Annotated in this window: 48 protein-coding genes and 4 tRNA genes; 23 read left to right on the forward strand and 29 right to left on the reverse strand. The window is 61.8% G+C overall.

All coding sequences use genetic code 11. The features are described 5' to 3' along the window. Positions 1-9: 9 nt before the first annotated feature. The 5 genes from CSQ95_RS24100 to CSQ95_RS24120 all read right to left on the reverse strand — a co-directional run bounded on the left by CSQ95_RS24100 (position 10) and on the right by CSQ95_RS24120 (position 2,897). Positions 10-86, reverse strand: a tRNA-Asp gene (locus CSQ95_RS24100). A 57-nt stretch (positions 87-143) separates the two neighbouring features. Next, positions 144-219, reverse strand: a tRNA-Val gene (locus CSQ95_RS24105). 217 nt (positions 220-436) lie between these two features. Then, positions 437-513 (reverse strand) — tRNA-Asp (locus CSQ95_RS24110). Positions 514-567: 54 nt separating this feature from the next. Next, positions 568-643: transfer RNA gene (locus tag CSQ95_RS24115), tRNA-Val, on the reverse strand. A gap of 109 nt (positions 644-752) precedes the next feature. Continuing rightward, positions 753-2,897, reverse strand: coding sequence for a S9 family peptidase (locus CSQ95_RS24120; protein ID WP_099411331.1), 2,145 nt, complete (start codon positions 2,895-2,897; stop codon positions 753-755). 162 nt (positions 2,898-3,059) lie between these two features. Between CSQ95_RS24120 and dinB the strand changes: the two genes are divergently transcribed. Together dinB and CSQ95_RS24130 are read left to right on the forward strand one after the other, a co-directional pair. Then, positions 3,060-4,214 carry a DNA polymerase IV gene (gene dinB / locus CSQ95_RS24125; protein ID WP_099411332.1) on the forward strand — a complete coding sequence of 385 codons (1,155 nt, stop codon included), beginning with the start codon at positions 3,060-3,062 and terminating at the stop codon, positions 4,212-4,214. Positions 4,215-4,331: 117 nt separating this feature from the next. Beyond that, positions 4,332-5,228 (forward strand): recombination-associated protein RdgC, encoded by an 897-nt coding sequence (locus CSQ95_RS24130; protein ID WP_034754435.1) that lies wholly within the window; start codon positions 4,332-4,334, stop codon positions 5,226-5,228. Between the two features lie 134 nt (positions 5,229-5,362). Here CSQ95_RS24130 and CSQ95_RS24135 read toward each other — a convergent pair whose 3' ends face one another. Next, complete coding sequence (locus CSQ95_RS24135; protein ID WP_070224810.1) at positions 5,363-8,086, reverse strand: TonB-dependent receptor; 2,724 nt, start codon at positions 8,084-8,086, stop codon at positions 5,363-5,365. Between the two features lie 524 nt (positions 8,087-8,610). Further along, complete coding sequence (locus CSQ95_RS24140) at positions 8,611-9,096, reverse strand: asparaginase domain-containing protein (protein ID WP_070224809.1); 486 nt, start codon at positions 9,094-9,096, stop codon at positions 8,611-8,613. A gap of 178 nt (positions 9,097-9,274) precedes the next feature. Between CSQ95_RS24140 and CSQ95_RS24145 the strand changes: the two genes are divergently transcribed. Next, positions 9,275-10,048 carry an L-asparaginase gene (locus tag CSQ95_RS24145; RefSeq protein WP_070224808.1) on the forward strand — a complete coding sequence of 258 codons (774 nt, stop codon included), beginning with the start codon at positions 9,275-9,277 and terminating at the stop codon, positions 10,046-10,048. On the opposite strand, the gene CSQ95_RS24150 is transcribed toward CSQ95_RS24145, so the two are convergent. Continuing rightward, positions 10,036-11,049: a D-2-hydroxyacid dehydrogenase family protein gene (locus CSQ95_RS24150; protein ID WP_070224807.1), complete on the reverse strand. Its 1,014-nt coding sequence runs from the start codon at positions 11,047-11,049 to the stop codon at positions 10,036-10,038. The two genes, CSQ95_RS24145 and CSQ95_RS24150, sit on opposite strands and share 13 nt — an antisense overlap. A 357-nt stretch (positions 11,050-11,406) precedes the next feature. Here CSQ95_RS24150 and CSQ95_RS24155 point away from each other — a divergent pair, with 357 nt between their 5' ends. Continuing rightward, positions 11,407-13,278, forward strand: coding sequence for a phosphoenolpyruvate carboxykinase (GTP) (locus tag CSQ95_RS24155; protein WP_070312203.1), 1,872 nt, complete (start codon positions 11,407-11,409; stop codon positions 13,276-13,278). A 149-nt stretch (positions 13,279-13,427) separates the two neighbouring features. Further along, positions 13,428-13,994, forward strand: coding sequence for a hypothetical protein (locus CSQ95_RS24160; protein ID WP_139143772.1), 567 nt, complete (start codon positions 13,428-13,430; stop codon positions 13,992-13,994). A gap of 67 nt (positions 13,995-14,061) precedes the next feature. Here CSQ95_RS24160 and uvrA read toward each other — a convergent pair whose 3' ends face one another. After that, positions 14,062-16,911: an excinuclease ABC subunit UvrA gene (gene uvrA / locus CSQ95_RS24165; protein ID WP_070312201.1), complete on the reverse strand. Its 2,850-nt coding sequence runs from the start codon at positions 16,909-16,911 to the stop codon at positions 14,062-14,064. 381 nt (positions 16,912-17,292) lie between these two features. Between uvrA and ssb the strand changes: the two genes are divergently transcribed. Continuing rightward, positions 17,293-17,808: a single-stranded DNA-binding protein gene (gene ssb / locus CSQ95_RS24170; RefSeq protein WP_034754418.1), complete on the forward strand. Its 516-nt coding sequence runs from the start codon at positions 17,293-17,295 to the stop codon at positions 17,806-17,808. A gap of 164 nt (positions 17,809-17,972) precedes the next feature. Then, positions 17,973-18,482: a DUF1203 domain-containing protein gene (locus CSQ95_RS24175; protein ID WP_218963643.1), complete on the forward strand. Its 510-nt coding sequence runs from the start codon at positions 17,973-17,975 to the stop codon at positions 18,480-18,482. On the opposite strand, the gene CSQ95_RS24180 is transcribed toward CSQ95_RS24175, so the two are convergent. Beyond that, a complete protein-coding gene (locus CSQ95_RS24180) occupies positions 18,479-18,895 on the reverse strand; it encodes a hypothetical protein (RefSeq protein ID WP_099411333.1) in 417 nt (138 codons plus the stop codon). The two genes, CSQ95_RS24175 and CSQ95_RS24180, sit on opposite strands and share 4 nt — an antisense overlap. 288 nt (positions 18,896-19,183) lie before the next feature. Between CSQ95_RS24180 and CSQ95_RS24185 the strand changes: the two genes are divergently transcribed. Then, on the forward strand, positions 19,184-19,963 hold the full coding sequence (locus CSQ95_RS24185) for an acetoin reductase (protein WP_099411334.1): 780 nt from the start codon (positions 19,184-19,186) through the stop codon (positions 19,961-19,963). 143 nt (positions 19,964-20,106) lie between these two features. Beyond that, complete coding sequence (locus CSQ95_RS24190) at positions 20,107-20,613, forward strand: GNAT family N-acetyltransferase (protein WP_143450060.1); 507 nt, start codon at positions 20,107-20,109, stop codon at positions 20,611-20,613. A gap of 6 nt (positions 20,614-20,619) precedes the next feature. Here the strand turns inward: CSQ95_RS24190 and CSQ95_RS24195 are convergent, their stop codons facing one another. Then, a complete protein-coding gene (locus CSQ95_RS24195; RefSeq protein WP_099411336.1) occupies positions 20,620-21,468 on the reverse strand; it encodes a hypothetical protein in 849 nt (282 codons plus the stop codon). Between the two features lie 165 nt (positions 21,469-21,633). Here CSQ95_RS24195 and CSQ95_RS24200 point away from each other — a divergent pair, with 165 nt between their 5' ends. Further along, positions 21,634-22,200, forward strand: a complete 567-nt coding sequence (locus tag CSQ95_RS24200; protein ID WP_099411337.1) for a GNAT family N-acetyltransferase — start codon at positions 21,634-21,636, stop codon at positions 22,198-22,200. Beyond that, entirely contained in the window at positions 22,197-22,949 is a 753-nt protein-coding gene (locus tag CSQ95_RS24205) for a metallophosphoesterase (protein WP_099411338.1), read from the forward strand. Before CSQ95_RS24200 ends, CSQ95_RS24205 begins: the two co-directional genes overlap by 4 nt. Here the strand turns inward: CSQ95_RS24205 and CSQ95_RS24210 are convergent. The 6 genes from CSQ95_RS24210 to CSQ95_RS24235 form a co-directional block, all read right to left on the reverse strand. Further along, positions 22,946-23,581, reverse strand: a complete 636-nt coding sequence (locus CSQ95_RS24210; protein ID WP_099411339.1) for a hypothetical protein — start codon at positions 23,579-23,581, stop codon at positions 22,946-22,948. The two genes, CSQ95_RS24205 and CSQ95_RS24210, sit on opposite strands and share 4 nt — an antisense overlap. 89 nt (positions 23,582-23,670) lie before the next feature. Continuing rightward, the gene (locus CSQ95_RS24215) at positions 23,671-25,014 is read right to left on the reverse strand and encodes a sigma-54 dependent transcriptional regulator (RefSeq protein ID WP_099411340.1); all 1,344 of its coding nucleotides are present in this window, start codon (positions 25,012-25,014) and stop codon (positions 23,671-23,673) included. After that, positions 25,007-26,914: an ATP-binding protein gene (locus tag CSQ95_RS24220; RefSeq protein WP_099411341.1), complete on the reverse strand. Its 1,908-nt coding sequence runs from the start codon at positions 26,912-26,914 to the stop codon at positions 25,007-25,009. The genes CSQ95_RS24215 and CSQ95_RS24220 overlap by 8 nt, the downstream gene beginning before the upstream one ends. A gap of 110 nt (positions 26,915-27,024) precedes the next feature. Further along, entirely contained in the window at positions 27,025-28,017 is a 993-nt protein-coding gene (locus tag CSQ95_RS24225; protein WP_099411342.1) for a porin, read from the reverse strand. A 108-nt stretch (positions 28,018-28,125) separates the two neighbouring features. Further along, positions 28,126-29,439 carry a dicarboxylate/amino acid:cation symporter gene (locus CSQ95_RS24230; RefSeq protein WP_070224793.1) on the reverse strand — a complete coding sequence of 438 codons (1,314 nt, stop codon included), beginning with the start codon at positions 29,437-29,439 and terminating at the stop codon, positions 28,126-28,128. A 384-nt stretch (positions 29,440-29,823) separates the two neighbouring features. Further along, the gene (locus CSQ95_RS24235) at positions 29,824-32,154 is read right to left on the reverse strand and encodes a catecholate siderophore receptor Fiu (protein WP_099411343.1); all 2,331 of its coding nucleotides are present in this window, start codon (positions 32,152-32,154) and stop codon (positions 29,824-29,826) included. Positions 32,155-32,450: 296 nt separating this feature from the next. Between CSQ95_RS24235 and nudC the strand changes: the two genes are divergently transcribed. Then, positions 32,451-33,284, forward strand: a complete 834-nt coding sequence (nudC, locus tag CSQ95_RS24240; protein ID WP_099411344.1) for an NAD(+) diphosphatase — start codon at positions 32,451-32,453, stop codon at positions 33,282-33,284. Positions 33,285-33,365: 81 nt separating this feature from the next. Next, positions 33,366-33,932: a GTP cyclohydrolase I FolE gene (gene folE, locus CSQ95_RS24245; RefSeq protein ID WP_034781250.1), complete on the forward strand. Its 567-nt coding sequence runs from the start codon at positions 33,366-33,368 to the stop codon at positions 33,930-33,932. 45 nt (positions 33,933-33,977) lie between these two features. Here the strand turns inward: folE and CSQ95_RS24250 are convergent, their stop codons facing one another. After that, complete coding sequence (locus CSQ95_RS24250; protein WP_099411378.1) at positions 33,978-34,796, reverse strand: helix-turn-helix domain-containing protein; 819 nt, start codon at positions 34,794-34,796, stop codon at positions 33,978-33,980. A gap of 193 nt (positions 34,797-34,989) precedes the next feature. On the opposite strand from CSQ95_RS24250, the gene CSQ95_RS24255 reads away from it, so the two are divergent. Beyond that, on the forward strand, positions 34,990-35,397 hold the full coding sequence (locus CSQ95_RS24255) for a hypothetical protein (protein WP_099411345.1): 408 nt from the start codon (positions 34,990-34,992) through the stop codon (positions 35,395-35,397). Between the two features lie 131 nt (positions 35,398-35,528). Here CSQ95_RS24255 and CSQ95_RS24260 read toward each other — a convergent pair whose 3' ends face one another. Together CSQ95_RS24260 and CSQ95_RS24265 are read right to left on the reverse strand one after the other, a co-directional pair. Further along, the gene (locus CSQ95_RS24260; RefSeq protein WP_034781254.1) at positions 35,529-35,894 is read right to left on the reverse strand and encodes a hypothetical protein; all 366 of its coding nucleotides are present in this window, start codon (positions 35,892-35,894) and stop codon (positions 35,529-35,531) included. A 73-nt stretch (positions 35,895-35,967) separates the two neighbouring features. Then, positions 35,968-36,396 (reverse strand): EamA family transporter, encoded by a 429-nt coding sequence (locus CSQ95_RS24265; protein WP_099411346.1) that lies wholly within the window; start codon positions 36,394-36,396, stop codon positions 35,968-35,970. Between the two features lie 288 nt (positions 36,397-36,684). On the opposite strand from CSQ95_RS24265, the gene CSQ95_RS24270 reads away from it, so the two are divergent. Then, positions 36,685-38,328 (forward strand): methyl-accepting chemotaxis protein, encoded by a 1,644-nt coding sequence (locus tag CSQ95_RS24270; protein WP_070312186.1) that lies wholly within the window; start codon positions 36,685-36,687, stop codon positions 38,326-38,328. 4 nt (positions 38,329-38,332) lie between these two features. On the opposite strand, the gene CSQ95_RS24275 is transcribed toward CSQ95_RS24270, so the two are convergent. Beyond that, positions 38,333-38,758, reverse strand: a complete 426-nt coding sequence (locus tag CSQ95_RS24275) for a hypothetical protein (RefSeq protein WP_070224787.1) — start codon at positions 38,756-38,758, stop codon at positions 38,333-38,335. Positions 38,759-38,947: 189 nt separating this feature from the next. Between CSQ95_RS24275 and CSQ95_RS24280 the strand changes: the two genes are divergently transcribed. Continuing rightward, on the forward strand, positions 38,948-39,652 hold the full coding sequence (locus tag CSQ95_RS24280) for a glutathione binding-like protein (protein ID WP_099411347.1): 705 nt from the start codon (positions 38,948-38,950) through the stop codon (positions 39,650-39,652). Here CSQ95_RS24280 and uraH read toward each other — a convergent pair. Both uraH and CSQ95_RS24290 read right to left on the reverse strand, forming a co-directional pair. Next, positions 39,649-40,056 (reverse strand): hydroxyisourate hydrolase, encoded by a 408-nt coding sequence (gene uraH, locus CSQ95_RS24285; RefSeq protein ID WP_070312182.1) that lies wholly within the window; start codon positions 40,054-40,056, stop codon positions 39,649-39,651. The genes CSQ95_RS24280 and uraH overlap by 4 nt on opposite strands. Positions 40,057-40,067: 11 nt before the next feature. After that, positions 40,068-40,562, reverse strand: a complete 495-nt coding sequence (locus CSQ95_RS24290) for a heme-binding protein (protein WP_099411348.1) — start codon at positions 40,560-40,562, stop codon at positions 40,068-40,070. 138 nt (positions 40,563-40,700) lie between these two features. Here CSQ95_RS24290 and CSQ95_RS24295 point away from each other — a divergent pair, with 138 nt between their 5' ends. Then, positions 40,701-41,411, forward strand: coding sequence for a heavy metal response regulator transcription factor (locus CSQ95_RS24295; RefSeq protein ID WP_070224783.1), 711 nt, complete (start codon positions 40,701-40,703; stop codon positions 41,409-41,411). Further along, positions 41,408-42,808, forward strand: a complete 1,401-nt coding sequence (locus tag CSQ95_RS24300; protein ID WP_099411349.1) for a heavy metal sensor histidine kinase — start codon at positions 41,408-41,410, stop codon at positions 42,806-42,808. The genes CSQ95_RS24295 and CSQ95_RS24300 overlap by 4 nt, the downstream gene beginning before the upstream one ends. A gap of 178 nt (positions 42,809-42,986) precedes the next feature. On the opposite strand, the gene CSQ95_RS24305 is transcribed toward CSQ95_RS24300, so the two are convergent. Continuing rightward, entirely contained in the window at positions 42,987-46,211 is a 3,225-nt protein-coding gene (locus CSQ95_RS24305; protein ID WP_257218201.1) for a DEAD/DEAH box helicase, read from the reverse strand. Here CSQ95_RS24305 and CSQ95_RS30170 point away from each other — a divergent pair. After that, positions 46,179-46,529: a hypothetical protein gene (locus tag CSQ95_RS30170; protein WP_257218202.1), complete on the forward strand. Its 351-nt coding sequence runs from the start codon at positions 46,179-46,181 to the stop codon at positions 46,527-46,529. The two genes, CSQ95_RS24305 and CSQ95_RS30170, sit on opposite strands and share 33 nt — an antisense overlap. On the opposite strand, the gene CSQ95_RS24310 is transcribed toward CSQ95_RS30170, so the two are convergent. Together CSQ95_RS24310 and CSQ95_RS24315 are read right to left on the reverse strand one after the other, a co-directional pair. Next, the gene (locus tag CSQ95_RS24310) at positions 46,526-48,238 is read right to left on the reverse strand and encodes a methyl-accepting chemotaxis protein (RefSeq protein ID WP_099411351.1); all 1,713 of its coding nucleotides are present in this window, start codon (positions 48,236-48,238) and stop codon (positions 46,526-46,528) included. The genes CSQ95_RS30170 and CSQ95_RS24310 overlap by 4 nt on opposite strands. A gap of 207 nt (positions 48,239-48,445) precedes the next feature. Next, a complete protein-coding gene (locus tag CSQ95_RS24315) occupies positions 48,446-49,336 on the reverse strand; it encodes a LysR family transcriptional regulator (RefSeq protein WP_099411352.1) in 891 nt (296 codons plus the stop codon). 113 nt (positions 49,337-49,449) lie between these two features. Here CSQ95_RS24315 and CSQ95_RS24320 point away from each other — a divergent pair, with 113 nt between their 5' ends. Together CSQ95_RS24320 and CSQ95_RS24325 are read left to right on the forward strand one after the other, a co-directional pair. Continuing rightward, complete coding sequence (locus CSQ95_RS24320; RefSeq protein ID WP_218963644.1) at positions 49,450-50,631, forward strand: serine hydrolase domain-containing protein; 1,182 nt, start codon at positions 49,450-49,452, stop codon at positions 50,629-50,631. Continuing rightward, positions 50,628-51,818 (forward strand): MFS transporter, encoded by a 1,191-nt coding sequence (locus CSQ95_RS24325; protein WP_099411353.1) that lies wholly within the window; start codon positions 50,628-50,630, stop codon positions 51,816-51,818. The genes CSQ95_RS24320 and CSQ95_RS24325 overlap by 4 nt, the downstream gene beginning before the upstream one ends. Here the strand turns inward: CSQ95_RS24325 and CSQ95_RS24330 are convergent. The 3 genes from CSQ95_RS24330 to CSQ95_RS24340 form a co-directional block, all read right to left on the reverse strand. Beyond that, on the reverse strand, positions 51,783-52,328 hold the full coding sequence (locus tag CSQ95_RS24330; protein WP_099411354.1) for a DinB family protein: 546 nt from the start codon (positions 52,326-52,328) through the stop codon (positions 51,783-51,785). The genes CSQ95_RS24325 and CSQ95_RS24330 overlap by 36 nt on opposite strands. Before the next feature lie 31 nt (positions 52,329-52,359). Beyond that, positions 52,360-52,959: a MarC family protein gene (locus CSQ95_RS24335; RefSeq protein WP_070224777.1), complete on the reverse strand. Its 600-nt coding sequence runs from the start codon at positions 52,957-52,959 to the stop codon at positions 52,360-52,362. A 117-nt stretch (positions 52,960-53,076) separates the two neighbouring features. Beyond that, positions 53,077-53,865: a helix-turn-helix transcriptional regulator gene (locus CSQ95_RS24340; protein WP_099411355.1), complete on the reverse strand. Its 789-nt coding sequence runs from the start codon at positions 53,863-53,865 to the stop codon at positions 53,077-53,079. A gap of 101 nt (positions 53,866-53,966) precedes the next feature. Here CSQ95_RS24340 and CSQ95_RS24345 point away from each other — a divergent pair, with 101 nt between their 5' ends. Continuing rightward, a complete protein-coding gene (locus tag CSQ95_RS24345) occupies positions 53,967-54,881 on the forward strand; it encodes a DMT family transporter (protein WP_099411356.1) in 915 nt (304 codons plus the stop codon). 39 nt (positions 54,882-54,920) lie between these two features. Beyond that, the gene (locus tag CSQ95_RS24350) at positions 54,921-56,540 is read left to right on the forward strand and encodes a toxin-antitoxin system YwqK family antitoxin (protein WP_180279147.1); all 1,620 of its coding nucleotides are present in this window, start codon (positions 54,921-54,923) and stop codon (positions 56,538-56,540) included. Positions 56,541-56,701: the final 161 nt, after the last annotated feature.

Genomic DNA, 56,701 nt, shown 5'->3' on the forward strand with positions numbered 1-56,701 from the left:
TTCTTTTATTGGCGGAGCGGACGGGACTCGAACCCGCGACCCCCGACGTGACAGGCCGGTATTCTAACCAACTGAACTACCACTCCAAGCTCGTATGATCTGTGTTGCTGATCCATGAAGCACTGGATAATTTTCTGTATTGGTGGTGGGTGCTGAGAGGCTCGAACTCCCGACCTACGCCTTGTAAGGGCGCCGCTCTACCAACTGAGCTAAGCACCCGCATACCCAGAAAACTATCCCGACGTTTGTCACCACGTCTGGAAGAGGCACTATTATAGGGGGCGCTTTCGTGCTTGTGCAACTATTCTTGAGGGCGAATGGCAGTTTTTTTGCTGAAAAGCGCAAAAATGTTCAAGGAAGGGAGTGCTGGCGTGATTTCTGCTGCTGAAATGGGAAAAGCCCTTCGGTTCCAGGAACCAAAGGGCTTTTCTTTTATTGGCGGAGCGGACGGGACTCGAACCCGCGACCCCCGACGTGACAGGCCGGTATTCTAACCAACTGAACTACCACTCCAAGCTCGTATGATCTGTGTTGCTGATCCATGAAGCACTGGACAGTTTTCTGATTTGGTGGGTGCTGAGAGGCTCGAACTCCCGACCTACGCCTTGTAAGGGCGCCGCTCTACCAACTGAGCTAAGCACCCGTTGCTTGTCTCAGAAAACCATCCCGACGTTTGTCACCACGTCTGGAAGAGGCGCTATTATAGGATGGCTCAAATCCTTCTGCAAGCGCTTTTTCCAACTTTTTACCGTTTAGCTGTCAATTCCCCACTGCGACAGCATCCACGCCATGTTGAAGGCGTTTTCGGCGATGGCGTTGTAGCGGCCTGACGCACCGCCGTGGCCGGCGCCCATATTCGTTTTCAGCAGCAATGGATTGCCGTCCGTCTTGTACGCGCGCAGCTTGGCCACGTATTTTGCCGGTTCCCAGTACATGACCTGGCTGTCGTTCAGGCCCGTCGTCACCAGCATGGCCGGGTAATTCTTGTGCGCGATGTTGTCGTAGGGCGAGTAGCTGAGCATGTAGTCGTAGGCCGCCTTCTGGTTCGGGTCGCCCCATTCCAGGTACTCTCCCGTCGTCAGGGGCAGGCTGGCGTCCATCATGGTGTTCATCACGTCGACAAATGGTACGGCCGCGTGCACGGCGTGGAACAGCTCGGGGCGCATGTTGACGACGGCGCCCATCAGCAGGCCGCCGGCGCTGCCGCCCTGGATGATCAGGCGGTTCGGGCTGGTCCATTTTTCGCGGACCAGGTAGTCGGCGCTGTCGATGAAGTCATGGAAGGTGTTTTTCTTCTTCATCAGCATGCCGTCTTCATGCCAGGCTTCGCCCATGTCGGTGCCGCCACGGATATGCGCTTGCGCATAGATGACACCGCGTTCCAGCAGGCTGATGCGGCTGATGGAAAAAGTGGCTTCCGTCGAGATGCCATACGAGCCATACGAGTACAGCAGCAGCGGCGCGGAACCGTCGAGCTTGACGCCCTTCTTGTAGACGATCCATAGCGGCACTTGCACGCCGTCGCGCGCCTTCACCCACAGGCGCTGCGTGGTGTAGCGGCTGCCGTCAAAGCCGCCGACGATTTCCTGCTGTTTCAGTACCGTGCGCTTGCCATCCTTCATGCTGACGTCGATGACGGTGGGCGGCGTAACGGGCGACTGGTAAGACATGCGAAATTGTGTGGCGGAAAACTCCGGCGTGCCGGCCGCCGTGGCCAGGTAGACGGGGTCGTCGAACTGCACGGTTTTCCAGTTCTTTTGCGCAAAATCAAGGATGCGCGCGCGGTTCAGGGCGCGGGCCTTTTCCATCACCACCAGGTAGCCCTGGAATACGTCGATGGACTGGATCACGGCATCCTTGTTGTGCGGCACGACGGGTTTCCAATTCTTCGGCTGAGGGGCGGTGACCGGCGCGCTGACGACGCGGAAATTCTTCGCATCCTTGTTGGTCAGAATATACAGCTGGCCGTCGCGGTGCTCGACGACGTAGCGGTGGCCTTTTTCGCGTTTCAGCACGCTCTGGAAACTGCCTTCCGGCTTGCTCGTTGGCAGCAGCAGCACTTCGGTCGTATCCGTGCTGCCCGAGGTGAGCACGAAGAATTGCTTGTCATGCGTACGGTCCACGTGGATGGCGAACTGTTCCACCGGCTCGTGGTAGACCTGTTGCGGCGTGCCGCCCAAGGCCAGACGGAACACGCGGTCCGAGCGCTTGGTGGTGGCGTCTTCCTGCGCCAGCATCAAGGTGGCATTGTCCGCCGCCCAGGCCAGGGACGTCACGCGCGGCATGCTGTCTGTGAGCAACTTGCCTGTCTTCAAATCCTTGACATGCAATTCGTACTGGCGGAAACCCGTCGTGTCGGTGGTGTAGGCCAGCAATTGTTCGTTCGGGCTGATGGCAAACGCGCGTACGGCAAAAAATTTGTGGCCTTCGGCCAATTGATTCTGGTCCAGCAGGATTTCTTCAAACGCCTGCGCATCGTAGGCGCCGCTGGCGCCGACGGGGCGGCGGCAATGGATTGGATATTGCTTGCCCGCTTCCACGCGCGTGTAATAGTAAAAGTTGCCCTGGCGCGCAGGCACGGACAGGTCCACTTCCTGCATGCGGCCCTTGACCTCCGCATACACCTTGTCGGCCAGCGGCTGGATCGGCGCCGTGACGGCCGCCGTGTAGGCGTTTTCCGCATTCAGGTAGTCGATCACGGCAGGATCGGTCTTCTTTTGCAGCCAGCGGTAGTCGTCCGTAACCACGGTGCCGTGGCGCGTTTCCTGCCAGGCCGTCTTGGCGGCGATGGGTGCGGTGGCGGCGGCATCGGCGGCCAGCGCGGATGGCGCCAGCGTGGACAGCAGGATGGATGAGCAGACGGCCAGGCGGCGCAAAGCTTGATGTGCTGTAGACAAGGCAACTCCTTTTATAGTCGTGTCAGGATTGTAATCTTGCTATTGAGAAAAGCAACTGCGGAGCGCGTGCGTTTCAACTTGCATCCATGGGCATTTCCAGCGATACTGTATATAACTACAGTATCCCGCCGCGAGGTGTCCTTGACCACATCTGCCCCTACATTGCCTGAACCGCGCCGCTGGATAGCCCATCTGGACATGGATGCCTTCTTTGCCTCCGTGGAACTGTTGAAATATCCGGAATTGCGCGGCGAAGCCGTCGTCATCGGCGGCGGCCGGCTGCAGCAGCCCCTGTTGCAGGAAGACGGCACGCGGCAATTCGCGCGCATGCGCGACTACGTGGGGCGGGGCGTCGTCACCACCTCGACCTATGCGGCGCGCAAGTTTGGCGTGTTTTCCGCCATGGGCATCATGAAGGCGGCGAAACTGGCGCCCGACAGCATCCTGCTGCCGGCCGATTTCGAGGCTTACCGCGAGTATTCGGCCCGCTTCAAGCAGGCCGTGGCACAGCTGTGCCCCATCATCCAGAACGTGGGCATCGATGAAATCTATGTCGACCTGACGGAACATGGCGAGCAGGCGCCGGCCATGGCGGCGCGCCTGAAGGCGGCCGTGTTCGAGGCGACGGGCCTGTCGTGCTCGATCGGCCTGGCGCCGAACAAATTGTTGGCAAAAATCTGTTCCGATCTGGAAAAGCCCGACGGGCTGACCATTTTGTCGCCCGAGGATGTGGAAACGCGGGTCTGGCCCTTGCCGGCGAAAAAGATCAATGGCATCGGCCCGAAAGCCACGGCCAAGCTGGAAGCGCTGGGCATTATTACCATCGGCGAGCTGGCGCGGGCCGACATGGCCATGCTGCGCACGCAGTTCGGCGACCTGTACACGGGCTGGCTGCGCCAGGCGGCGCTGGGCATCGACGAGCGGCCCGTGCAGACGAGCCGGGAAACCAAGTCCGTCAGTCGTGAAACGACGTTCGAGCGCGACTTGCAGGTGGTGCGCGACCGCGCCACCCTGTCGGAAAAGCTGGAAAGCCTGTGCACGCGCGTGGCGGGCGACCTCGACAAGCAGTCGCTGGCGGGGCGCACGGTGGGCATCAAGCTGCGCTTCGAGGATTTCAGCACGGTCACGCGCGATATCACCCTGCCCAGTGCCACGGCGGACGCCGCCGCCATCCTGCGCGCCAGCCGCGATTGCTTGCGGCGCGTGCCATTTGACAAGAAAATCCGCCTGCTGGGCGTGCGCATCTCGACCTTGTCCGATCCGGCCGTCATGACGCGGCAGGCGCCAGCCCAGGCGGAGCTGTTTCCCGCCCTGTAGCGGCATTCCCCATACATCAACAACCCGCGCCAGTCCGCGTTTTTGACGGCATTCCCGTGTCGAAAGTGTAGAATGGCGTTCCCCTGGCACTACTGAAACAAACGGAAGACAAAAACTATGTGGTTCAAGAATCTTCAGATTTACCGCCTGCCCGCACCGTGGGCTTACACGCCAGAACAACTGGAAGAGGCCTTGTCCTCGAACAAATTTACGCCGGCGACCAGCATGGATCTGATGCGCCAGGGCTGGGATACGCCACGCCCGAACGGCGGCCTGGTCCACGTGGTCAACAAGCAAATGCTGATCTTGCTGGGCACGGAAAAGAAACTGCTGCCGGCCACCGTCATCAACCAGGTGGCCAAGGCCCGTGCCGCCGAGATGGAAGAAGCGCAAGGCTTTGCGCCTGGTAAAAAGGCCATGAAGGAATTGAAGGAACGCGTGGCCGACGAGCTGCTGCCGCGCGCCTTCAGCATCCGCAGCAACGTCTGGACGTGGATCGACCCCGTCAATGGCTGGCTGGTGGTCGATGCCGCCAGCCCGGCGAAAGCCGATGAAGTCATCAAGCTGCTGCTGAAAGCCGTGGATAAACTGCCGCTGGAAAGCCTGCGCGTGCAGCGCTCGCCCGTGGCGGTGATGACGGAGTGGCTGCAGGCCGACGACGCGCCGGCCGGCTTCACGGTCGACATGGATACGGAATTGCGCGCCACGGGCGAGAGCAAGGCCACCGTGCGCTACGTGCGCCACACCCTGGAAGCGGACGATGTGCGCCGCCACATCGCGGCCGGCAAGCAGTGCACGCGCCTGGCCATGACGTGGAACGACAAGATCTCGTTCGTGCTGACGGAGTCCTTGGCCATCAAGAGCGTCAAGCCGCTCGACGTGATCAAGGAAACGGAATCGAGCACGAAGAACGACGAAGAGCGTTTCGACGGCGACGTGATGCTGATGACGGGCGAGCTCTCCAAGCTGATGGCCGACGTGGTCGAAGCATTGGGCGGCGAAGCGACGGCGTAACAGCCGTCATGCTGGTACGAAAAGGAGCTGCGGCTCCTTTTTTTTCGCCTGTGCAATTTGCCGGCGCATAAAAAAAGCGCCTTGCACGGTGAAGTGCAAGGCGCCTTTCAGACAAGCTAATTCAACACGTCAAATTAGAACTTGTAGTTGCCGGTGACGTAGAACGAACGCATCATCGGATCGGCGTAGCGGGGGTCGAAACCGATCTGGTGGCCCGACGAAGCGCGCAGCGACAGCGGCGGTGCACGGTCGAACAGGTTTTTGATGCCTGCGCGGATCGTGGTTTGCTTGTCAAAGGCGAAACGTGCTTGCCAGTCGAACGTCGTGTACGACGGTACTTGCAGGCGGAAGTTTTTCTCTTCTTTTTGGGTCGCCAGGTTGTACACGGTAGCGGGAGCATCGGTGTAGCCGTTACGGTAGTTGACCGTGACCGTGTTGCTCAGGCGGCCCGTGTCCAGGGTCGTCGTCAGCTTCATCAGGTTGCGGAACGTGACTTCGTTGGTGTCGCCGAAGAAGTTCATGTTGCTGGTGAACACATTGTCGCTACCGGCTTTGGTGTAGTTGGCGTGCAACATGTGCGTACCGCTCAATTGGGCGGTCAGCTTGCCGAAAGAAAACTTGTGGTTGGCGGACAGATCCCAGTCGATACCACGGTATTCCTTCTTGCCGATGTTGACCGACAGTTTCTTGAACGCGTAGTAAGCGATGCCGGTCGATGGTTCGATGTATTCACCGAAGCTCGATGCATACTTGACCGGATCGGCAAATGCTTGCTCTTCGGATACTTCCGACACGGCATTGCGCAATTTCACATCCCACAGGTCGGCGCCGAACGAGAATGCCGAGCTAGGCTCGACACGGAAGCCCAGGGTGAACTGCTTCGATTTTTCCGATTGCAGATCCGGGTTGCCTTGCGATACCGCGTTGTATTGCGTTGCTTCCGCGCGGCACAGTGCGTTACCTGGGTATGGGCAGTCAAATTTCTTGGCGGTAAAGCCGGCGTTGACCAGTGGCTGAGCGATGTCCAGCATGCTTGGCGCCTTGAAGCCCGTGCCGTAGGAACCGCGGATCAGCACGGTCTGTACCGGCTGCCAGCGTGCCGATACCTTGTAGGTATTGGCGCTGTCTTTTTTGCCGACAGTTTTGTTGTTCAGCTTGTCATCGATCGCCTTGACAGCATCGTAACGGCCGCCGACGGTCATTTCGAACGACTTGGTCAGCGGTGCCAGCAACTCGACGAAGGCGCCGTAGGTGTCGCGGCTCATGTCGTAGGCTGGCTTGGTGTTGAAGCTGTAGATGTCGTCGCCGGTGGCGCCTGGCGATTGCTCATACGTATAGGTGCGGTAGTCGCCACCGATACCGAGGCTGGCCTTGCCGCCTGGCAGGCTGAACAATTCACGCGAGCCGTGCGTGTCGATGCCGCGCATCGTGGTCGATGCGGTGCGCACGGAGCCGACGAATTGCGCGCCAGCGACCTGTGCTTGTACGGATGGCTTTTGTGTCGCAGCAAAAGGATTGAAGTCCGGATTGGCCAGGATATTCTTGAATTCCTGGCTCTTCTGGTAACCGCCCGTGTAGCGCTCGTCGATCGAGTTTTGCGACCAGGTCAGGCCGCTTTCGAAGTTCCACGCGCCCAGTTCGCCTTCCACACCGACGACCATGTGTTTGGTTTCGGTGATGGTGTTGCTGGCACGCAGGCCGAAGTCGGTGCTGCGGTAGTTGGCCGTCACGGATTTGACGTCGGCACGTTGCGCTGGCGTCAGGTAGGGCGACACATAGGTGTTGTACAGCGCGCTGTCCTTGGCGATTGCGATCGGGATCGGATTGGCGGCGATACGCGCCGTCAGGTCGTAGCGCGAGTAGGCCAGTTCGGCGAATGCATTCAGGTTGTCGTTCAGCTTGTACGTCGCTTTGGAGAACAGGCTGTCGCGTTTCGATTGCGGTACGATTTCCACGGTGGAACCCGTGTCGAAGCCGCAAGCGCGTGCATTGGCGGTGGTGACGTCGAAACCTTCAGGGCAATTGCCATTTTTAGCCAGGTAAGGCGAAAACGCGGTCGATGGCGCACCGCTCTTGTAGGCAACCGTGGCGCCTGCTGGCGAAGCCGATGTGCTGGTGCGGTCCCAGATGTAGTTATTGCCGTTGCGGCTGAATGGCACATACGAGGTAGCGGCGAACGTGCGGTCGGTGGCGCGCAGTTTCGATTGCTCGTCATGGCGGTACGACAACAGCACGTTGAAACGGTCTTCGTCCAGGTCGCCGAAACCGTAGGTGACGCTGGTGTTCCAGGCGTTGCCGCCCTTGTCTTCCGGACCGCCGTAGGTGGCTTCCAGGGTGGCGCCTTGCTGATTTTTCTTCAGGATGAAGTTCAGTACGCCGGCGATGGCGTCCGAGCCGTACAGGGCCGAAGCGCCGTCGGTCAGGATTTCGACGCGTTCAACGGCGCTCATCGGAATGGCGTTCAGGTTGACCGTGGTGCCGGAACCTTGTGGCGCGATGCGGCGGCCGTTCAACAGCACCAGGGTGTAGGTTTCGCCGATACCGTGCAGCGAAGCACTGGTATTGCCGCCCGAGTCGGAACCGGCGGCGACGGCGCCGATGGTGAAGCCTTGCATCGCCGGCAGGGCCTGAATCAGGTCGGCAACCGAAGTGGCGCCCGATTTGGCGATCGCTTCTTGCGACAGGCGCTGTACAGGCAAGGCGCCTTCGACAGCGATACGCTTGATGCTCGAACCGGTAATTTCAACTTTTTGAATTGCTTCGTCCGCCATGGATTGGCCGGAGAACAAAACGCTGCCTGCCAGGACGGTCAGGGCCAGGCGTACGCTGCGTACGCCAATCTTTTCTTTAAATGCCATTGTAACAATTACTCCGTAGTAGTTTTAATAACGACAAGCAGTACACGAGCACCGTTCTGGTCATCGGGTAGATGCCCAGCGGTGCTCGTGTACGGTAGGCGGAACCACGTCGGTGGGAGGTGGAAGACTACTTAGCGCAATATTGTTATAAATGCACTTTTGACTTGTCGAGGCAAACATTATGTCGTCTCAGCAAGAAAAAATGCACCTCAACCGTGTCGGATTTGGCAATAAATTCGAGATACTGAAGAATATTTGATTTAAATGTTAAATATAGATTTTATATTTATAAATATCTGCGTTTTTAAAAATGATCAATGGCGTTTTTTTGCAACATAAAATTATTGTATTGGCAATTCGATGTTTTACCAGCAATAATTAGATGAAAAATGTTGTATTGCAGAATTTATGCAGCATAAAAAAATGTAAAAAAAGCCCGCTGAAAGCGGGCGGGTCGAATTGTGACAGAGTGTCGGTCAGGCCGTTTGCTGGTCTGCTTGTTGCCCCCTGTCCTGTGCCATCGCTTACAAGGGCTGGAACACCCCGGCGGCGCGGTTCTTTTGCACATTGTCCCATGCAAATATCTGGCCATTCATGGCCACGTAGACGCCGGCTGGCAAGGTTTGCGCCACGCCGCACGCAAAGCCCAGGTTGAACAGGGCATCGGAGTTGTCGATTTCGTAGGGAATCATGGCGCCCGTCAAAATGACCGTTTGGTGCAGGTTCGCCGCGCCCAGCACTTGCGCCGTTTCGCGCATGGTGTCGGTGCCGTGGATGATGACGATGGCTTTTTCCTGTGCCGCGCGGCACGAGGCGAGCACGCGCTGGCGGTCCGCATCCTGCATATCGAGCGAGTCCAGCAGTGGCAATTGCTCCAGCGCCACGGGCGCCGTCATGCGCGCGCGGGCAATCGCTGCCGGCAAATGACTGTCGGAAAAGCCCAGGGTACCGTTCAATTCGTTGTAGTGCTTGTCGAAAGTGCCGCCGGTGGCGAGTATGCGCAATGTCATGATGTGGTCACGATGTCAGTGGAGAATGACGCGCATGATATCGTGGATTGCCGCCCTTGCGTGAATGACGCTGCGGATGGGACGGCGTGCTTGCCGCCTGCGCATGCGCCGCATCTGGAAAATTTGGCCATCTGTGAGTACACTGGTTTCTTTGTTTGCCAGCCACCCCCGACTCCGTATGAAAGCGCTCGCTCCCGGCACCGTCATTTTTCACCGCCACCGCGGTTACGGGGTGATCACGTCCGTCAATTTGCTGACGGGCTGGATCGCCGCCCGTTTCGGCAGCGAAGCGCGGACCCTGGACCTGAACCTGTCGACCGACGACGTGCAGTTTGCCGATGGCGAAGCGATCCTCTTTCGCCGCGCGCCGCCCGACCGCATGCCGCATGCGCGCCTGATGGCCATGGTGCGCGCACTGCACCAGGCCGGCTATCAAAAACTGTATCTGTATTCCTGGCCCAAGCCATCCGGGCTGCACTGGCGCTGGCATTTGTTTACGGGGCCGCGCGACTGGATGCAGCGTCCCTGGCGCGAAGGCTGGTATGGCTCGGGCGCCGATTACAACGTCAATCCCGTGATGGGCTGGGGAGACTCTCCCGGCGCTTCCACTGGCGAGTTGATCGATGCCCTGGCCCGTTTCGATCCGCAAGGCCTGGCACAGGCGCTGGGGCGCGACGACGACCATAGCGACTGGTTCGGCCGCGTCTGCGACGCTTTATTACCCGATTATATGTACAGCCTGGACATGCAGCGCGCGCCAGGCGAGCCCTTGCAAGACATGCCGCCCGTGCCGGTGGTCGCCGTGCGCGCCGGCGTGGCGCCGTACAGTGGACCTGACATCGCCTGGCCGCCCGGCTGGACCGGCCTGTGGCGCGGCCGGCACGTGCTGTCCGCGCCCGCCATCCGCATCACGGGCGAGCCCGACCTGATCAAGGGCTTTCAGCGCTCTTGAGGGGCTTGGCGCGCATGCTGCAATGCTTCGGGATTGAGCAGGCGCGTGCATTGATGCTGCGTAAAATCGACGATGTTTTGCAAGGCGTAGCGGAAATACAGCTCATAGCTGTCACGCTCGACGTAGCCCAGGTGTGGCGTGGCCAGCACGTTCGGCAGCAGCAGTAGCGGCGAGCCTGGCGGTAGCGGCTCGTCCGTAAACACGTCGAGCGCGGCGGCGCCCGGATGCCCCTGTGGCAGCGCCGCTTCCAGTGCGCCATCGGCCACCAGTTCGGCGCGGCTGGTGTTGACGAACAGGGACGTCGGCTTCATGCGCGCCAGATCCTCGCTTGTGACCAGGCCGCGTGTCTTGTCGGACAGGCGCAGATGCAAGCTCAGCACGTCGGCCTGCTCGAAGAACGCCTCGCGCGAGACCGCCGCCGTATCACCGGCCGCCACGGCCGCTGCGCGGCTCGCTTCGCTGCCCCACACGAGGATGGTCATGCCGAAGGCGCGGCCATAGCCGGCGATCAATTGGCCGATCTTGCCGTAGCCCCAGATCGCCAGGGTGCGCCCTTTCAATACCGTACCGAGCGTGTTGTGCTTTGGCTCCAGCGACGACGTCTGCCACAGCCCCTCCTGCAAATGTTGCGCGTACGGCACGATCTTGCGCTGCGCCGCCATGATCAGCGCCCACGTCAGTTCGGCCGGCGCCGTGGGCGAGCCGATGCCTTCCGCGATGGCGATGCCCAGCTCGGTGGCGGCCGCCACATCGATGTGTCCGCTGACCTTGCCCGTTTGCGAAATCAGTTTCAGGTTCGGCAGTTTCGACAGCAAGGCACGGTTGAAACTGCTGCGTTCGCGGATCAGCACCAGCGCGTCGAACGGCGCCAGGCGGATCGCCAGCTGGCCCAGGCCCCGCGCCGTATTGCTGAACACTTTGACCTCGTGGCCGTCGAGCAATTTGAAACAATCGAGGCCGCGCACGGCATCCTGGTAATCATCGAGTATGGCAATTTTCATGGTGGATGGCCGATTTTAGTAAGGATTTGGTAGGGAAATAACAGGATACGGGAAATGCTGAATAGCCTACTACATTAGTCAAGCTATTCTCCTACATTTTTGCGAGAATAGCCGTTACGCGGGTGTACAATCGCCGGCACTTTTGAAGCTTCGTGATTATAGTGATAGCGCAAACTGTTCCTGCAGCCCGGGAGCATGATCCAGGTAAATGCCGCTGGCGCGAACGCCGCGGCGGACACGACACCAGAGCCCTGCCCGCGTGAACACACCGCCCGCAGTGAGCCGCAGCCACCTCTCAACGATGCTGCCTGTCTTGCCGGAACGACCAGAATTTCTTTTATTGGTATTGGAGGTAATATGAATCAGCCCGTCATGGGTGGCGTCGCCGCACTCAACGTCCCAGCTTATATTAAACAACAGAAACTGATCAACTGGGTGGCCGACATTGCCGCGCTGACCAAGCCAGACCGCATCTACTGGTGCGATGGTTCGCAAGAAGAGTACGAGCGCCTGTGCGCCGAGATGGTTGCCAGCGGCACCATGAAAAAACTGAATGCCGACAAGCGCCCGAATTCCTACCTGGCCTGCTCCGATCCGAGCGACGTGGCCCGCGTCGAAGACCGCACGTATATCTGCTCGGCAACGAAAGAAGCGGCCGGCCCGACGAATAACTGGACCGAGCCTGGCGAAATGCGCCACACCCTGAACGGCCTGTTCGACGGCTGCATGCGCGGCCGCACCATGTACGTCGTGCCATTCTCGATGGGCCCGCTGGGTTCGCCGATCGCCCATATCGGCGTGGAACTGTCCGATTCGCCGTATGTCGCCGTCAACATGAAGATCATGACCCGCATGGGCCGTGCCGTGTACGACGTGCTGGGCACCGATGGCGAATTCGTGCCTTGCGTGCACAGCGTGGGCGCGCCGCTGGCGGCCGGCCAGCAAGACGTGAAATGGCCGTGCAACAGCACCAAGTACATCGTGCATTTCCCGGAAACGCGCGAAATCTGGTCCTTCGGTTCCGGCTACGGCGGCAACGCCTTGCTGGGCAAGAAATGTTTCGCCCTGCGCATCGCCTCGAACATGGGCTACCAGGAAGCGCAAGCATCGGACAACAACCCGGGCTGGCTGGCCGAACACATGCTGATCCTTGGCGTGGAGTCGCCGGAAGGCAAGAAGCATTACGTCGCGGCAGCGTTCCCGTCGGCTTGCGGCAAGACCAACTTCGCCATGCTGATCCCGCCGGCAAGTTTTAACGGCTGGAAAGTAACTACCATCGGCGACGATATCGCCTGGATCAAGCCGGGCGCCGATGGCCGTTTGTATGCGATCAACCCGGAAGCCGGCTACTTCGGCGTGGCGCCGGGCACCAACGAAAAAACCAATTACAACTGCATGGCGTCCATGCGCGACAACACGATTTTCACCAACGTGGCGCTGACGGACGACGGCGACGTGTGGTGGGAAGGCTTGAGCAAGGAAGCGCCAAGCCACCTGATCGACTGGCAGGGCAAGGACTGGACGCCGGCGTCCGGCACCAAGGCGGCGCATCCGAATGCGCGCTTCACGGTTGCGGCAACGCAAAACCCCGTGATCGACTCGGCCTGGGACGATCCGGCCGGCGTGCCGATCTCGGCCTTCATCTTCGGCGGCCGCCGCTCGACCACCGTGCCGCTCGTCACCGAAGCGCGCAACTGGGTCGAAGGCGTGTACATGGCCGCCACCATGGGTTCGGAAACGACGGCTGCCGCCGTGGGCCAGATGGGCGTCGTGCGCCGCGATCCGTTTGCCATGTTGCCGTTTATCGGCTATAACATGAGCGATTACTTCCAGCACTGGCTGGACATGGGCGTCAAGGTGGGCAAAGTCAACCCGGCGGCCCTGCCGAAGATCTACTGCGTCAACTGGTTCCGTACGGACGAGGCAGGCAAGTTCGTCTGGCCTGGCTTCGGCGACAACATGCGCGTGCTGAAATGGATGCTGGAGCGCATCGAAAGCAAGGCGGGCGGCGTGGAAAACCTGTTCGGCACGACACCGCAGTATGGCGACCTGAACTGGGATGGCTTGCCATTCACGCAACAACAATTCGACACCATCACCTCGATCGACAAGGCCGCGTGGGTGGAAGAATTGAAATTGCATACGGAATTGTTTGAAAAACTCGCGTATCATCTGCCGCAAGAATTGGCAGATCACAAGGCTGCGCTGGAAAAGCGGCTGGCTGAGTAAACGTTTAGTAGTGGGGGAGAAACACGCCGGCAAAGACTGGCGTGCGATAAATGACACGCCGGCAATGACTGGGGTGCTATCAAAGAGAAACGGCGCGGATTGCATGAGCAATCCGCGCCGTTTTTTATTGCCGGTATAATAATTGTTCTATGGAAATTATTGATGTCATGCCTGCCCAAAAAATGAAAAACACGCTCATCATTATTAGCACCGTGGCCGCCTGCCTGCTCGGCAGCGGCGCTCATGCCGACCACCGCCAGGATTGTGAAAGTGCGGACTATGCCAAGCGATATGACGACACATTTGCTGCAGGCATGAAGAACAATGTCGAGCGCCTCAGGCAGCAGCAGGCCGGACATCAAAAAAAGCTGGACGGCATGGTGGCTGCCTTGAAACAACGCGGCGTGTGGTCGGACGACGACTCCGTGACGTTCTTTACGAATATCTGGGCGGATGAGAGCGGGAAGGCTGTGGAGGCTGGCCGGAAGAAGGCGACCGAGCGATGGAAGATTCAAGTGCTGACGGTACAGTCCTGGGATGCCACCATGAGCGACCACCCAGCGCAGAAGACGCGCGGCATGTGTTTGCTTGCTCCCCGTGTACTTGATGAGGCCGTTGTCTTTTATGATGCGCTGGAAAAGGTCTGGAGCTATATGGAAATGAAAGTTGCGGAAGTCGCCAAGGACAAAAACGTGACCCTGCCGGCATTGCCGTAGACTCGGGAATAAAAAACGGCGCGGATTGCATGAGCAATCCGCGCCGTTTTTTATTGCGCTGCTGTTGTTACTGCTTGAGCAGCGGTCCCAGGTACTTGCCTGTCACGCTGGCAGGATTGACGGCCACGTCTTCCGGCGTGCCGCTGGCGATGATCTGCCCGCCGCCGGCGCCGCCTTCGGGACCCAGGTCGACGATCCAGTCGGCCGTCTTGATGACGTCCAGGTTGTGCTCGATGATGACGAGCGTGTTGCCCTGGTCGCGCAGGCGGTGGATGACTTTCAGCAGCAAGTCGATGTCGTGGAAGTGCAAGCCCGTCGTCGGTTCATCGAGGATGTACAGAGTGCGGCCCGTGTCGCGCTTGGACAGCTCCAGCGACAGTTTCACGCGCTGCGCCTCGCCGCCCGACAGGGTGGTGGCGCTCTGGCCCAGCTTGATGTAGCCGAGGCCCACGTCGAGCAGGGTTTGCAGCTTGCGCGCAATCAAGGGGACCGGTTTGAAGAATGCATGCGCCTCTTCCACCGTCATGCCCAGCACTTCCGTGATGTTCTTGCCCTTGTATTGCACTTCCAGCGTTTCGCGGTTGTAGCGCTTGCCGTGGCAGACGTCGCACGGCACGTAGACGTCGGGCAGGAAGTGCATTTCAACCTTGATCACGCCATCGCCCTGGCACGCTTCGCAGCGTCCGCCCTTCACGTTGAACGAGAAGCGGCCCGCGCTGTAGCCGCGTTCCTTGGCCGTCGGCACGGTGGAGAACAAATCGCGGATCGGCGTAAACAAGCCGGTGTACGTGGCGGGATTCGAGCGCGGCGTGCGGCCGATCGGTGCCTGGTCGACGGAAATGACCTTGTCGAAATGTTCCAGGCCGCTGATCGATTCGTGCGGCGCCGGTTCCGTCTGCGAACCGTACAGATGGCGCGACAGGGCCGGATACAGGGTATCGTTGACCAGCGACGATTTGCCCGAGCCGGACACGCCCGTGACGCACGTCATCAAGCCCACCGGCAAGCTCAGCGAGACCTTTTTCAGGTTGTTGCCCGTCGCGCCAGTAATCACCAGCTGCTTTTCCGGGTTGCTCGCATGGCGCTTGGCGGGCACGGCGATCTTCAGCTTGCCGTTCAGGTACTGCGCCGTCAGCGATTTCTTGTTTTTCAGGATGTCTTGCAGGGTGCCTTCGGCGATGATCTCGCCGCCGTGCACGCCCGCGCCGATGCCCATGTCGACGATGTAGTCGGCCGTGCGGATGGCGTCTTCGTCATGCTCGACCACCAGCACGCTGTTGCCGATGTCGCGCAAGTGTTTCAAGGTTTCGATCAGGCGGTCATTATCGCGCTGGTGCAAGCCGATCGACGGCTCATCGAGCACATACATGACACCCGTCAAACCGGAGCCGATTTGCGACGCGAGGCGGATGCGTTGTGCTTCGCCGCCGGACAGCGTATCGGCGCTGCGGTCCAGGGACAGGTAATCGAGGCCCACGTTGTTGAGGAATTTGAGGCGCGAAATAATTTCCTTGACCACGCGGTCGGCGATCTCTTTCTTGGCGCCCGTCAGTTTCAGTTTTTCAAAGAATTCCAGGGTCTCGCGCAGCGGTTTTCCCGCCACTTCATAGATGGCGCGCTGCTGCTTGCCGGTGCCGACCTTGACGAAACGCGCTTCCACGCGCAGGCGCGCCCCATCGCAGGACGGGCAGCATTTTTCATTGATAAACTTGGCCAATTCTTCCTTGACGGCCATCGAATCCGTCTCACGGTAGCGGCGCTGCAGATTGTTGACCACGCCTTCGAACGTGTGTTCCTTGATGACGGTGCGGCCCCGTTCGTTGACATAGCTAAACGGAATCACTTGCTTGCCGGAACCGTACAGCACGGCTTGCTGTGAATTCAAGTCCAGCTGCTCGAACGGCATGTCCAGGTCGAACTCGTAATACGCGGCCAGGTTCGACAGCATCTGGAAGTAAAACTGGTTGCGGCGGTCCCAGCCCTTGACGGCGCCCGAAGCGAGCGACAGGTTCGGGAACGCGACGATGCGTTTCGGGTCAAAGAATTCAATGTGTCCCAGGCCGTCACACTCGGGGCAGGCGCCCATAGGGTTGTTGAACGAGAACAGACGCGGTTCCAGTTCCTGCAGGGAATAGCCACACACATTGCAGGCGAACTTGTTCGAGTACACGTGTTCCTGAGCGGTATCCATTTCGTAGGCAATGGCGCGGCCATCGGCCAGGCGCAGGGCTGTTTCGAAACTTTCCGCCAGGCGCTGCTTGATCTCCTGGTTCACCTTGACCCGGTCGATGACGACGTCGATCGTGTGTTTTTCCGTTTTCTTTAATTTCGGGAGGTCATCGACTTCATAGATCTTGGCCGCATGCGTGCCGCTCTGCACGCGGAAGCGCACGAAGCCCTGCGCCTGCATCTGCTCGAACAGGTCCACGTGTTCGCCCTTGCGGTTGGCGACGACGGGCGCCAGTATCATCAGCTTGGTGTCTTCCGGCATGGCCAGCACGGCATCGACCATTTGCGATACGGACTGGGCGGCCAGTGCGTTTTCCGGATGGTCGGGGCAGTAGGGCGTGCCCACGCGCGCATACAGCAGGCGCAGATAATCGTGGATTTCCGTCACGGTACCCACCGTCGAGCGCGGGTTGTGCGACGTTGCCTTCTGTTCGATGGAGATGGCGGGGGATAGCCCCTCGATCAGGTCGACATCGGGCTTTTCCATCAATTGCAGGAACTGGCGCGCATACGCCGACAGCGACTCGACATAGCGGCGCTGGCCTTCCGCATACAAGGTGTCGAAGGCCAGCGACGACTTGCCGGAGCCGGACAAGCCGGTAATCACGATCAGCTTATTGCGCGGCAAATCGAGATTGATATTCTTGAGGTTATGCGTGCGAGCGCCGCGAATGCGGATCTGTTCCATGTGATTGCCTTGCTTTCAGTGAGTGGTGCGGCCGGCGCATTGTGCCTGGGTGCAGATGAGGAGCCACAACGGGTCAACCTGTAACTATAGCCGGGTTTTGCTCTGCATGCCTGAGGCGTCCATGGGCGGATTGCGCCGCCGGGCGAACGTGCCCTGACAAAGTTTGATGCAGATGCGTACTGACGTTTGAATACTGTATATAATACCAGTATTCAAGTTTCTTGTTTTCCTCTGCCGTGAAAAAAACGTGCCACCGCACGGGAGATGGCGTCCGCCAGAAAGCGGGTGCTTTGCGTCGCGTGGTCGCTTATAATCCTCGTTTAGTACACTAAACTAACGCGCGGGACACCGGCTCCCGCTGCAGTTCATCAGGAGTTATTCATGGCATCAGTCAACAAAGTCATCATCGTCGGCAATCTGGGCCGTGACCCGGAAATCCGCTACATGCCTAGCGGCGACGCGATCGCCAACATCGCCGTGGCCACTTCGTACAAATCGAAGGACCGCAACACGGGCGAACAAAAAGAATTGACAGAGTGGCACCGTATCTCGTTCTTCGGCCGCCTGGCGGAAATCGTCGGCCAATACCTGAAAAAAGGCTCGTCCGTCTACGTCGAAGGCCGTCTGCAAACCCGTAAATACACGGACAAGGACGGCGTCGAGAAGTACGCAACCGACATCATCGCGGAACAGATGCAAATGCTGGGCGGCCGTTCCGGCATGGGCGGCGACGCCGGCGGTGGCGATGACAGCTACGGTGGTGGCGGTGGCGGCGGTTACGACGCCCCGGCCCCGCGCCAGGCGCCTGCCCCGCGTCCAGCTCCGGCACCGGCGCCACGCCCGGCACCGAAGCCAGCGCCGAACTTCTCGGATATGGATGACGACATTCCGTTCTAGGCACGTCGTTCTGACGCCTGGCGTCAGACACTGTCGATAAAGAGCCTGCTTCATCCGTGAAGCAGGCTTTTTTTATGGGCACGGGCTGTAGACGGCGATGCGGGGGCGCATGCTGACATTCGATCGCAAGAAGCGGATGGCGGCGCCGTCCCGATGCTGGTCTGATGGTGTTTTTGACGACGCCGGAGAACAGCATGGATTTTCGCATTACGGGGCTGTCGCCCGAGCCTTTTCTACCCTTTTTTTTCCTATCCGATGCCGAGCTGGCGGCGCTCGGCATGCGGCGCTACGTGGTCGACCAATACCCCGGATTTCCTGACCGTATAACGCTGGAGGACGCCCCGCTGGGCGAGACCGTGCTGTTGGTGAACCATGTGTGCCAGCCCGCCATGACGCCTTACCGGGCTTGCCACGCCATTTTTGTGCGCGAGGGCGCCACGCAAGTGTACGATGCCATCAATCAAGTACCGGAATCGATGCGGCGGCGTTTGTTGTCGCTGCGTGCCTATTGCGCCGACGGCATGATGCTCGATGCCGATGTGGTGGAAGGCACCGCCATCGAGGCCGTCATTGCACGACTATTCGGCAATGCGGACGTCAGTTATATCCACGTCCACAATGCCAAGCGGGGCTGTTATGCGGCCCGCATCGACCGCGCGGACTCCCTTGCCTAATCGCGCAAGCCCATCTCCAGACTGTAGCTGGCTACCGCATTCCTGCGCGCCGCGTTGCGCATCAAATACACCTGCACCGTGTACTCGCCATCGGCCGGCAGTTTCGCCTGGTAAGCGTTGCCGCTGTTTGAACCGATGAACAGGGCTTCCTCCTGGCCGGCCTGGCGGATGTTGAAGTAATTCGATGCTTGATTGGTTTTCAGCTTGACGCTGAGGGTCTGGCCGGCCTTGCCTGTCAACGTATATTCGGCCGTGGCGTAGCCCTTGATCTTGCCTTTCACGCTGTGCGCGGCTTTGCCTGCCGTTAATTCCACTGTTTCCTTGTGGACAGGGTCGGCGCTCCAGGCGGGCGTGGCAAACACGAGGGCCGCCAGCAGCAGGCCGGGGCAAAGGGACAGGTGACGACGCAGCATATGGCATTTCCTTTGAACGTGGATGAATAAGCAGACGGTGGCGATGCCGTCCATCTTACGCCAGCGGTTGCCATGCGCCTGTACGGCAGCGCGCGTATGGCCAGTTCGAGGACGGTTTTTTCACCTTTCTTGACCTATGTACTTTTTCTGGCCGCGCACGTTTCAAGATGCGGCGAAATACGATTTTCGGGTAGGCTGAAGCGTCTCTTCGATGCGGAACTGGCTGCGGGCGCCGCTGCGCCGGACCGGTTTTGCAGCTCTTCTTCCCTGTATTGAAAGGAACGCAGAATGGGTATTTCCGGAAAAGTCGCGCTGGTCACGGGTGCCGCGCAAGGTATCGGCAAGGCCATCGCCTTGCGCCTGGCCAAGGATGGCGCCGATATCGCGTTGGTGGATTTGAACCAGGAAAAGCTGGACACGGCCGCCGCCGAAGTGCGCGCGCTGGGGCGCCGCGCCGTCACCTTCATTGCCGACGTGTCGCAGCTCGATCAGGTGACCGCGGCGGTGGCGTTTGCCGAGCAGGAACTGGGCGGCTTCGACATCATCGTCAACAACGCCGGCATCGCGCAAGTGCAGCCGCTGCTCGACGTCACGCCGGAAGAGGTCGACCGCATCATGCGCATCAATGTGCAAGGGACGCTCTGGGGTATCCAGGCGGCCGCCAAGACCTTCAAGAAGCGCAAGCAGAAGGGCAAGATCATCAATGCCTGCTCCATCGCCGGGCATGACGGCTTTGCTCTGCTGGGCGTGTATTGCGCCACCAAGTTTGCCGTGCGCGCGCTGACGCAGGCGGCGGCCAAGGAACTGGCGGCCGACGGCATCACCGTCAACGCGTATTGCCCTGGCGTCGTCGGCACGGACATGTGGGTCGAGATCGACAAGCGCATGGCCGAAGTGACAGGCGCCGAGCTGGGTGCGACGTATAAAAAATTTGTGGACGGCATCGCGCTGGGACGCGCCGAGACGCCCGATGACGTGGCGGGACTCGTTGCCTTCCTGGCAGGGCCTGACGCCGATTACATGACGGGCCAGGCGCCGCTGATCGATGGTGGTCTCGTGTACCGTTGAGGTATTGACCGCGCAGAAAAAAACAGGCCGCGCTGTCACCGATAGCGCGGCCTGTTGGCGTGGCAATGCAGCGCTGGAATGCAGCAGGGGGTGGTGCTACACTCGCTATTTTCAGCGACGCCAGGCGTCGGAAAGACGGGACCATGCCAGTCGCACAGAACATGATATTACGCGCCGTTGCGCCCGGCGAAGAAGGGGCGCTGGCGCGACTGTTCCAGCTGTACTGCTATGAGAATACCGCCTGGAGCGGTGAAGACGTGCTGGCCGACGGTCGCTACGATGTGTGCGATGCCGGGCTGGCCGAGTATGTGCATGCGCCCGCGCATACTGCCGTCTGGATCGAGGTCGATGGTGCGCTGGCGGGCTTTTTCATCACGGAGCCTGGCGTGGCGGGCAAGCTGCCGGTGCAGGAGTTCAGCGACTTCTTTATTTTGAAGAAGTACCGGCGCCGGGGCGTGGCGCTGGAAGTGGTACGCCGCGTGCTGCTGGGCAGCGAGCAGACGTGGCTGGTGGCGATGTTCCGCGCCGATGCCGCTGCCTGCGCGTTCTGGCGGCAGGCATTTGCGCGCCTGCCGTTTGCCAGGATCGAGGCGTACGAGGACCCGGACTTGCCGCAGTTCCAGCTGACTTTGCTGAAACCGGCGGCCTGAGCCGGTTTAGAAGCGTACTTTCACATATGCTGACGGTCCCGTCAGGCGGATGTTCAGGTCGGCATCGCGTTCGCTGTCGCGGTGCAGTTTGATTTTCGAGATGCCGTAGTCGGCCACGAAACCGATATTCTTGAACGGGAACCACTCCACGCCGATATTGCCGCCGTAGATGTGGCCGTTGATGCGCCCGCCGTTTTTCTTGATGCCCGACGCTTCCGCATACATGCGCAAATCCGGCGTGAAGGCATGGCGCCAGCCCACTTCCAGCAGCGGCGCAAACGCGTGCTCGCCGATGGAATCGCGCGCCGTGGCTGTTGCGCCATTGACGACGCCGGTGGCCGTGCCGTTCAGGTTGGCATGGTAATAGGCGGCGCCCAGACCGATGCCCAAAGTGTCGTTGCCGCTGCCGAGCCACCATTTATAGGCCAGCTTGGCCAAGTCCAGCTTCAGATCGGCATTTGCCGTGGCCGTTCCCGTGACGGGCTGGCCATTGATGATGGTCTCGCCCGTCAGGCTTGGCGTGTAGGATTTGTCGTAGCGGTAGTAGTCGAATGCCAGGCCATGGCGGTCACCGATCAGCAAGTCCGCCTTGATGCGCGGGATGGTCGTATGGCTTTGCTTCGATTCGGGCGCGTCGATGCGGCCAAATTGCGTGTCGGCGCCGATATTGATGCGCGGATCGGCGGAAAACGCACCCACCGAGATGCTGACACGGTCCAGCGTGGGCGATGGCTCGGCCCGTGCAGTGGCGGCCGCCGTGGCAATGCCCAGCACGCCCAGCATCATGGCGCCGCGCAAGGCGAGGTGGTGCGGGCGTGGTGGGGACAGGCGGGTGGACACGGACATGACAGACATGGGGTAACTCCTCAAAATAAAGTGAAAACTGTCGCGACGTTTTGGGCAACAGTGCAATGAGGAAATGGTAGCAATTGTTACTTTTGAATTACGTAGCCGCACGGCGCAAATTACCGTCGGATTTGTCCTACCGTATGTAAGTCCTGGTTAGAGGAGAGGAAAACGATGCAAGCAATCATCGAGCTGGCGACACCGCGTTTGCTGCTGCGCCAATGGCGCGACAGCGACTTGCCGCCATTCGCGGCGCTGAATGCCGATCCCCGCGTGATGGCATATTTCCCGGCCGCCCTGTCGCGCGACGCCAGCGACGCCATGGCGCGGCGCTGCAGCGGATTGATCGCCGGGCGGGGCTGGGGTTTATGGGCGGTAACCTTGCGTGAAAACAATGCCTTCATCGGCATGACGGGGCTGCATAGCCCCGACGCGCAATTGCCGTGCTCGCCATGCGTGGAAATCGGCTGGCGTCTGGCGTTCGATTACTGGGGACAAGGTTACGCGCAGGAAGCGGCGCACGCCGCCCTGCAGGCCGGTTTCGAGCGTTTGCAACTGCCGGAGATCGTCTCGTTCACGGCCTTGCCCAACGTGCGCTCGAGCAACCTGATGGCGCGCCTGGGCATGCGTCGCGATGCTGCTACCTTCGAGCATCCGGCCCTGCCGCCAGGACACGCATTGCGCACCCATTGCCTGTATCGTCTGACGCGCGCAGAATGGTGCGCACAGGAGGGAACATGAGAATCGCCGCCATTTCCGATATCCACGGCAACCTCGATGCGCTGGAGGCCGTGCTGGACGATATCGCCCGGCGTAACGTGGACGTGACCGTCAATCTGGGCGATATCGTCTCGGGCCATCTGCAGCCGCGCGCCACGGCGGCGCGCCTGATGGGGCTCGGCTTGCCCACCATCCGCGGCAACCACGAGCGCCAATTGTTCGGCGACCCGGCCCGCATGGGCGTGTCCGACGCTTTTGCGCGCGCGCAACTATTACCCGAGCAACTGGACTGGATCGCGGCGCTGCCCGCCACCTTGCGCCTGCGCAAAGACGTGCTGCTCGTGCATGGCACGCCGGCAAGCGACCTCGTGTATTTTCTCGACAGCGTCACGCCGCAAGGCAGCCGCGCCGCCACGCCGCAGGAGGTGGCCGAACGAGCCGGCGAGGCCGACGCGGCCTTGATCCTGTGCGGCCACACGCACATGCCGCGCCAGGTGCGCCTGGCCGATGGGCGGCTGATCGTCAATCCGGGCAGCGTCGGCTTGCAGGCCTACGACGACGACCACGGCTATCCGCACGTGATGGAAAACGGCACGCCGCACGCGCGCTATGCCATCGCGGAACAGGGCGCCGATGGCGCCTGGACGGCGCAGTTGCATGCGGTCAAGTATGACTGGGACAAGGCGGCCCGGCTGGCGCTGGCCAACGGGCGGCCCGACTGGGTCGTGCCCTTGCGCACGGGATTCGTCGGGCCGCTTGATGTTGCTTAGCAGCTTGGCGCGCGCGTGATGGGCACGGGCACCAGTTCCGTCTTGCCGTCCTTGGCGATCACCCGGTTGATGCTGATGCTGCAGCGCTTGCCTTCCCACGAGAACGCCGCTTCGTAATCTTCGCCCGCGCGCGGCGTGAAGGTGATGTCGCCACTGCAGCTGGGCGAGACGGTTTCATAGTTGATGCCGTTGACCACATAAAATGGCGAAACGTCCTGGAAGCCGATACGCAGGCTGCTTGGCTTGTCGGCTGGAACTTCGTATTCGCGGAAATAGGCTTTCGAGAAAATCCCATCCTTGCGCGACAGGTTTTTCGACGTTTCCGTCTCCGGGATGCCCAGGCTGGTATTGCTGACACTGCCAATCAGGGAACCGAAGGCGGAACTCATGCCGCCACTGGCCTTTTCCACGCCATCGCTGAACATGCCGCGGATGCAGCTGCTGTCGCGGTACAGGAAGGCCGTGGCGCCATTCTGGCCGAACAGGCGCAGGCGGCTGATGGCCGATGTTGCCGGCGCCGCTGGCACGCTGGCCGCTTCGGTGACGGCTGCGGCTGCTTCGGTGGTGGCGGTATCCTGGGCAAAACTGGCGCTGCAGAGCAACAGGGAAAAGAGGAAAGCAGGTTTTTTCATTGGTTTTAAAAATTATCAAAAAGAAACAATATATACCATTAGGCAATATTTTGTTGCTTTTTTGAATCGCTTCGCCTCCCTCCATACGCCTAGCGGAATTCTTCCGCCACCAGGTTGTACTTCTGCATCTTGTGATACAAGGTCTGTTTCGGCAATCCGAGTACCGTGCTCACTTCGCTGACGTTGCCCGCATATGCGCGCAGTTCCTGCTCGATCAGGGCGCGTTCGAAGCCGTTGACTTGCTCCGCCAGCGACAACGGGCTGGGCTGGGCGCTCGCCAGCAGGCTCGAGGCGCCGCCGGCGATGCCGAGCACGAAGCGGTCGGCGATATTGCGCAATTCGCGCACATTGCCGGGCCAGGAATGGGCCATCAGGTTGCGCATCTGGGCGCTGGAGACGACGGGCGCGGCGCGGTTGTAGCGGGCGGCGGCGGCCAGCACGAAGTGCTCGAACAGGATGGGAATGTCTTCGCGCCGTTCGCGCAGCGGCGGCAGATGCAGCACGATCAGATTCAAACGGTAATACAGGTCGCTGCGGAATTTCTGCTGCTGCGACAAGTCTTCCAGGTCCAGCTTGGCCGCCGCGATGACGCGCACGTCGACGGGCGTGGGCACGTTCGAACCCAGGCGCTCGATATAGCGTTCCTGCAGCACGCGCAGCAATTTGACTTGCAGGGACAGGGGCAGGCTTTCGATTTCATCGAGGAAGAACGTGCCCTGGTCCGCGTGCTCGATCTTGCCCACCTGCCGCTTGGCCGCGCCCGTAAATGCGCCCGGTTCGTGGCCGAAGACTTCGCTTTCGAATATGCTTTCGGGAATCGCGCCGCAGTTGACGGCGACAAAGTTGTGCTTGCGGCGGTGGCTGAAGTCGTGCAGACAGCGGGCCACCATTTCCTTGCCCGTGCCCGTATCGCCATAGATCAGCACGTCGGCCGGTTCGTCTGCTACGTCGAGTATCAGACGCCGTATGTCGCGCATCGCCACGGAATTGCCCAATAAACGCGCTTCGATGCCGCCGCCGTCCTCGAGCTGGCGGCGCAGGCTGTGCACTTCCAGGGTCAGGCGCCGGGTTTCCAGCGCGCGCAGGATAACGTCGACCAGCTGGTCGGACGAATACGGTTTTTCGATGAAATCGTAGGCGCCCGTGCGCATGGCGTGCACGGCCATGGTGATGTCGCCGTGGCCCGTGACGAGGATCACGGGCAGGTTGGCGTCGAGCGCCTTGACCGCTTGCAGCAATTCCAGGCCGCTCATGCCGGGCAGGCGCACGTCGCTCACGACGATGCCGGGGAAATCGGGCGTCAGCAGTTTATAGGCCAGTTCGGCCGAGTGGAAGGCCAGCACGTCCAGGCCGGCCAGCTGCAGTGCCTGTTCGCTGCCTTCGCGTACGGTGGGGTCGTCTTCGACCAGCAAGACCTTCAAGCCGTCAAACATGTTTTTCCTCCTGCGTTGCAATCTGTAGTTCGATGGTGAAGATGGCGCCGCCGCCGGGGGCGTTTTCGGCGCGCAGCACGCCGCCGAACTGGCGCGTGATCTGTTCGGAAATGGCCAGCCCCAGCCCCAGTCCCAGGCCTTGCGGTTTGGTCGTGAAGAACGGTTCGAACAGGTGTTCATACACTTCCGTCGACAGGCCCGGCCCCGTGTCGGCCACGTGGATCAGCACGTGCTCGGGCGTGCATTCGACGGCCACGCGCAGGCTGCGCACGTCGCTGCCGTTCATGGCGTCGAGCGCATTGGCGTACAGGTTCACCAGCACCTGCTCCAGGCGGTTGCTTTCGCACATGGCGAAGATATCCTCGGGCGGCAGTTGCAACGTAAAACGCACATTTTCCACCTGCAGCCGGCGTTCGACCAGGAACAGGGCGTTGCTGATCGCCGTGGGAATCGAGACGGAGGTCAGGCTGGTCGTCGACTTGCGCGCAAAGATCTTCAATTGCCCCGTAATGGTCCCCATCCTGGCCGCAATTTGCGAGATCTTCGCCAGGTTGCGCCGCGCATCGTCGAGCCGCCCCCGCTCGAGCAGAATGACGGCATTGTCGGACATGGTGCGCAGCGCCGTCAGCGGCTGGTTCAGTTCATGCGTGATGCTGGCCGACATCTGTCCCAGCACGGCCATCTTGCCTGCTTGGAAAAGTTCATTCTGCGTGATGTGGAGTTTCTGTTCGGCCTTGCTGCGCACCTCGATTTCCTGGCTCAGGCTTTGCGTCATGGCGTTGAGTTCCGAGGTGCGCTCCTCGACCATGGCTTCCAGGTTGTCGTAGGCATGCTGCAGGTCTTCGCGGGCGCGCAGTTTTTGCGCCACGGCCGCGCGGCGCTGGCGCAGGTAAAAGAATAGCAGCATGAAAAAGCCCAGCAGCACGCACGAGAAGGCGGCCGCCGCGCGCGCACTGGCTTTCGCCTGCGCCAGGTCGGACAGGTAAATGAAGGTCCAGCCTTGCGGCGACTTGAGCTTGATCTGCGTCATGACGCTCGAGCTGGTCTTCGGTGGCGTGTCGGCATGTTCCTGTTCGCGCACGCTGATCACGCGCGCGCCATTGCCCAGCTGGCGGTCGGAAACGAAGGGAATGGCTTCCAGCTGCTTCGAGTAATACTGGCGCGTGCGGTTGAGTTCTTCGACGATGGCGGGCGACAGCGGCGCCAGGGTCTTGTATTTCCAGTCCGCCATGGAACTGAGGAAGATCACGCCGTGCTCATCGGCCAGCATGACCTTGTCGGCGCCCTGTACCCAGCGTTTTTCCAGGGTTTCCAGGTTCACCTTCACCGTCGCCAGGCCCAGCATGTGGCCATTCTGGTAGATGCCGTGGGCAAAGAAGTAACCGGGCTCCAGCCGCGTCGTGCCCACGCCATAGAAGCGGCCCGGCGTGCCGCGCAAGGCATCCTGGGCGTAGGGGCGGAATGAGATGTTGTCGCCAATAAAGCTGTCCGGCCCCTGCCAGTTGCTGGCGGCCCGCGTGTTGCCGTCGAGGTTGCTGATGAAAATGGTCGAGGATTTCGCCTGGGCATTCATCTGCTCGAGGTAATGGTTGACGGTGTCGACCAGCACCGGGTCTTCCGGGTGCTGCAGCAGGCGGATCACGTCGCGGTTCAGTTCCAGGGTCTTGGGCAGGAAGTCGTATTTCTCCAGCGCGTTTTCCAGGCTGCTCACATACACCTCGAGGCGCTGCGCGCCGCTCGCCTGCAGCTTGCCGATGGCGATGCGTTCCGTCCAGAAATACACGAGCCAGACGGTGGCCAGGCAGGCGGCCAGCACCACACCCCAGGCCAGCGTTTCGCGGCCTGACCGTTGCGACAGGCGCTGGCGCCAGGAAAGGGTGGGTTTGTTACTGCTATTCATAAAATCAGCTGCCAACTTGCAAGAACCCACAGTATCGCATCTTGATGTGTCTCAACATAAAAAAAGCCGCCGGACATGCATCCGGCGGCCTGCGCTAGCGTGAGCCGCGATTAGAAGGTATGACGCATACCGAGGTTGAAACCGCTGTTGCCGGTGCCATTGTCGGTGGCATTACCGACGACGAAGGTGGCGCCGTTCTTGTTGCTGATGTGGCCATAGCCGGTGTACAGGTCGGTGCGCTTGGACAGGGCGTAGAACGCGCCGATGGCCCACTGCTGGGCATCACGGTTCAGGTTGCTCTTGTCGTTGTGGCGGATGTACGAGGCGACCAGCTTGGTGGCGCCGAACGGGGCGCTGAAGCCGACGAGGATGTCGTTGCTCTTGCTGTTGTCGAGGGCGCGGTTGTCGGCGTAGCCGAAGTTGCCTTGCAGCACGCCAAAGTCGTAGCGCGTGGCCAGCAGGGTGTTGCGCGTTTGCTGGGTCGCCAGCGCATTTTCCTTGCGGTGGTGCGTCAGGGTCACGTTCAGCGGGCCATCGATGTAATGCACGGCGCCGCCCATGCTGCGGTTTTTCGCGTTGTCGCCGGCCACTTCGCCAAAGCCGTACGCCAGGTCGGCCGACAGTTTGCTCCAGGTCGGCGTGCTGTATTGCACCATGTTATCGACGCGGATATTCGTCACCATCAGGTTCGACGCCGTGCCGGCCAGGCCGATGACAAACGGATCGGCCACGTCGCGCAGGGCCAGGTAGTACGGCGAGTACTGGCGGCCCAGAGTGACGGCGCCGGCGCTGCCGGTCAGGCCGACATATGCCTGACGGCCGAACAGCAGGCCGCCCTGACCCGAGGTGCCGGTGTCGATATTGAAACCGCTTTCCAGCACGAAGGTAGCGGCCAGGCCGCCGCCCAGGTCTTCCTTGCCTTTGAAGCCGATGCGCGAGCCCGAGGCGACGCCGGAAGCGACGCGGTTCAGGCGGTCTCCGGCCGCATCCTTGTCGAACACCAGGCCGGCGTCAGCCACGCCGTAGATGGTCACGCTCGATTGGGCCATGGCGCCGGTGGAGGCTACGCCGAGGGTCAGCAGGGTAAACAGGACTTTTTTCATGAAAATCTCTCTAATAAGTTGGAATGACTACTGATCGCACTACCTGACTGCTTGTTACTCAACATGGACAACAAATAAATAGCCCGCTTGTGGCGGGCCATGGCGCTATCAGGCTTTGCTAGCGTGATCCGCTTCGCCCCAATGGCTTTCCGTGTTCTGGTTGGCCGCGTTGGCCGCGGCTGCTTCTTCCTCGGTGGCCAGGCCACCTTCCCACTTGGCGACGACAGCCGTGGCGACGGCATTGCCGACCGCGTTGGTGGCCGAACGGCCCATGTCGAGGAACTGGTCGACGCCCATTAGCAGCAGCAGGCCCGCTTCCGGAATATTGAACTGGTTCAGGGTCGCGGCAATCACCACCAGCGAGGCGCGCGGCACGCCGGCCATGCCTTTCGAGGTCAGCATCAGCAGCAGCAGCATGGTGATCTGCGTGCCGATCGACAGGTCGATACCGTAGGCTTGCGCGATGAACAGCACGGCGAAGGTGCAGTACATCATCGAGCCGTCCAGATTGAAGGAGTAGCCCATCGGCAACACGAAGCTGGAAATCTTGCGGTCCACGCCGAACTGGTCGAGCGCCGTCAGCAGTTTTGGATAGGCCGCTTCCGAGCTGGCCGTCGAGAATGCCAGCAGGAATGGTTCGCGGATCAGGCCGACGAGCTTGAAGATGCGCGGGCCGATGACGACGAAGCCGGCGCCGATCAGCAGGGCCCACAGGCACATCAGGCCCAGGTAGAAGCCGCCCATGAACTTGGCAAACGTGACCAGCACGCCCAGGCCATGCGTGGTGATGACGGAAGCCATTGCAGCGAACACGGCCAGCGGGGCCAGGTTCATGATGGTGCCGGTGATGCGCAGCATGACTTGCGCCAGCTGGTCGACGACGGCCGTCAGGGTCTTGCCCGATTCGCCCAGGCCGGCCAGTGCGCCGCCGAAGAAGATCGAGAACACCAGCACTTGCAGGATTTCATTGTTGGCCATGGCCTCGATCGGCGACTTCGGCACCAGGTGCGTGAAGAAATCTTTCAAGGTGAAGGCGGCCGTTTTCAGATTCGTTGAAGCGTGTACGTCCGGCAATGGCAAGCCCAGGTTGGTACCGAGCTGCATCAGGTTCGACAGCACCATGCCCAGCGCCAGCGAGACCAGCGAGGCGACGACGAACCAGCACATGGCTTTCAGGCCGATGCGGCCGGCTGTCTTGCCGTCGCCCATGTGGGCGATGCCGACCGTCAGGGTGGAGAACACCAGCAGCGCAATGATCATCTTGATCAGGCGCAAGAAGACGTCGGTGACGATGGAAATATTGCCAGCGATTTGCTTGCTCATGTCCGCATCGGGGAAAGCGGAATGGCATCCATAACCGACGGCAATGCCGAGGATCATGGCAATCAGGATGTACAGGGTTAATGGCCGTTTCTTTTTCATTATGACTCCTCCGGTGAAACGCCGCTGTGAGCGGATTATTGATTGCGAGCAACTCAAGCTTGGAGTCAATATTTCTCAAAAACAAGCCCTTGCGTGCCAGCGATTATTTGCAGCAAAACCTGTACATAGCAAAGGATATGCCTGAAATGGGAATTTGGAACCGAACTTCTTAAGTTGTTGATTTGAGGAAGCTTTTTTGTTGCTTAGATGTTGCAACTTTGCACCTTTGCGCGAAATATTGGACGCGGCAGGCCATCGCTGTATGACTTTTCATACGCTAGTCGCGGCAGGGCGGCGGTACGCCAAAAAGACAAGATTATCAGGACAATAAAAAAGCCCCTCCGAAGAGGGGCTTGATGTGACGCGATGCGTGTTCTCTAGATGTTAGAACTTGATATTCGCCGTCAGGCTGAAGGAACGGGGCTGGCCTGGCGTGTAGCGGAAGCCGGACTTGTTGATGGCTGCCACATAGGTCTTGTCGGCCAGATTGTAGGCGTTCAACTGCAAGTCGAGGTTCTTGTTGACGGTATACGTTGCCATGGCGTCGAAGACCCAGTAGGCATCCACGCGGGCCGGCGTGCCGACGGCGCCATCGGTGCCGCGCAGCATTTCACCCACGTAACGTGCGCCGCCGCCGATCTTCAGGCCGAAGGGCAGGGTGTACGAGGTCCAGCCCGTGAACGCCTGTTTCGGCGTGTAGCTGAGGTTATTGATGCCGCTGGCCGTGACGACCTTGCCCGACTCGACCTTGGTATTCATGCGTGTGTAGCCGGCGCTGACCAGCCAGTTCGGCATGATCTCGCCCACCATGCCGATTTCGACGCCCTGCACGCGTTTCTTGCCATTCTGATAGTAGATCAGGTCGACGGGATCTTGCTCTACTTCATTTTTCACGTCCGTCTGGTAGACGGCGGCCGACAGCGACAGTTTTTGTTTCAGGAAATCCCACTTGGTGCCGATTTCCTTGGTGGTGGTTTCCTGCGGATCATACATCGGATTTTGCGCGCTGCTGGCGCCCGTGCTCAGCGTGAAGTTGGTGCCCGGCGGCGCCTTCGAGGTGGCCCACAGCGCATACACGCTGCTGTCCGGCGTCGGCTTGTACAGGGCCGAGATCTTGCCGTTGGCGAAGGTGTCGTTCAGGGTGATGTGAACAGGAATAGGCGTGCCTACCGGCAGTTTTTGCACCTGGCCTGCGGCGACGGCCGTTTGCAGGGTGACGGAGTCATAGCTGGTGTTGAAATGGTCGAAGCGCACGCCGCCGTTGAAGATCCATTTGTCGCCGAACTTGATGGTGTCGAAGACATAGGCGCTTTGCGTGTTGACTTCGCCTTGGCTGTAGGCGCCGCTGCGCACGGGCTGGTAGCCGGTGACGGGGGCGCGCGGGTTCGGATGGTACAGATTGGCGTCCGGCATGGTGCCCAGGCTGGCAGGCACATAGCTGTAGTTGGTCTGCTTTTCGCTGGTGAATTCGGCGCCGGCCACGACGGAGTGCTTGAGCACGCCCGTATCGAATTGCGCGCTGACCACGGTCTGGTTGGTCAGAATCGTGTTTTCCTGATCCTTGACGGTGCGCAGCGAGCGCGCCAGGGTCCAGGTCGACGGATCGGTGGCCACCGGCGTCTTCAGGTTGGCGGTGCTGCCCATGAAGGCCGTCAGCAGGTAGTCCTGCTTGGTCTTGCCGTAGCGCGTGGTGTTCTGAATCTGCACGTTGGGCAAGAAATCATGATCGATGCGCAAGGTAGCCATATCGGCCTTGACCTTGTCGTGGTCCGCGGTGGAACCGTAGAAATTCTTTGGATCGACCTTGGCGGCGCTATTCAGGAAGGTGCGGATGACCTTGTTCGTCGGCGTGATACTGTCCGGCGTGCTGTAGCCGGGCAGGCCGATGGTGGGTACGAAGCCGTCGGGCACGTTATTTTGATCCACGTGCAGGTAGCTGGCCGTGATGCGCGTCGGCTTGCCGATGCCGAAGGTGACGGTAGGCGCGAAGGCCCAGCGCTTGTTCTTGACTTCGTCGCGCGCCGGATTGCCGCTGTCTTGCGTCATCAGGTTCAGGCGGAAAGCCGTGCCGGAATCGGCGTCGATGATGCGGTTCCAGTCGGCCGTGGCGCGTTTCTGCTTGCCGCTGCCGGCCGTCAGCAGCGAATTGAACTTGTTTTCCATGGTGGCCGTCTTGCTGACCAGGTTGATCGAACCGGTCGGCGAACCGCGGCCGCTGTCGGTGCCCGCCGGGCCCTTCAGCACATCGATCTGTTCGATGTTGAAGACGTCGCGCGAGATGGAGCCCACGTCGCGCACGCCATCGACATAGATGCTGCCCGAGGCATCGAAGCCGCGCATGTAGACCGCGTCGCCCGTGTTCGTGTTGCCGTTTTCACCGAGGAAGAAGGTACCGACGCCGGGCGTGTTGCGCAGCGCATCCGTCAGGGTCAGCGCGCCTTGCTGTTCGATCAATTCCTTCTTGATCACGACGATGGTTTGCGCCGTGTTGACGAGATCTTCCGTGTATTTCGGCGACGAGGCTTTTTCGGCCTTGAAGTCATTTTCCTTCGAGCCCACGACCTTGATTTCGTTCAGGGTTTGCTGCGATGCCGGGGCACTTTGGCCGGCGGGGTCGGCCGCCTGGGCGGCGACGGGCAGCAGCATCACGGCCAGGGCGGCGCCGATGTGCTGGTTGAAACGGGTTGGGGCGTGTTTGCGGCTCTTGATTGCCATCTTGCTCTCTCGATAAGGTCAGGGTAGTGGTTCCTGGCTGGCTCTGCGCCGCAGTGCTTGGGCACGCGGGCAAGTGGCTGGCGATGGAGACGGAATAGGCGGTATTGTAATAACTGGGCGCTATTTCGTAAATGAGAATCGTTATCAGTATCGTTTACGCAACGGATTGGACTTAGCGCAAAAAAAACACGCGCATGGCTCATGAATGCTTGCTTTGCAGCCCGGGCGCTGCTATGCGCGCAAGCGTTTGGCAGCGGGAGTATGATGAGCAACCTTTACAAATTTCTTCCCAGCACATGCTGCACACTCCCCCTGCCTTCGTCCCCCTGATCGACACGCCCGAACCGGCCCCGGCCGCCACCGAGACGCTGACATTCGTCTTTCACCGCGGGCGCCTGCTGTTGCGTATGCCCGGGCTGACCCTGCCCACTGCCGCCGAGGCGGCCGCGCTCGATATCGACCTGAGCCGCGCCCAGCCCGTGGGCTGGTGGCAGGGCCGCTATTGCCAGACGGTCTGGACGGATGCGGAGTTGTTGCCCGCCGATAGCGGTTTGGCGTATCACGGCATGCGTTCGCTGTTCAACGCCATCGACGATGACTTCCTGGGCCTGGCCAGCCGCGCCGTGCAGCTGGCCGAATGGGCGCGCACGCACCGCCATTGCGGCGTGTGCGCCACGCCCATGCAGCGCACGCGCGGCGAACGCTGCTTTACGTGCACCGCCTGCGGCATGCTCGCGTACCCGCGCATTTCGCCCGCCATGATGGTGCTCATCCGCAAGGGCGAGCAGGTGCTGCTGGCCATGCATAAAAATTCGCCATCGCAGCGCTTCAGTCCGCTGGCCGGTTTCCTGGAAGCGGGCGAATCGATCGAGGAAGCCGTGCACCGCGAAGTGATGGAAGAGGTGGGCTTGCGCGTGCATAACTTGCAGTACTTCATGAGCCAGTCCTGGCCGTTTCCCCATTCGCTGATGATCGCGTTTACGGCCGATTATCTCGATGGCGAGATCCGCCTCGACGAGAACGAGATCGCCGAGGCGCGCTGGTTCGGCCCCGGCGATGCGTGGCCGGAGGCGAGTTCGAGCGTGTCGATCTCCGCGCTGCTGGTCGGCGCGCACCGGCCGCCGGCGTAGCGGGAAAAGCAGGGGCTGCTCAGGCAGCCTGCCGCATTTTCTATATACTGGCGGCAATTGAAAATTTTAGGGTGGTTTAGCATGTCTCAAGAAGAATTCTCCGAAAATGACTGGCGCCGGCTGATTAGCAGCCTTGGTGAAGATCCGCAGCGTCCTGGCTTGCTGGAAACGCCGGCGCGCGTGGCCAAGGCGTGGAAGCACTGGACGTCCGGTTATGGCCAGGACCCGGTGGACTTGCTGAAAGCCTTTGAAGATGGCGCGGAACAGTACAACGAGCTGATCGTCGTGCGCGGCATCCCCGTCTACAGCCATTGCGAACACCATCTGGCACCGTTTTTCGGCAAGGCCACCATCGGCTACGTGCCCAACGGCAAGATCGTCGGCCTGTCGAAACTGACGCGCCTCGTCGATTGCTTCTCCAAGCGCCTGCAAGTGCAGGAACGCATGACGATGCAGATCGCCAACGCGCTGATGGAAGTGCTGGAACCGAAATCGGTGGGCGTGGTCGTGCGCTGCCGTCACCTGTGCATGGAAAGCCGCGGCATCCGCACGCCGGGCGAAGAAACCATCACCTCGGCCATGCTGGGCGAGATGCAGCCGAACCTGGCGCTGCGCACGGAATTTCTGGCCCTGGCGCGCGAAGTCTGATTTTCGGCGACGATGCGTGACGAAGGCGGCATATGCCGCCTTTTTTCATGCGCGTCCGGATTCCCGTTCCGCCAGGTAGCGGGCCGGCGGCTTGCCCACGGCCTTGCGGAACATGGTGACAAAACCGCTGGTATTTTCATAACCGAGTTCCAGCGCCACCGCTTTCACGCTGTGGCCTTGCGCCAGCCGTTGCAACGCCAGGATCACGTGCAGTTGCCGGCGCCAGCCGCCCACGCTCATACCCATTTCCTCCAGCGACAGCCGGGTCATGCTGCGCTCGCTCATGCCGATGCGGCAGGCCCACTCGGCCAGGGTGCTTTTATCGGCTGGCTGCGCCAGCAGCAGGGCGGCCAGGCGGCGCAGACGCGCATCGCGCGGCATCGGCAGATGCAAGTCTTCCACGGGCGCGACCGCCAGTTCGTCGAGCAGGGTGGCCACCAAACGTTCCTGCGCGCCCTGCAGCGCGATCAGGGTGGGAAAACCGGCCGCCTTGGTGATGAGTTCGCGCAACAGGGGCGAGACAGCCACGGTGCAGCAGATGGCCGGCAAGGCCGGCGCCGTGGCCGGCTCGATAAACAGGCAGTAGCACTCGGCCTCGCCCACGCCCTGCGCTGAATGCATCAGGCCGCCCGGTATCCACACGGCGCACTGGGGCGGCACGATCCACACTCCACTTTCTACTTCGCAATGGATCACGCCCCGCGTGGCGTACAGCAGCTGCCCCTTGCGGTGCTGGTGCGGCGCCTGCTCCGCATCCTCTGGCACGCTGGCCAGGCCCACGGCCAGCAAGGGGCGCAGCACGCCGTCGACGTCGAAATCGAGGATGGAGGCATCGTCGTCCAGACCCAGGTGGGCCGTCAGCATGCTGGGCAAGAGGGGATGGGGCATGGGATGACTTTGGCTGGATTGAATAATATTGTGGCTATTGTATGCAATGACGTCGGGCGCCGTCATCGGTATCGTATGGCTATCCGCAGCCCCGCTTCAACGGCAACCGCCGCCGCCCGTGTTCTGATGAAGGTGAGGAGAAACGGCAACCCCCTTGAAGGAGTCCCCCATGCAACTCGATATCACCGATTTCCCCCTCGTCTGGATGCGCCGCGACAACGCCGCCAGCGGCCCCGACGATGCCTTGTTCAGCCAGTTTGAAGGCTTGCTGGAGCGCCAGCAAGCGTTTGTCATCCTCAGCGAAGAAGGCCTGGACGAGGATGGGCATGACCATCCGCAGGAAGAGCGCAAGCGCGCCGTGCTATGGATGAAACGGCACAAGGCCGCCCTGCGTGCGTATATCCAGGGCATGGTGCTGGTCGAACCGAGCGCCGCCAAGCGCCTGGCCGGCAAGGCCTTTGCCGTCATGTTCGGCCAGTTCTGGGGCTACCCTTTACACTTTGGCACCAGCCGCGATGACGCGCTAGACATCGCCCAACATTTGCTCAGGGCCTGGCTGCCTCCAAGGGAAAACTAACAACGCCAAGAGCACCTGACAAAACCGTAGCGAGCGGCAGTGATTTGTGGCCAAAAAGCGCAACCGTACTTCTAGTACGGTGAGCATCGCAGGCCGCAAAGCGCGCCGCGCAGTAGGTTTGGTCAGGTGTTTTAGTAGCGGTAGTCGTTGACGAAGTGTTTTGTAAAGTTGTACTTGCTGCCGCCGTCGAGCAAGTCGACCAGGCGTTTCGGCGCCGAGGCCGACATGAAGGCGTCGGCCGCGCCGCCCGTGCTGCGGAACTTCATGCCCGGGCTGAGAATCTGGTTGGCGCCGATCTTCAGGTGCTGGAAGCTTTTCGTTTTTTCATTGTTGAGGATGAAGTGCAATTCCTGCTTAAAGGTCAGGAAGGGGATCTTCAGCCACCAGCCTTCGTCCGTGCCATAGCTGGCGACGCTGGCAAAATGCGTGTTCTTGTCCGTCAGCGTGGGTTTGCCCAGGCGGTCGTTGATGCGTTTCATGGCTTCATTCTTGGTCATGCTGTGCTTTCGTGATTCGATCTATGCGGCGTGCATTCTGACACAGGCGCGCCGCCGCGTGCCATGGAATGCCTCAGAGTAGCAAAATCAGCGAGCCGAGTACGATCAAGCCGCCGCCGGCCGCCGCTTTCAGGGTGAACGGTTCGCCCAGCACCAGCCAGCCGGCCAGCATCACCAGTGCCACGCTGAGCTTGTCGACGGGTGCCACCAGCGAGACGGGGCCCAGCTGCAGCGCGCGGAAATAGCACAGCCATGACAGCCCCGTGGCCACGCCCGAGGCGATCAGGCAACTCCAGCCCACCCAGTTGCCGCCGCTGGGGCGCTGCCACTCCGCGCGCAGCGAGATGATGGCCGCCGTCACCAGCAGGATGACGCCCGTGCGTATCAGGGTGGCCATGTTGCTGTTCAGATGGGCCACGCCCAGCTTGCCCAGGATGGCCGTCAGGGCCGCAAACACGGCCGACAGGATGGCAAAGCCTTGCCAGGTAAACGTGGTCGACATGGGACTTCCTGCGCGGTAAGGAACTGCAGTGACTGTAGCGCAAAAGAATGGCGGCCGCTGGCCCTTTTTTATTGCAACGCAACATCAATTCTCATCAATTGTCGCAACGCATTAACAACACCGGGCAAAATTCATTGCTTCCCGGCATTGTAAATATCGGTCGTTCGAGCGTATGCTGGAGACGTCTGAACGGTGCCGCCAGAGCACCGTCGCCGCCGCATTCCGGGCTTGCCCAGCTGGAAGCGGGCCACGCCCCATCGCCGCACAATAGAGAGTCGGAGACACAGCATGAAGAAATTGACGTTCCAGCAGAAGTTATGGATTCCCCTGATTTGCAGCCTGTTGTGCATCACCGTTATTTTTGTCTACAACGCCCTGGAAATTCGCAAGATCCGCATCGAAGAACGCAGCGCCGACCTGAGCAATGCCGCCGACCTGGGCCTGGGCGCCGTCAAGATGTTCGGCGACCTGGCCGCCAGCGGCGCCTTGACCAAGGAAGAAGCGCAAAAGCAGGCCACGGCCGTCATCAAGAGCATGCGTTTCGGCGAGACCGGTTATTTGTCCATCATCGATCTCGATGCCGTCGTGGTGATGAATCCCGCCGCGCCGCAAACCAACGGCAAGAACATGTCGGATTTTAAAGATGCCAACGGCACCTATCTGTACCGCGACATCGTTGCCGTCGGCAAGACCGATGCGGGCAAGGGCTTCGTCCACTATTACTTCCCCCGCCCGGGCCAGAAGACGCCCGAACCGAAGATGAGCCGCGTGGTGGCCTACAAGCCGTGGGCCTGGACCCTGGTGGTGGGCGTGTACATGGATGATATCGATGCGGCCTTCCGCCAGTCGCTGCTCACCTCGCTGGGCGTGCTGGTGCTGGTGTGCGGCCTGCTGGCCGCCGTCGTCGTCGTGATCAACCGCAGCCTGCGCCATGCGCTGGGCGGCGATCCCGAGTATGCGGCCGACGTGGCGGAAAAGATCGCGAATAACGATTTGAGCGGCGTCGTGCGCACGCATGCCAGCGACCGCCACAGCGTGCTGTACGCGATGAAAACCATGCAAACCAACCTGGTCGACGCGATCAGCGAAATCCGCCACAGTGCCGAGACGATCGCCACGGCATCGAGCGAGATTGCCAGCGGCAATATGGACTTGTCGGCGCGCACGGAAATGCAAGCCAGTTCGCTGGAAGAAACGGCGGCCTCGATGGAGGAGTTGACCTCGACCGTGACGCAAAACGCGGGCAATGCCGTGCAGGCGAATGAACTGGCGCAGTCCGCTTCCGCCGTGGCCCGCCAGGGCGGCGCCGTGGTGGCGCAAGTGATCGGTACCATGGACACCATCAACGCTTCGTCGCGCAAGATCGTCGACATCATCGGCGTCATCGACGGCATCGCTTTCCAGACGAATATCCTGGCCTTGAACGCGGCCGTGGAAGCGGCGCGCGCGGGCGAACAGGGACGCGGCTTCGCCGTCGTGGCGTCGGAAGTGCGCAATCTGGCGCAACGATCCGCGGGCGCAGCGAAGGAAATCAAGGAACTGATCGGCGCTTCCGTCGACAGCATCGCGGCCGGCAGCACGCTCGTCGCACAGGCGGGCACGACCATGGATCAGGTGGTGGCCAGCGTGTCGCGCGTGACCGACATCATGGCCGACATCACGGCCGCCTCGCATGAGCAAAGCACGGGTATCGGCCACGTCAACCAGGCGATCACGGAGATGGACAGCGTGACGCAGCAAAATGCGGCACTGGTGGAAGAGGCGGCGGCAGCGGCGTCGAGCATGCAAGACCAGGCGGCCGTGCTGGCGCAACTGGTGGCGCGCTTCAAATTGTCGGCGCAGGAACCGGGAACGTCGCCGCGTCTGGCGGCAAGCTCGGCCGCGCCACGCGCCGTGGCGAAAAAGCCGCTGCGCAGCCTGGCGGCGCGCTAAGTTCCTATTGGGCCGGTGCCGCCGCTTGCGGCGCCGGCTCGAATTCCAGCTTGTCATCGACGACCACGAATTGCCCGACCGGCTGGCCCAGGTCGGCTTTCGGGTCGTTTTCCATTTCCGTCAGCTCATTGCAGGTATTCGTTTCCGCCTGCCACAGCTGCTTGCCCATGCGGATATTCCACAGGCCATCGCCGGCCGCGAACAGCTCGACCTTGATGTCGGCCGGCGCATCGGTGGACAGCGTATGCAGGCGCTGGCATTGCGGCAGGTTGGTGGCCATCAGCTGCACTTCCACGGTGTCTTGCCAAAAATAACGTTGCTGGCGACGCACGGTCAGGGAATGGTCTTGCCCATCGAACATGTAGATGGCGAAGTCCTGGACACAGCCTGACAGCAGGACGGACAGCGTGACGATCAGGAGTTTGCGCATGGTCGGCTTTCTTTGTTTGTACTCTGGAATGTCGGGATGCCTGCGTGACGGCGCTAGTGAATGCTTGCCCTGCCGGGGCGCCGTCTTGTTTTTCGCTTACGTGGCATTATATCCATGCATATCAGTTGCGGCGCGACAATAGTTCTGCCAAGTGCGCCTGCCCCTACTTATCTACCTGGAAAGACCACGATGATCGACCTGTATTACTGGACCACGCCCAACGGGCACAAAGTGACGATGTTCCTGGAAGAAGCGGGCATCCCTTACAACATCATTCCCGTGCATATCGGCAAGGGCGAGCAGTTCAAGCCCGAGTTTCTCGCCATCGCGCCGAACAACCGCATCCCCGCCATCGTCGACCAGGCGCCGGCCGATGGCGGCGCGCCCCTGTCGCTGTTCGAGTCGGGCGCGATTTTGCAATACCTGGCCGAGAAAAGCGGGCAATTCCTGCCGGCCGACGTCCGGGGACGTGCCGAGGTCATGCAATGGCTGTTCTGGCAAATGGGCGGCCTTGGCCCCATGGCCGGGCAAAACCACCATTTCGTGCAATATGCGCCCGAACCGATCGATTACGCCATCACGCGCTACGTCAATGAAACGAACCGGCTATACGGCGTGCTGAACAAGCGCCTGGCGGACCGCGCATTCGTGGCCGGCGACACGTATTCCATCGCCGACATGGCGATCTACCCGTGGATCGTGCCGCACGCGCGCCAGCGCCAGAAGCTGGAAGATTTCCCGCACCTGGCGCGCTGGTTCGCAGCCATCGCCGCCCGTCCCGCCACCGTGCGCGCGTATGCCCGGGCGGCCGAGATCAATGTGCAGCCCACCGTCAGCGGCGACGCGAAAAGCGTGCTGTTCGGGCAGACGGCGAAGACTATCGGCCAGGTTTAATTTCCGCGGTAGGTGGAGAAACCGAAAGGGCTGAGCAGCAAGGGAATGTGATAGTGCTGGTCGGTCTTTTCCACGTGGAATTGCACGGGGATTTCCGGGAAGAAGGTTTCCTGTTTCAGCCGTGCATAGTGCTCGCCTGTCTTGAACACGATGCGGTAGTCGCCCGCCTGCATGGGCGTCTCGGCCGGATACATGGCCGCAATGCGTCCTTGCGCGTTCGTCACGGCGCTGCCCAATTGTTGCCAGGCATCCCCTTTTTTCTGCTCCAGCGTGACCGTCACGCCCGCCGTCGGCTGGCCGCTCTGCAGGTCGAGGATGTGCACGCTCAAGGGATTGGCGGCCAGCGCCATGCTGGACAGGCTGGCGAAGGCCAGGGCGGCGGTGATTTTTTTCAAATAGGTCATCGTCGTTGCTTTCACAGGGTGGGGGAATCGAGTTCAGGAATGGCGGCCAGGGCGGCATGGGCGCAGGCGCGGTCTTGCAGGGCGCCACCGCCACCGGCGACGCCGATGGCACCGACGACTTCGCCCTTGGCGCGCAAGGGCAGGCCGCCGCCCAGCAGCAACAGTTCCGGCACGGTCGTCAAATTGGCCATGTCGGGATTGCCGCGCGCGGCCACGGCCAGCGCCTGGGTATCGTTTTTCGTCGACAGGGCCGTATACGCCTTGCGCCGGCTGGCGTCCGTGTTGTGAGGGCCCACGCCATCGGCGCGCTGTACGGTCACGACATTGCCGCCACGGTCGAGTACGCTGACGACAATATGCCGGCCTTGCGCCTGGCACGCGGCGATGGCCGCATTCGCCAGCTTGTTGGCCATTGCCAGAGAAAGATCATCGACCTGGCGCAGCTGGGCGCGCGCTGGTCCGGCCAGCAGGCACAGCAGGGTACTGCCGAGTAACAGGGTTTTCATGTGGCTGTCCGTTGATAAGGTGGCGCCAGTATGGTCAGTGTTGCCCTACGAGAAGATGATCGCCGCATGACATTTTTATCATCCGCGGTGCCCGGCGCGCGGCGTAGAATGGTCTTATATTCCCCTTAGAAAGCTGCCATGCGCATCCTGGTCATTGAAGACGAACCGAAGACGGGCGACTATCTGCTGCGCGGCCTGGCCGAGTCCGGCTTTACGGTGAGCCTGGCGCGCAATGGCCGCGACGGCTTGCACATGGCGAGTACGGAGTCACCCGATCTGATCGTGCTTGACGTGATGCTGCCCATCATGGACGGCTGGCAAGTTTTGCGCGCGCTGCGCCTGCAAGAGGGCGGCGCCGACGTGCCCGTGATCTTCCTCACGGCGCGCGACGAAGTGCAGGACCGCGTGAAAGGGCTCGAGCTGGGGGCCGACGATTACCTGGTGAAACCATTTGCCTTTGCCGAACTGGTGGCGCGCATCCGCACCTTGCTGCGGCGCGGGCCACCGCGTGAAGACGACGTCATCCGCATCGGCGACATGGAAATCGACGTGATGAAACGCAAGGTCAGCCGGCAAGGCCAGCGCATCGCCCTGACAGCGAAGGAGTTCGGTTTGCTGCATTTATTGGCGCGGCGCCAGGGCGAGGTGCTGTCGCGTTCCATCATCGCCTCGCAAGTGTGGGACATCAATTTCGAGAGCGACACCAACGTCATCGACGCGGCCATCCGACGCCTGCGCAGCAAGCTCGACGATCCGTTCGAGCCCAAGCTGATCCACACCTTGCGGGGCATGGGCTACGTCTGCGAATTGCGTGCGCCCACGGTACCTGACAACGGCGCCGCCGCATGAAGCTGGCAGAACTGCGGCGCTCGCTGACCCTGCGTGTCACGCTCGTCTTCGTGCTGATCGTGGCGCTCGTGTCGGCCGGGCTGGGCATGCATCTATACCGTTCCTTTGTGGCGGAAATCGAGCGCCGCGACGATATTTTGTTGCTGGGCAAACTGCGGCAGATCCAGCAATTACTCGGCAATGCCGGCACCCTGGACATCATCCGCGAGCGGCCCCAGTATTTCCGCGACACCATGAGCGGACAAGAGAATTCCCTGGTGCGCATCGTGCGCGCCGATGGCACGCGTTTGATCGATGTCAATCCGAACGGCGAGAACGTCGCGCATGCTGTTCCCGTGGCCGTCGATGCGCCCGTCACGGCCAGCGACATCGTCAGCTGGACCAGCCGCGACGGTTATCCGGCCCGGGTCGTGGCGGCCAGCGCGCGCATCGGCGAGCCGGCGCAGATGGCCGATATTGCCGTCGCCCGGGTCTACGGCGACCGCACGGCCATGTTTGCCGCCTACCGCTGGCAGATCGTCGTTTCCGTCGCCATCAGCGCACTGGTGGCGGCGATTCTGGCCAGCGTGATGCTGCTGCGGGGCTTGCGGCCGCTGCGCAATATCGCCGCCCATGCGGCCCTCGTGCGGCCGGGCAAGCTCGGGCAGCAGCTCGAGGCGCGCGATGCGCCGACGGAACTGCTGCCCCTGATCCAGGCCCTGAACGCCATGTTGGCGCGCCTGCAGGAGGGGTACGCGCGGCTGTCGCAGTTTTCCGCCGATCTGGCACATGAATTTCGCACGCCCGTCACCAATCTGCTGGGACAAAGCCAGGTCATGCTGGCCCGCCCGCGCAGCGCGCACGAATATGAACAGCTGGTGTCGTCAAATGTGGAAGAGCTGGAACGGCTGTCGCGCATGATCGACAGCATGCTGTTTCTGGCGCGCGCGCAGCAGGATGAAATGGTGCTCGTCAAGCAAGTCTTGCCGGTGCAGGACGAGTTCTTGCGCCTGGCCGATTTCTTTGAAGGCCTGGCCGAAGAGCGCGAGCTGGCGCTGGCCTGCCACGGCAGCGGCATGGTGACGGCCGAGCCGCAACTGCTGCGCCGCGCGCTCGGCAATTTGCTGTCGAACGCCATCCGCCACGCGGCGCCGGGCAGCACGATTTTATTGCGTTCGCACGCGACCAACGAGGGCGTGGAACTGAGCGTGAGCAACCTCGGCCCCGCCATCCCCGCGCGTCATTTGCCGCACCTGTTCGAGCGCTTCTACCGCGCCGACCCGGCCCGCAGCGACTCGGCCGCCTCCACAGGATTAGGGCTGGCCATCGTCACGGCCATCATGCAATTGCACGGCGGCAGCGCGAGCGTGGCGTCCGACGCTGCCGCCACGACTTTTACCTTAGTTTTCCCGGCGTAATATTGACGGTGGTGGTGTCGGATTACGCGATTGCGCGCTAATCCGACCTACGTCTTGGTTTTCCGGTGCAGCAACGTAGGTCGGATTAGCGGGGCGTAGCCGCGCGTAATCCGACAAGAGCGGCCAACAATGTTGTCGGATTACGCGCTGGGGCGCTAATCCGACCTACGCCTGCCAATCAGCCCATCTCCACCAAAAACTCATGCATGCCCGTATGCGGCAATTGCGCGCACGCCGGTGCAAAATGCGGCAACTGGCCCCACAGCAGCGGGTTGCCGACGATGTACACATAGTGTTGCGCGCGCGTCAGGGCCACGTTGAGCAAATTCGGCGTGGCCGCCGCCCATTGCGCGGCACCCACCGTGCTGTCGTCGGCGCCGAGGACCAGCATGACCACGCTTTGTTCCTTGCCTTGGAAGGTGTGCACGGTGCCCACCATTTGGCTGCTCCACTGGCGCAGTTCGCGCGCCGTCGGCGCCTTGCCGTAGCCGAGGCGGCGGTCCCAGTCCATGTCAACGATGCGCGAACGCAATTCGTTGCGCACGGCCTTGAACGGCGTGATCACATACATGTCCGGCAGCTTGCCATCGCGGCGATATAGTTTCAATAACACTTCCAGCACGAAATCGAGCTGCACCGGCACCACCTGCTTGTAGCTGACGGCGCCGACGGCGTCGATCCAGCGGCTCGGTCCCCGCGTCAGGCCGCGCGCGCCGGCCGGCGGCGTGCGTTCAGCCAGCCCATAGACCATCTTGTCTTCGTAGGCGATGCTGTTGGCCAGCGAAAACATCGGTTCGACGCAGCGGCGGTGCACGCGCAGGGGGCTGCCGATCCACAGGGGCTGCGCGCTGCCGGCGCCGACCGTTGCGCCATAGCGGTTGGCCTTGTCGGCCAGGGTCTGCACGGAAACGGAAGTCGGCGCGTAGCTGCCATCCTGCGTATGCGGCGACAGGGCCGACAGGGTCTGCACGAGACGGCCCGGCACCGTGAACACGGGTTCGATCTGCAGCGGGTCGCCCACGACGACGGCGCGTTTGGCGCGCCACAGGCTGCCCAGCGCCGCTTGCGGCACGGCCTGGCCCGCTTCATCGATGAACAGCCAGCCCAGCGATTCCGGGCCCATGCCCTGGAACTGGCGCGCGAACGAGGCAAACGTGGTCGACACGACAGGCACCACCATGAACAGGCTGTGCCAGACCATGGCGACGTGCGACTGGTCGTACGCGCGCTTGTTTTTCAGCAATTTCGACACGGCCAGCAAGTTGCCGCCAAAGCCGGGTCCGCCCTTCTTCGCCACTTCCGCCAGCCACGCTTCGTGCAGGGCCAGGGCCTTGGCGAACAGGCGTGAGCGCAGGCGCGCCAGCGCCGGTTCATGCCACAGGCCGCCTATCTGCAGGGCATCGCCGTCCAGTTCGTCCAGGGCGGTCGGCGCGATGATGGTGGGAAAGCGCAGGCGTGCGCGGCGCAGCAATTCCGTGCTGTCATCCCATTCGCGCTGGCGCGATTGCGCCGTGCGCAGGGCAATGTGCAGGCTGTTGCGGGCCCGCTCGCAGCGCGGCTCCAGCTCGCCCTTGAGCAGCAGCTTGATGGCGGAGACGTCGCGCGCGGCCTGGCGCTGCGCTTCGGCGTTGGCCACGACGGCATCCTTGTAGGCGCGCGCCGGGGCCGTGCGGAACAGGCGGGCAAAAAAGCCCGGTTGCGTCAGCGCCACCAGGCGCTCTTCTTCCAGCAATTCCTTCTTGCTGGCGAGCAGGGTGTCCTGCTGCGCCAGCGCGCCGGACAGGGCGCCATTCGCTGCATCCATCTCTTGCTCAGCTTCAATCAACGCTTGCTGGCTGGCCTGGATAAAATCGGCTTCCGTGCACGTGCCCACGGCTTGCCACAGGGCCGCGTATTGGGCGTGCTCGGCCAGGGCCTTTTCCACCACGTGTTCCGTTTCGCGGAACTCGCGCGCCGCCTGGGCGAAGCTCACGCCCTGGTAGCTGGTCAGCCATTGGCGGATATTCTGTGCATTCGGCGTCTTGCGCGCCGTGCTCTTGTCCCAGTCGTCGTCATAAAAATTGCTGACGAAGCGGCGGCGGTTGGCGCTATTGCCCAGCGCGCAGGACATCAAGCCCCACGGCGCTTCCGTCTCGTCCAGGGCGCGGTTGGCGCCATTGCCGTCGGCCACGACCCGGCGCGCCACGCTTTCAAAGTAACGCGTGCGCGCCCATTCCTTGCCCAGCTGTTTCGGTTTCGGGAGATCGCCGGAAATATTTTCCACCGCCGCATTGTTCGACGAGGCGACGACCATTTCAAAGCCCGTCAATTCCGGGCGCAAGCGGGCGATGGTGATCGGGTCGCGCACGCCTTCGAAGGACACGGCCACCTTGCCGATGAAGGCGTCGCCGGCGCGGTCCAGACAGGACAGCACGCTGGCGCGGCGCACGATGTTGTCGGCAAACAATTCGCGCAATAACGTCGTCTTGCCCGTGCCGGGCGGGCCGTTGACGGAAAAGATGCCGCGTTCGCTCAAGCCCGTGCGTGCGCCATGGATGGCGAACTGCTGCATCAGGCTCATGGCGTAGCTGGCGTCTTCCAGCCAGTGTCCCCGGTTCATGTTCGCGGGATTGAGCATGGCGGCCAGTGCCTGGCGTCCGGCCGGGCTGTACAGGTCGATGCGCTCGTCCTGCGCCAGCGGCGTCAGGTAGGCGGCCACCGTCGCCGGCAACTTGCCCCCACGCAAGGCGCGGATGATCTGTTCCAGGTCATCGAGGTAAAAACTGTTGAGGATATCGATCGATGGCTCCACCGCGTCGCCAAAGTCCAGGCTGCGGTTCTGGCTGGCCTCAACCAGGTCGCCTTCCGTCACGGCCGCGCGTTTCTTGCGCGTGCGCAATTCCAGCACGGCCAGCGGCTGGCCGGCGGACGGGTGGAAGCCGGCCCAGTCGCGCAGCAGGTCGGCCAGGGCCGCGATTTCCATGCCGGACAGGGGCGCCGAGACATTGCCCGCCTCGTCCGTCACTGGCTGCGGGGCGCGGGCGGCGGCAAAGTTGCGCAGGCTGTCCTGCAGCGCCAGCTGGCTGTCGCTGAAGGCGTCCAGGCTCAGGCCCGACCAGTCCGGCGTGCGGACGCGGCCCAGGGCCCACGGCAAGGTCGACACGGAGACGGGATCGAACTGTGGCTCGCCCAGCGCATTGAGGTTGATGCGGGCAAAGCACGAGCGTCCCAGCAGCTCTGTTTTTTCTGTTTCGGCAATGTTTTCCGGACCGTTGGCCGGCGGGCAAGCCTTGTTGATTTCGGCCTTGTCGAACACGCCGAGGAACAGTGAAAAGCCGTCGATCTCGCGGTCGGAAGGGACTGGCCACTGCGTGGCGAACTGCGGCGGCATTTGCGCCAGCTGTTCGCGGTGGAGGAGACGCACGGTGGATTGGTCTTCAACGTCCGTGATTTGATTCAGGTCAAACGGGATAAAGAATTCGATCTTGTGCCAATACTCCAGGATAGCCAGGAGGCGCTGCTGTTCTGCCTGATTCATGATGACCAATATTTTGTAAAGCGAGCGAGGATTGTAAAGCGTATGCGTGCTGCACGTTTTGCACTTTTGTCTATTGCGCGGGCTTTGCCGCAAAAAAAGTGGTATTGGCGGACGAAAAAAAGCCAGGCAGCAACTTCCTGCCTGGCTTTCCCCGTTGCGATGTTGCCGGGTGTTAAAACTCTGTTATTAACACTGGTGTTTTAAAACTCTTCCCATTCGCTTTCGGCGGCGGCATTGCTGCGGCGCGCCGGCGCGGCCGCGACGGCCTGGCGTACGGGTGCGGGCTTGGCCGCGGGGCGCGCGATGGCGGGCGCAGCCGCTGCCGGCGTGGCGCGCACAGGCGTCAGCTTGCTGACGCTGGCAACATGGTTGCCGGTTTTAAAGAAGCCCACCACGTGCGCCAGTTCGCCCGCCTGTTCCTGCATGCTTTGCGAGGCGGCCGCCGCTTCTTCCACCAGGGCCGCGTTTTGCTGCGTCACTTCATCCATCTGGGCAATGGCCATGTTGATCTGTTCGATGCCGATGGTCTGCTCGTGCGTGGCGGAGGTGATTTCGCCCATGATGTCGGTCACGCGCACGATGCTGTCGACGATGTCGCCCATGGTCTGGCCCGCTTCATTGACGAGGCGCGAACCCGTGTCCACGTTGGCGACCGAAGCGGCGATCAGTTCCTTGATCTCCTTGGCGGCCGAGGCCGAACGGTGCGCCAGATTACGTACCTCGGTGGCGACGACGGCGAAGCCACGGCCTTGTTCGCCCGCGCGCGCCGCTTCCACTGCCGCGTTCAAGGCCAGGATGTTGGTCTGGAAGGCGATGCCGTCGATGACGCCAATGATGTCGACGATTTTCTTCGACGAGTCATTGATCGTGCCCATGGTGTCGACCACTTGCGCGACGATGCTGCCGCCGCGCACGGCCACTTCCGACGCGCTTTTCGCCAACTGGTTCGCCTGGCGCGCATTGTCCGCGTTCTGTTTCACGGTCGAGGTCAGCTCTTCCATGGCCGACGCCGTTTCTTCCAGCGAACTGGCTTGCTCTTCCGTGCGTGACGACAGGTCGAGGTTGCCTGCGGCAATTTCGCTCGACGCCGTGGAAATCGCATCCGTACCGTTGCGCACTTGCGCCACCACGCCCAGCAAGCTCGTGTTCATGGCTTTCAGGGCGCCCAGCAGGCGGCCCGTTTCATCGCTGGAATTGACGACGATGTGCGACGACAAGTCGCCCGAGGCCACGGTTTCGGCCACGGCCACGGCCGCATTGATGGGCTGGGTGATCGAGCGCGTGATGATCCAGGCAACAAAAGCGCCCAGCAGCACGGCCACGCTGCCCAGGGCAATCATGGAGGCGCGTGCGCTCGTGCTCAGCGTTTCGGCGTCCGTCGCCGCCTGCGCCGCCTGCTGCGCTTCATAGGCGACCAAGCTGTCGAGCGCGCCCAGCACGATCTTCAGGCTCGGTGCCGCCTGCTGCGTCAAAAAGGCGATCGCCTCTTCCGTCTGGCCCGCATTGCGCAGTTCGATGACCTTGTTGTTCAGCGGCGCGCCCGATTTCAGGGCCGCGTCCAGTTCGGCCATCAGCGCCGTTTCCTTGTCCGTCGAAATCTTCTTTTGCAAGGTTTCCTTGGCGGCGCCGTATTTCTTGCGCGCTTCGCCGATCTTGGCCAGTTCCGCCTGCACCAGCGCTTCCGTCGGCGCCACCACAATGCTGGTGATTGCCAGGGTAATGTTGCGCACGTTGTCGCTCATGGTGTTGGCGGCCGCCATCTTGACGTTCTTGTCGGCCACGATGTCGTGCGTGCGTGCGCTCAGTTGCCCCATGGAATACAGGCCGACGAGCAAGACGGCTACCAGCAGGCCGAGGACGACAGCAAACCCGATCCCGAGCCGGGTGCCGATTTTGAATTGTGTAAGTGACATGATTGCTTTCGTGTTGCGGAAGTGAAGGAAAACGTCGACAGGCCAAGGCTACGGGTTTATACGTAAGGGCGACCAGCCTGTAATTGTTCCTCAAAATTCCGCACTGCAATACAAAAACTTGTATCAAGTCCCCGAAAAGTTTAAAAATTGGTAGCAAATTAAATAAGTTGTCGTGTGGAAACAACGAGCGCGACGCCGGATGCGGGCTTAGTTTTCCGGAAACACGTGGGTGGCGAGGAAATCGATGAAGGCGCGCAGTTTCGGCGTCAGGTGGCGGCTGCTGGGCCACAGGATGCGAAAGGCGCCGTCGTGCCGGCGGTGCGCGTCCAGCACCGGCTGCAAGCGGCCCGCCGTCAGCGCCGCGCGCGCGGCAAAGTCGGGCAGGGCGGCGATGCCCAGGCCGCTTTCGGCAAAGTGCAGCAGGGTGTCGACGTTGTTACAGTTCAGCACAGTCGGCAAGCCGGCCGCGTGCAGGGAATTCCACTCGGGCAAGGGCCACGCCTCGACCTTGCCGCTGCTGGGAAACTTGTACAGCAGGCAAGTGTGGCGTGCCAGGTCGGCCGGCAGCGCGGGCGTGCCGTTGCGCGCCAGATAGGCTGGCGAGGCCACCAGTTGCAGCTGGAACTGGCCCAGCTGGCGGCTCATCAAACGGCTGTCGGCGCTTTCTCCCGCGCGTACGACGGCGTCATAGCCTTCTTCGATGACGTCGACCCGGCGGTCGCTGAAATCGAGGTCGAGTTCCACCTGCGGATAGGCACGCGCAAAGGCCGCCAGCACGGGATTGAGCAGGCTGCCCACCTGCGGCAGGCTGACGCGCAGCCGGCCTTGCGGCGCGCGCTTGCTGTTCGATAATTCCAGCTCGGCCGCTTCGATCTCGCCCAGGATGCGCCGGCAGCGTTCGAGAAACACGGTGCCCTCGCTGGTCAGCGCAATGCTGCGCGTGCTGCGGTGAAACAGACGCGCGCCGAGCCGCTCTTCCAGCCGCGCGATGCTCTTGCCCACGGCCGAGGCGGAAATGCCGAGCACCCGGCCCGCCGCGACAAAACTGCGCGTTTCCGCCGCCTGCACGAAGGCCGTGAATCCCGCCAAGTTATCCATGGTTTTCCTTTTGATTGCGGATGTCAACGTCCGCACAGACTGAAACTATAGCCTGTTTTTCTTTGATCGCGCCTGGCTTACCTTGGCAGCCTGATCATTTGAAAGGCTACGCCATGATGTACAACTTCTCTCCCGCGGCCTTGGCCGCCCGCATCGACCCCTTGCTCGATGCCGTGCTGCAGCAGCAGCGCCTGGTGGGCGCCGTGGTGCTGGTGCGCCAGTGCGGCCAGGATATCTATCGCCGCGCCGCCGGCCACCTGGACCGCGAAGCCGGCACGCCCATGGTGGAAGACGCCGTCTTCCGCCTGGCCTCGGTCAGCAAACCCATCGTCTCCACGGCCGCGCTGGCGCTGGTGGGGCAGAACCGCCTGGGCCTGGACGACCCGGTGGCGCGCTGGCTGCCGTATTTTGCGCCGCGCCAGCCGGACGGCGCCGTGGCGGCGATGACCGTGCGCCACTTGCTCACGCACACGGCCGGCCTCGACTACGGCTTTTTCCAGCCGCCGGGCGGCGCGTATGCACGGGCTGGCGTGTCGGACGGCATGGATGCCTCCCGCATTTCCCTGGAGGACAACCTGCGCCGCCTCGCTACCGTGCCGCTCGCGTCTGCACCGGGTGCGCGCTGGGCGTATTCGATCGCCACCGACGTGCTGGGCGCCGTGATCGAAGCGGTGACGGGTTTGCCGCTGGCGCAGGCCGTGGCACAGCTGGTGACGGCGCCGCTGGCCATGCACGACACGGGTTTTATGGCCACGGACGGGGCGCGCCTGGCCGTCGCGTATGCGGACCGCGCAGCGGAAGAAGCCCGGCCGCGCCGTTTGCTGGACGAGGGGGAAGACCATCTGCCGTTTCTCGAAGGCATGGCCGGCTTTACCTTGTCGCCGGCAAGGGCGCTCGACGCGCACGCGTATCCGTCCGGCGGCGCCGGCATGGTCGGCTCCGCCCCCGATTTCATGCGCCTGCTGGAAACCCTGCGACTGGGCGGCGCGCCGCTGCTGCCGCCAGCGCTGGCGCGCCAGATGGGAGCAAACCAGACGGGCGGTTTCGACTTGCCGTTCTGGCCGGGACGCGGCTTCGGCCTGGGGTTCACGGTCTTGACGGACCCGCTTGCCGCCGCCACGCCGGAGTCTGCGGGCACGTGGCGCATGGGCGGCACGTATGGCCACTCGTGGTTTGTCGACCCTGCGCAGGAACTGTCCGTGGTGGCGTTCACGAATACGGCATTGGAGGGCATGGCGGGACCGTTCGTCACGGAACTGTGCCAGGCCGTGTATGGCGCCAAGGAAATGCCATGACGCGCCCGCACCCCATCGTTTTTCTTGCGCTGGGCCTGTTCGGCGTGTATTGCATTGAGTTTGGCGTGGTCGGCATCTTGCCGATGATCATGCAGCGCTATGGCGTGACGGCCGCGCAGGCGGGTTCACTGGTGAGCCTGTTCGCCCTGGTGATCGCCGTGGGCGGCCCCTTCCTCGTGCTGCTGGCCACGCGGTGGCGCCGCAAGAGCGTGCTGATCGTCTCGCTGCTCGTGTTTGCCCTGGCCAGCGTGGCCTCGGCGTATGCACCGCGCTTCGGGCTGCTGCTGGCGCTGCGCGTGGTGCCGGCCCTGTTCCACCCTGTGTATTTCTCGCTGGCCATGGTGGCCGCCGCCGCCCTGTATCCGCCACGCGATGCGGCGCGGGCCGGCGCGCATGCGTTCACTGGCACCAGCATGGGCATGGTACTGGGCATCCCGCTCACCACCTGGATCGCTGCCCAATATGGCTACGAGGCATCGTTCCTTGCCTGCGCCCTCGTCAATGCGCTGGCCGCGCTGGGCTTATATGTGTTCTTGCCCGACACGCCGCGCGAGGCGCCGATGGCGTATGGCCGCCAGCTGGCCGTGCTGCGCAAACCTGCGCTGTGGTTCACCATCGCCGCCGCCGTGCTGGTGTTTGCCGCCATGTTTGCCGTGTATGCGTATGCGGCCGCGTATCTGCAACAGGAAGCGGGCTTGTCGGCGCGCCAGACGGGGCTGGCGCTGGTGGTGTTTGGCGTGGGCGGCGTGGCGGGCAATTTGTTCGCGGGGCGCCAGCTGGGCACGCATGTGCTGCGCACGGTCTTGCTGCAGCCTGTGCTGCTGGGGCTGGCTTACTGGCTGTTGTACCGGTATGCGGGCACGGGTATCGGCTGGGCGGCGTTGGCCGTGTTGCTGCTGTTCTGGGGCGCGGCGCATACGAGCGGGCTGATCGTCACGCAAGTGTGGCTCAGCAGCGAAGCGCGCGAGGCGCCCGCGTTTGCCATCGGCGTGTATATCGCCGCCATCAACCTGGGTGTGACACTGGGCGCGCTGGCCGGCGGCATGGCCATCGAGTCCTATGGCATGCCGGGGGCGCTGGCCTGCGGCGCGCTGCTGGGGGCGCTGGCGCTGACCTTGATCGGGATCAAGGCGTGGCGCTATCGCCTGCCCTCAGTCCTCGATATGGTTGGGGATGCGAAACAGTAAATCCGTGTCGCCGATGTCCACGCCCGCTTGCGACAGCAAGGTGCTGGCCTGGCCCCGGTGATGCGTCTGGTGGTTAAAGAAATGCATGAGCAGGCTGAAAAACTCGCGCCGGTTCGGCCCCTTGCTGTTGCGGTAATCGAGCAGGTGGTCGAGGTCTTCTTCGCGGATGGACGCGGCCCAGTCGATGATGACCTGGTCCAGCCATTGCCGGTGCGCGTGCATGGCGGCAAAATCGTCGGCCGCGAACAGCGGCTGCGTGAGCGACGCGGGCGGCGTGATGGCACGGATGGGGTCGAGCAGGGGGAAACCGGCAGGATGTTTCGCGTAGCGCTGCAGCCACAGTGTGTCGCCCACCATCACGTGGTTCAGGGTGGCCAGCAGGGAGCCGAAAAAGGCGCCCCGCTCGCGTTGCAGCTCGCCGGGCGGCAGGCTGGCCGCCGCCGCGTAGACCTTGGCATTTATCCACTGGTTGTAATCGGCCATCAGGCAAATGTGGGCGCAACGGCTCATGGTGATTCCTCCAGTGTATGAATGCTCTATATTAAACGGACTTCAGGAACGCGCGTATGCCGGCCAGCAGCATTTCAATGGCCATCGCCGTCAGGATCAAGCCCATCAGGCGCTCGAACGCCGTCATGACCCGTGGGCCGAGCGCCCGCTGCAAGCGTTCGGCACACAGGAAGACGGCCAGCCAGACGACGGCCACGGCCGTCAATCCCGCCACGTGGGCGATCACTTCATTGACTTCATGCGAGGAAAACAGCAGCACGGTGGCCAGGGCCGACGGGCCGGCCAGCGCGGGGATGGCCAGCGGCACGATGAACGGCTCGCCGCCCATCTCGTGGTCGCTATTGCCCGCGTTTGGCTGCGGAAACACCATGCGCATGGCGATCAGGAACAAAATCACGCCGCCGCCGATGCGCAGCGCCACTTCCGATAATTGCAAGGCGTTCAGGAAATGGCGGCCGAAGAACATAAACAGCAGCAAGATGCCGAAAGCGATCAGGCATTCGCGCACCACGACTTTCCAGCGCCGCTCGATCGGTACCCGTTTCAGGGCATTGACGAACAGGGAAACGTTGCCGAACGGGTCGGTGACGAGCAAGAGCAGGATAAATGTCTGGAAGAAATTCTGTGTCATGGCGGTGAGAGATAAGGTCAACACCGCTGCCAGGATGGGCGCGGTGCGATAAGGCTTGCGATGATAACAAGCCCGGCGGCGATCGCCCATGATTATTGATGCATAGCAGCATTTTTTTTATGCCGCGATGACTTTTGCCTGGTAAAACGCCGTCGGCGTGGTGCCGAAATGCTTTTTGAACATGGCGGCAAACGCGCTTTGGCTCGTGTAGCCGTTGTCCATGGCCACGTCGATGACCTTGCCGCCGCGCGCCAATTGCTCCAGCGCCCGCAGCAGCCGCGCCTGCTGGCGCCACTGGCCGAAGCGCATGCCCGTCTGCTTCTGGAACAAGCGGTGCAGGCTGCGCTCGGTGATCGCCAGTTCCTGCGCCCAGTGCGCCACCGTCAGCTGCTCGCCCGGTTGCTCCATCAGCCGCGCGCAAATGCCGCGCAGGCGCGCGTCCGCAGGCAAGGGCAGATACAGGGGCAGCACAGGCAGGCTGCCGAGTTCGTGCAACAGCAATTGCAGCAGATGCCAGTCGCGGCTGCCTTCCGTAAAATCGGGCGCGATGTCGACGGCGGCCACGATCAGTTGCCGCAGCAGGGGGCTGATGTCGAGCACGCAGCTGTGGCCAGGCAGCAATGGAGAATTGGCGCAGTTGACGAACACCGTGCGCATTTTCACGGCGCCGCTCATGCGCACCCGATGCGCGATGCCGGGCTGCAGCCATACGCCGCGCGTGGGCGGCACCACCCAGCGCCCGCCCTGCGCCTCGATGGTCATCACGCCTTCGATGGCATACAGCAATTGCGCATGCGTGTGACGGTGCACGGAAATCACGTGGCCATGCGCATAGTCGACGGCCAGCGCCATGGCGCGTGCCGTGACGGGCAGCAATTCCTGAAAGGCGGGGGAGGAACAATCCATGAAAGCAGGTCAGTTTTGCGATAGGTATGGACATCTTAGCGCGAGAAGGCGAGCCGCGCCTGCGGCATGATGGTTTCCCGCAACTATTCCTGGAGCTACGCATGCCTGTGCGCGCCTATCTGTATCCGTTTCTCGCCATGCTGCTGTGGGCCGGCAACGTCGTCGTCTCGAAGCTGGCCGCGTCCAGCATCGCCCCCACGGCCATCACGTTTTATCGGCTGGTGCTGGTCTTGCTGGTGATGACGCCGTTTATCATTCTCCCCCTGTGGCGCAACCGCGCCGCCATCCGCCGCCAGTGGTGGCAGCTGGCCCTGTGCGGCCTGATGTCGATGGCGCTGTTCCAGAGCCTGTCCTACCGGGCCGCCGAATCGACGACGGCGACGAATATGGCCATCGTCACGGCGCTCGCGCCCCTGATGACGGCCCTGCTCAGCGTGCTGCTGCTGGGCGAGCGATTGACGGTCGGCATGGCGGCCGGCGGCGTGCTGTCGTTCGGCGGCTTGCTGTACCTGGTGGGGCGCGGCGACGTGCTGGCCTTGCTGCAGCAGGGCGTGCATGCGGGCGACGCGCTGATGCTGCTGGCCTGCCTGAGCTTTGCCCTGTACGGCGTGCTGCTGCGCCGCTGGCGTCTGTCCATTCCCGCCTGGCAAGCTATTTATTGCCAGGCGCTGGCGGCCCTGGTGTGCATGCTGCCGCTGTTCCTGCTGCTGCCGCCCGGTAGCGCCCGGCTGGACGCCACCACCTTGCCCCTGATCGGCTATGCGGGCATCGGCTCATCCATCGTGCTGTCCTACCTGTGGATCGAGGGCGTCAAATTGCTGGGACCGAACCGCTGCAGCATCTACGTCAATCTGCTGCCCCTGCTGACGGCCTTGCTGGCCATCGTCTGGCTGCATGAAAGCATGCATCTCTATCACCTGGTCGGCGGCGGCATCTCGCTGCTAGGCGTGCTGCTGGCGCAGACGGTGCAGCGGCCGCTGTTTGGCCGGCGTCCTGGGGTGTCCGGTCTTGCCTGATGGCCATGCATAATGGCGGCTTTCGGCAGTGGAGTTGACATGCGGTACACATTTTGGATGAGCACGATGGCCATGGCGCTGGCCTGGGGCACCATGGCGCCAGCGCAGGCCGCGCCGCGTTTTTATGAGGGTATGCCCATGGCCTTCGCCAGCGCGGTCGAGCGCCGCGACGGCGGCGTGGTGCTGGCCTTCCTGCGGGAAAATGGCGAGGTCAACGGCTACTATTGCCAGTGCAACGGCATCAGTGAAAAACGCATGAACCTGGACAAGTACGGCCAGGCCAGCATCGAGGCCGTGTTCCAGCTGGATCTCGACAGCGAGGGTGAAACCACGTTCGTGCTCAGCCGCAGTGCTAACAGTGGCGCAGCCTACGGCTTGCATGCCTACCGCTACGGGCGCAGCGGAGGCAAGATGTTCAAGGTGCCGGCCTTGCAGCCCGCGCTGGACGCCATCGTGCGCGGCGCAACAACCATGGACGAGGCGCAGGTGCGCGCCGCGCTGGCCTCCTTGCAGTTGATCGACTACAGCATCGCCTACGCGCCCACGGGCGTGGCCGGGTTTGACGCCATCGAGCATGCGCATGGCAAGCTGGCCGGCTATTTCAATATCGACGGTGAATTATTGCCCGGCAAGCCAGCCGACGCCCCCGCGTTTGCCTATAAAAAGACGTACCAGGAAAAGGATGGCCATTATCTGACCGTCACGTATCTGCTGGGAAAGGGCTGGGAAGGGGGCTTCGCGCCCAGTTATCACATCAAATGGATCGCCTGGGAAACGCAGCCGCAACGCTTTGCTGGCAGCCAGGACGGGCCATTCATCGAGTACGACGTCAATTGCTGCGTGGGCAGCGTGTTTGCCCGCGGCCTGTATGCGCAGGGCAAGCGCACCGGCGTATGGCATTACGAAGAGCCCAATACCATTCGCTCGTCTGGCGCTTTTGTCGACGACAAGGCCGAGGGGCCGTGGACATATGCAAGCGGCGACGAGACCACCACGGGCATGATGCAGCGGGGCCAGCGCACAGGGCGCTGGGAAGTGCGCCCGGGCGTGGAGGAATGGCGCGCAGCGGACATGCACAGCTACACCGGTTACGACCATTTCGTAAAAGACCGTCTGGACGGCCCCAGCGAGCGCCGCGCCGGTGGCGTGGTGCAATGGCAGGGTAGTTATTTGAATGGCAAGAAGCAGGGACAGTGGGTGGAACCTGGCGGTGGCGGCAACTATGCCGATGACATCAAACAGGGGCCATGGAAGAAATCGACGCCGGACGGCGGCTGGCAAGTGTTGACCATGCTCAATGGCAAACCCGATGGCAAGCTGGAGCAGTATGCGGCCGATGGCCGGCTGGAACTGGTCGAACATTACCGCCTCGGTGTCCTCGATGGCACGATGGAAAGTTTTTATCCGGACGGCAAGCGGCGTTACCAGGGCAGCTTTGTCGACGGCAAGCGCGATGGTGCGGAAACCCTGTTGTATCCCGATGGCGAACTGCCGCAATTTCACCGCAACTGGCACAAGGGCGTGCTGCATGGCGTCAATATCGAGAATTTCCAGAACGGAAAACCGAAGCAGATCGGCGCCTACAACATGGGCAGGAAAACGGGCCGGTTTCAGTATTTTCGCGACGATGGCCAGCTCATCGAAGAAACCATGTATTAACTAGATGGCTAGCATAAATGGCATTCCCGCGCGACCGCGCACGTCAGCGGAATGCCAGTTCTGCGCAAAAAACATCATCCGCTTGTTACAAAGCGTGAAAATTCCAGACGGATGTTGCTACTGGTAATCTTTCCCTGTATCTTGCAGTCAGGAAATTAAAA

Source organism: Janthinobacterium sp. BJB304 (genome assembly GCF_002735765.1).
Taxonomy (GTDB): Bacteria; Pseudomonadota; Gammaproteobacteria; order Burkholderiales; family Burkholderiaceae_D; genus Janthinobacterium.

Excerpts from the sequence above, each read along its gene's own strand:
- CSQ95_RS24130 (WP_034754435.1), top strand. The coding sequence starts at position 4,332 with ATGTGGTTCAAGAATCTTCAGATTTACCGCCTGCCCGCACCGTGGGCT.
- CSQ95_RS24135 (WP_070224810.1), bottom strand. The coding sequence starts at position 8,086 with ATGGCATTTAAAGAAAAGATTGGCGTACGCAGCGTACGCCTGGCCCTG.
- CSQ95_RS24140 (WP_070224809.1), bottom strand. The coding sequence starts at position 9,096 with ATGACATTGCGCATACTCGCCACCGGCGGCACTTTCGACAAGCACTAC.
- CSQ95_RS24145 (WP_070224808.1), top strand. The coding sequence starts at position 9,275 with ATGAAAGCGCTCGCTCCCGGCACCGTCATTTTTCACCGCCACCGCGGT.
- CSQ95_RS24150 (WP_070224807.1), bottom strand. The coding sequence starts at position 11,049 with ATGAAAATTGCCATACTCGATGATTACCAGGATGCCGTGCGCGGCCTC.
- CSQ95_RS24155 (WP_070312203.1), top strand. The coding sequence starts at position 11,407 with ATGAATCAGCCCGTCATGGGTGGCGTCGCCGCACTCAACGTCCCAGCT.
- CSQ95_RS24160 (WP_139143772.1), top strand. The coding sequence starts at position 13,428 with ATGGAAATTATTGATGTCATGCCTGCCCAAAAAATGAAAAACACGCTC.
- uvrA (WP_070312201.1), bottom strand. The coding sequence starts at position 16,911 with ATGGAACAGATCCGCATTCGCGGCGCTCGCACGCATAACCTCAAGAAT.
- ssb (WP_034754418.1), top strand. The coding sequence starts at position 17,293 with ATGGCATCAGTCAACAAAGTCATCATCGTCGGCAATCTGGGCCGTGAC.
- CSQ95_RS24175 (WP_218963643.1), top strand. The coding sequence starts at position 17,973 with ATGGTGTTTTTGACGACGCCGGAGAACAGCATGGATTTTCGCATTACG.
- CSQ95_RS24180 (WP_099411333.1), bottom strand. The coding sequence starts at position 18,895 with ATGCTGCGTCGTCACCTGTCCCTTTGCCCCGGCCTGCTGCTGGCGGCC.
- CSQ95_RS24185 (WP_099411334.1), top strand. The coding sequence starts at position 19,184 with ATGGGTATTTCCGGAAAAGTCGCGCTGGTCACGGGTGCCGCGCAAGGT.
- CSQ95_RS24190 (WP_143450060.1), top strand. The coding sequence starts at position 20,107 with ATGCCAGTCGCACAGAACATGATATTACGCGCCGTTGCGCCCGGCGAA.
- CSQ95_RS24195 (WP_099411336.1), bottom strand. The coding sequence starts at position 21,468 with ATGTCTGTCATGTCCGTGTCCACCCGCCTGTCCCCACCACGCCCGCAC.
- CSQ95_RS24200 (WP_099411337.1), top strand. The coding sequence starts at position 21,634 with ATGCAAGCAATCATCGAGCTGGCGACACCGCGTTTGCTGCTGCGCCAA.
- CSQ95_RS24205 (WP_099411338.1), top strand. The coding sequence starts at position 22,197 with ATGAGAATCGCCGCCATTTCCGATATCCACGGCAACCTCGATGCGCTG.
- CSQ95_RS24210 (WP_099411339.1), bottom strand. The coding sequence starts at position 23,581 with ATGAAAAAACCTGCTTTCCTCTTTTCCCTGTTGCTCTGCAGCGCCAGT.
- CSQ95_RS24215 (WP_099411340.1), bottom strand. The coding sequence starts at position 25,014 with ATGTTTGACGGCTTGAAGGTCTTGCTGGTCGAAGACGACCCCACCGTA.
- CSQ95_RS24220 (WP_099411341.1), bottom strand. The coding sequence starts at position 26,914 with ATGAATAGCAGTAACAAACCCACCCTTTCCTGGCGCCAGCGCCTGTCG.
- CSQ95_RS24225 (WP_099411342.1), bottom strand. The coding sequence starts at position 28,017 with ATGAAAAAAGTCCTGTTTACCCTGCTGACCCTCGGCGTAGCCTCCACC.
- CSQ95_RS24230 (WP_070224793.1), bottom strand. The coding sequence starts at position 29,439 with ATGAAAAAGAAACGGCCATTAACCCTGTACATCCTGATTGCCATGATC.
- CSQ95_RS24235 (WP_099411343.1), bottom strand. The coding sequence starts at position 32,154 with ATGGCAATCAAGAGCCGCAAACACGCCCCAACCCGTTTCAACCAGCAC.
- nudC (WP_099411344.1), top strand. The coding sequence starts at position 32,451 with ATGCTGCACACTCCCCCTGCCTTCGTCCCCCTGATCGACACGCCCGAA.
- folE (WP_034781250.1), top strand. The coding sequence starts at position 33,366 with ATGTCTCAAGAAGAATTCTCCGAAAATGACTGGCGCCGGCTGATTAGC.
- CSQ95_RS24250 (WP_099411378.1), bottom strand. The coding sequence starts at position 34,796 with ATGCTGACGGCCCACCTGGGTCTGGACGACGATGCCTCCATCCTCGAT.
- CSQ95_RS24255 (WP_099411345.1), top strand. The coding sequence starts at position 34,990 with ATGCAACTCGATATCACCGATTTCCCCCTCGTCTGGATGCGCCGCGAC.
- CSQ95_RS24260 (WP_034781254.1), bottom strand. The coding sequence starts at position 35,894 with ATGACCAAGAATGAAGCCATGAAACGCATCAACGACCGCCTGGGCAAA.
- CSQ95_RS24265 (WP_099411346.1), bottom strand. The coding sequence starts at position 36,396 with ATGTCGACCACGTTTACCTGGCAAGGCTTTGCCATCCTGTCGGCCGTG.
- CSQ95_RS24270 (WP_070312186.1), top strand. The coding sequence starts at position 36,685 with ATGAAGAAATTGACGTTCCAGCAGAAGTTATGGATTCCCCTGATTTGC.
- CSQ95_RS24275 (WP_070224787.1), bottom strand. The coding sequence starts at position 38,758 with ATGCGCAAACTCCTGATCGTCACGCTGTCCGTCCTGCTGTCAGGCTGT.
- CSQ95_RS24280 (WP_099411347.1), top strand. The coding sequence starts at position 38,948 with ATGATCGACCTGTATTACTGGACCACGCCCAACGGGCACAAAGTGACG.
- uraH (WP_070312182.1), bottom strand. The coding sequence starts at position 40,056 with ATGACCTATTTGAAAAAAATCACCGCCGCCCTGGCCTTCGCCAGCCTG.
- CSQ95_RS24290 (WP_099411348.1), bottom strand. The coding sequence starts at position 40,562 with ATGAAAACCCTGTTACTCGGCAGTACCCTGCTGTGCCTGCTGGCCGGA.
- CSQ95_RS24295 (WP_070224783.1), top strand. The coding sequence starts at position 40,701 with ATGCGCATCCTGGTCATTGAAGACGAACCGAAGACGGGCGACTATCTG.
- CSQ95_RS24300 (WP_099411349.1), top strand. The coding sequence starts at position 41,408 with ATGAAGCTGGCAGAACTGCGGCGCTCGCTGACCCTGCGTGTCACGCTC.
- CSQ95_RS24310 (WP_099411351.1), bottom strand. The coding sequence starts at position 48,238 with ATGTCACTTACACAATTCAAAATCGGCACCCGGCTCGGGATCGGGTTT.
- CSQ95_RS24315 (WP_099411352.1), bottom strand. The coding sequence starts at position 49,336 with ATGGATAACTTGGCGGGATTCACGGCCTTCGTGCAGGCGGCGGAAACG.
- CSQ95_RS24320 (WP_218963644.1), top strand. The coding sequence starts at position 49,450 with ATGATGTACAACTTCTCTCCCGCGGCCTTGGCCGCCCGCATCGACCCC.
- CSQ95_RS24325 (WP_099411353.1), top strand. The coding sequence starts at position 50,628 with ATGACGCGCCCGCACCCCATCGTTTTTCTTGCGCTGGGCCTGTTCGGC.
- CSQ95_RS24330 (WP_099411354.1), bottom strand. The coding sequence starts at position 52,328 with ATGAGCCGTTGCGCCCACATTTGCCTGATGGCCGATTACAACCAGTGG.
- CSQ95_RS24335 (WP_070224777.1), bottom strand. The coding sequence starts at position 52,959 with ATGACACAGAATTTCTTCCAGACATTTATCCTGCTCTTGCTCGTCACC.
- CSQ95_RS24340 (WP_099411355.1), bottom strand. The coding sequence starts at position 53,865 with ATGGATTGTTCCTCCCCCGCCTTTCAGGAATTGCTGCCCGTCACGGCA.
- CSQ95_RS24345 (WP_099411356.1), top strand. The coding sequence starts at position 53,967 with ATGCCTGTGCGCGCCTATCTGTATCCGTTTCTCGCCATGCTGCTGTGG.
- CSQ95_RS24350 (WP_180279147.1), top strand. The coding sequence starts at position 54,921 with ATGCGGTACACATTTTGGATGAGCACGATGGCCATGGCGCTGGCCTGG.